At 37.8% G+C, this 45,753-nt stretch carries 37 protein-coding genes; 20 read left to right on the forward strand and 17 right to left on the reverse strand.

Annotated features, from left to right (window positions below):
- The first annotated feature begins 23 nt into the window (after window positions 1-23).
- On the forward strand, window positions 24-1,226 hold the full coding sequence (locus HWX04_RS04245; RefSeq protein WP_175868970.1) for a pyridoxal phosphate-dependent aminotransferase: 1,203 nt from the start codon (window positions 24-26) through the stop codon (window positions 1,224-1,226).
- A gap of 1,799 nt (window positions 1,227-3,025) precedes the next feature.
- Here HWX04_RS04245 and HWX04_RS08565 read toward each other — a convergent pair.
- From HWX04_RS08565 to trxB, 3 genes are all read right to left on the reverse strand, one after another.
- Window positions 3,026-3,424, reverse strand: coding sequence for a hypothetical protein (locus HWX04_RS08565; RefSeq protein ID WP_246257424.1), 399 nt, complete (start codon window positions 3,422-3,424; stop codon window positions 3,026-3,028).
- Between the two features lie 356 nt (window positions 3,425-3,780).
- The gene (locus HWX04_RS04255) at window positions 3,781-4,686 is read right to left on the reverse strand and encodes a LysR family transcriptional regulator (RefSeq protein ID WP_175868971.1); all 906 of its coding nucleotides are present in this window, start codon (window positions 4,684-4,686) and stop codon (window positions 3,781-3,783) included.
- A gap of 45 nt (window positions 4,687-4,731) precedes the next feature.
- Complete coding sequence (gene trxB, locus HWX04_RS04260; protein ID WP_175868972.1) at window positions 4,732-5,688, reverse strand: thioredoxin-disulfide reductase; 957 nt, start codon at window positions 5,686-5,688, stop codon at window positions 4,732-4,734.
- A gap of 312 nt (window positions 5,689-6,000) precedes the next feature.
- Here trxB and HWX04_RS04265 point away from each other — a divergent pair, with 312 nt between their 5' ends.
- Window positions 6,001-7,395, forward strand: coding sequence for a TrkH family potassium uptake protein (locus HWX04_RS04265; protein WP_175868973.1), 1,395 nt, complete (start codon window positions 6,001-6,003; stop codon window positions 7,393-7,395).
- A gap of 286 nt (window positions 7,396-7,681) precedes the next feature.
- Here the strand turns inward: HWX04_RS04265 and HWX04_RS04270 are convergent, their stop codons facing one another.
- The 3 genes from HWX04_RS04270 to greA form a co-directional block, all read right to left on the reverse strand.
- Window positions 7,682-7,870, reverse strand: a complete 189-nt coding sequence (locus HWX04_RS04270) for a hypothetical protein (protein ID WP_175868974.1) — start codon at window positions 7,868-7,870, stop codon at window positions 7,682-7,684.
- Window positions 7,871-8,244: 374 nt separating this feature from the next.
- A complete protein-coding gene (locus tag HWX04_RS04275) occupies window positions 8,245-9,303 on the reverse strand; it encodes a glycosyltransferase family 4 protein (RefSeq protein ID WP_175868975.1) in 1,059 nt (352 codons plus the stop codon).
- A 14-nt stretch (window positions 9,304-9,317) separates the two neighbouring features.
- Window positions 9,318-9,791, reverse strand: a complete 474-nt coding sequence (greA, locus tag HWX04_RS04280; RefSeq protein WP_005773808.1) for a transcription elongation factor GreA — start codon at window positions 9,789-9,791, stop codon at window positions 9,318-9,320.
- A gap of 336 nt (window positions 9,792-10,127) precedes the next feature.
- Between greA and HWX04_RS04285 the strand changes: the two genes are divergently transcribed.
- The 3 genes from HWX04_RS04285 to HWX04_RS04295 all read left to right on the forward strand — a co-directional run bounded on the left by HWX04_RS04285 (window position 10,128) and on the right by HWX04_RS04295 (window position 14,579).
- Window positions 10,128-10,424 carry an SH3 domain-containing protein gene (locus HWX04_RS04285; RefSeq protein ID WP_175868976.1) on the forward strand — a complete coding sequence of 99 codons (297 nt, stop codon included), beginning with the start codon at window positions 10,128-10,130 and terminating at the stop codon, window positions 10,422-10,424.
- 286 nt (window positions 10,425-10,710) lie between these two features.
- Window positions 10,711-13,032: an excinuclease ABC subunit UvrB gene (uvrB, locus tag HWX04_RS04290; RefSeq protein WP_175868977.1), complete on the forward strand. Its 2,322-nt coding sequence runs from the start codon at window positions 10,711-10,713 to the stop codon at window positions 13,030-13,032.
- 743 nt (window positions 13,033-13,775) lie between these two features.
- Window positions 13,776-14,579 (forward strand): BA14K family protein, encoded by an 804-nt coding sequence (locus HWX04_RS04295; protein WP_175868978.1) that lies wholly within the window; start codon window positions 13,776-13,778, stop codon window positions 14,577-14,579.
- 65 nt (window positions 14,580-14,644) lie between these two features.
- On the opposite strand, the gene HWX04_RS04300 is transcribed toward HWX04_RS04295, so the two are convergent.
- The gene (locus HWX04_RS04300) at window positions 14,645-15,295 is read right to left on the reverse strand and encodes an MBL fold metallo-hydrolase (protein WP_175868979.1); all 651 of its coding nucleotides are present in this window, start codon (window positions 15,293-15,295) and stop codon (window positions 14,645-14,647) included.
- 143 nt (window positions 15,296-15,438) lie between these two features.
- Here HWX04_RS04300 and HWX04_RS04305 point away from each other — a divergent pair, with 143 nt between their 5' ends.
- Complete coding sequence (locus HWX04_RS04305; protein WP_175868980.1) at window positions 15,439-16,143, forward strand: response regulator; 705 nt, start codon at window positions 15,439-15,441, stop codon at window positions 16,141-16,143.
- Window positions 16,144-16,151: 8 nt separating this feature from the next.
- On the forward strand, window positions 16,152-17,492 hold the full coding sequence (locus HWX04_RS04310) for a sensor histidine kinase (RefSeq protein ID WP_175868981.1): 1,341 nt from the start codon (window positions 16,152-16,154) through the stop codon (window positions 17,490-17,492).
- 46 nt (window positions 17,493-17,538) lie between these two features.
- Here HWX04_RS04310 and HWX04_RS04315 read toward each other — a convergent pair whose 3' ends face one another.
- Window positions 17,539-18,039 (reverse strand): type III secretion system chaperone family protein, encoded by a 501-nt coding sequence (locus HWX04_RS04315; protein WP_175868982.1) that lies wholly within the window; start codon window positions 18,037-18,039, stop codon window positions 17,539-17,541.
- A 384-nt stretch (window positions 18,040-18,423) separates the two neighbouring features.
- A complete protein-coding gene (locus tag HWX04_RS04320; protein WP_175868983.1) occupies window positions 18,424-18,681 on the reverse strand; it encodes an accessory factor UbiK family protein in 258 nt (85 codons plus the stop codon).
- 304 nt (window positions 18,682-18,985) lie between these two features.
- Between HWX04_RS04320 and lgt the strand changes: the two genes are divergently transcribed.
- The 4 genes from lgt (at window position 18,986) to HWX04_RS04340 (ending at window position 23,127) form a co-directional block, all read left to right on the forward strand.
- Window positions 18,986-19,864 carry a prolipoprotein diacylglyceryl transferase gene (lgt, locus tag HWX04_RS04325; RefSeq protein ID WP_175868984.1) on the forward strand — a complete coding sequence of 293 codons (879 nt, stop codon included), beginning with the start codon at window positions 18,986-18,988 and terminating at the stop codon, window positions 19,862-19,864.
- Window positions 19,839-20,918 carry a class I SAM-dependent methyltransferase gene (locus HWX04_RS04330; protein WP_175868985.1) on the forward strand — a complete coding sequence of 360 codons (1,080 nt, stop codon included), beginning with the start codon at window positions 19,839-19,841 and terminating at the stop codon, window positions 20,916-20,918. Before lgt ends, HWX04_RS04330 begins: the two co-directional genes overlap by 26 nt.
- Window positions 20,919-20,997: 79 nt before the next feature.
- The gene (gene pgeF, locus HWX04_RS04335; protein WP_175868986.1) at window positions 20,998-21,711 is read left to right on the forward strand and encodes a peptidoglycan editing factor PgeF; all 714 of its coding nucleotides are present in this window, start codon (window positions 20,998-21,000) and stop codon (window positions 21,709-21,711) included.
- A 483-nt stretch (window positions 21,712-22,194) separates the two neighbouring features.
- Complete coding sequence (locus tag HWX04_RS04340; RefSeq protein ID WP_175868987.1) at window positions 22,195-23,127, forward strand: ribose-phosphate pyrophosphokinase; 933 nt, start codon at window positions 22,195-22,197, stop codon at window positions 23,125-23,127.
- Here the strand turns inward: HWX04_RS04340 and HWX04_RS04345 are convergent.
- Complete coding sequence (locus tag HWX04_RS04345) at window positions 23,124-24,623, reverse strand: ATP-binding protein (RefSeq protein ID WP_175868988.1); 1,500 nt, start codon at window positions 24,621-24,623, stop codon at window positions 23,124-23,126. The two genes, HWX04_RS04340 and HWX04_RS04345, sit on opposite strands and share 4 nt — an antisense overlap.
- A 286-nt stretch (window positions 24,624-24,909) precedes the next feature.
- Here HWX04_RS04345 and HWX04_RS04350 point away from each other — a divergent pair, with 286 nt between their 5' ends.
- Window positions 24,910-25,530 (forward strand): 50S ribosomal protein L25/general stress protein Ctc, encoded by a 621-nt coding sequence (locus tag HWX04_RS04350; RefSeq protein WP_175868989.1) that lies wholly within the window; start codon window positions 24,910-24,912, stop codon window positions 25,528-25,530.
- Window positions 25,531-25,612: 82 nt separating this feature from the next.
- Entirely contained in the window at window positions 25,613-26,194 is a 582-nt protein-coding gene (gene pth / locus HWX04_RS04355; RefSeq protein ID WP_175868990.1) for an aminoacyl-tRNA hydrolase, read from the forward strand.
- 402 nt (window positions 26,195-26,596) lie between these two features.
- Here pth and HWX04_RS04360 read toward each other — a convergent pair whose 3' ends face one another.
- The gene (locus tag HWX04_RS04360) at window positions 26,597-27,337 is read right to left on the reverse strand and encodes a L,D-transpeptidase (RefSeq protein ID WP_175869003.1); all 741 of its coding nucleotides are present in this window, start codon (window positions 27,335-27,337) and stop codon (window positions 26,597-26,599) included.
- Between the two features lie 251 nt (window positions 27,338-27,588).
- Here HWX04_RS04360 and ychF point away from each other — a divergent pair, with 251 nt between their 5' ends.
- On the forward strand, window positions 27,589-28,692 hold the full coding sequence (gene ychF / locus HWX04_RS04365; RefSeq protein WP_175868991.1) for a redox-regulated ATPase YchF: 1,104 nt from the start codon (window positions 27,589-27,591) through the stop codon (window positions 28,690-28,692).
- Window positions 28,693-28,846: 154 nt separating this feature from the next.
- On the opposite strand, the gene HWX04_RS04370 is transcribed toward ychF, so the two are convergent.
- From HWX04_RS04370 to petA, 4 genes are all read right to left on the reverse strand, one after another.
- The gene (locus HWX04_RS04370; RefSeq protein WP_175868992.1) at window positions 28,847-29,287 is read right to left on the reverse strand and encodes a PRC-barrel domain-containing protein; all 441 of its coding nucleotides are present in this window, start codon (window positions 29,285-29,287) and stop codon (window positions 28,847-28,849) included.
- A 110-nt stretch (window positions 29,288-29,397) separates the two neighbouring features.
- Window positions 29,398-30,291: a cytochrome c1 gene (locus HWX04_RS04375; protein ID WP_175868993.1), complete on the reverse strand. Its 894-nt coding sequence runs from the start codon at window positions 30,289-30,291 to the stop codon at window positions 29,398-29,400.
- The gene (locus HWX04_RS04380) at window positions 30,285-31,541 is read right to left on the reverse strand and encodes a cytochrome b (RefSeq protein WP_175868994.1); all 1,257 of its coding nucleotides are present in this window, start codon (window positions 31,539-31,541) and stop codon (window positions 30,285-30,287) included. The genes HWX04_RS04375 and HWX04_RS04380 overlap by 7 nt, the downstream gene beginning before the upstream one ends.
- Window positions 31,542-31,545: 4 nt before the next feature.
- Window positions 31,546-32,094, reverse strand: coding sequence for a ubiquinol-cytochrome c reductase iron-sulfur subunit (gene petA, locus HWX04_RS04385; protein WP_175868995.1), 549 nt, complete (start codon window positions 32,092-32,094; stop codon window positions 31,546-31,548).
- Between the two features lie 570 nt (window positions 32,095-32,664).
- On the opposite strand from petA, the gene HWX04_RS04390 reads away from it, so the two are divergent.
- A complete protein-coding gene (locus HWX04_RS04390) occupies window positions 32,665-33,141 on the forward strand; it encodes a tRNA (cytidine(34)-2'-O)-methyltransferase (protein WP_175869004.1) in 477 nt (158 codons plus the stop codon).
- 197 nt (window positions 33,142-33,338) lie between these two features.
- Here the strand turns inward: HWX04_RS04390 and HWX04_RS04395 are convergent, their stop codons facing one another.
- Window positions 33,339-34,592: a CCA tRNA nucleotidyltransferase gene (locus HWX04_RS04395; protein ID WP_175868996.1), complete on the reverse strand. Its 1,254-nt coding sequence runs from the start codon at window positions 34,590-34,592 to the stop codon at window positions 33,339-33,341.
- A gap of 245 nt (window positions 34,593-34,837) precedes the next feature.
- Here HWX04_RS04395 and HWX04_RS04400 point away from each other — a divergent pair, with 245 nt between their 5' ends.
- The 5 genes from HWX04_RS04400 to HWX04_RS04420 all read left to right on the forward strand — a co-directional run bounded on the left by HWX04_RS04400 (window position 34,838) and on the right by HWX04_RS04420 (window position 43,452).
- Window positions 34,838-35,869, forward strand: coding sequence for an AAA family ATPase (locus tag HWX04_RS04400; RefSeq protein ID WP_175868997.1), 1,032 nt, complete (start codon window positions 34,838-34,840; stop codon window positions 35,867-35,869).
- The gene (locus HWX04_RS04405) at window positions 35,870-36,781 is read left to right on the forward strand and encodes a DUF58 domain-containing protein (RefSeq protein ID WP_175868998.1); all 912 of its coding nucleotides are present in this window, start codon (window positions 35,870-35,872) and stop codon (window positions 36,779-36,781) included.
- Window positions 36,778-39,576 (forward strand): DUF4159 domain-containing protein, encoded by a 2,799-nt coding sequence (locus HWX04_RS04410; RefSeq protein ID WP_175868999.1) that lies wholly within the window; start codon window positions 36,778-36,780, stop codon window positions 39,574-39,576. The genes HWX04_RS04405 and HWX04_RS04410 overlap by 4 nt, the downstream gene beginning before the upstream one ends.
- Window positions 39,573-41,669, forward strand: coding sequence for a glutamine amidotransferase (locus HWX04_RS04415; RefSeq protein WP_175869000.1), 2,097 nt, complete (start codon window positions 39,573-39,575; stop codon window positions 41,667-41,669). The genes HWX04_RS04410 and HWX04_RS04415 overlap by 4 nt, the downstream gene beginning before the upstream one ends.
- Window positions 41,670-42,567: 898 nt before the next feature.
- Complete coding sequence (locus HWX04_RS04420) at window positions 42,568-43,452, forward strand: metallophosphoesterase family protein (RefSeq protein ID WP_175869001.1); 885 nt, start codon at window positions 42,568-42,570, stop codon at window positions 43,450-43,452.
- Window positions 43,453-44,835: 1,383 nt separating this feature from the next.
- Here HWX04_RS04420 and HWX04_RS04425 read toward each other — a convergent pair.
- Window positions 44,836-45,657 carry an outer membrane protein gene (locus tag HWX04_RS04425; protein ID WP_175869002.1) on the reverse strand — a complete coding sequence of 274 codons (822 nt, stop codon included), beginning with the start codon at window positions 45,655-45,657 and terminating at the stop codon, window positions 44,836-44,838.
- Between the last annotated feature and the right edge of the window lie 96 nt (window positions 45,658-45,753).

Below are 45,753 nucleotides of genomic sequence, written 5' to 3' on the forward strand. Positions count from 1 at the left end.
ATATAATATAAGGATTTTAAATTATGGCTTTTATTGCAGACAAGCTGTCTCGTATCAAACCTTCTGCAACAATTGCTGCTTCCCAAAAGGCTCGTCACTTAAAAACATTAGGACGTAATGTTATTGCTTTAAGTGCTGGAGAGCCAGACTTTGATACCCCAGATAACATCAAAAATGCAGCCATTGAAGCTATTCGAAGGGGAGAAACAAAATACCCTCCTATATCTGGAATTCCAGAATTGCGCCAAGCAATTTCTGCAAAGTTTAAAAGAGAAAATAACCTTCTTTATCAACCAGAACAAATTATTGTTGGGACCGGTGGAAAACAAATTCTCTTTAATGCTTTGATGGCAACTTTAAACAAAGGAGATGAAGTCATCATTCCATCCCCTTATTGGGTGAGTTACCCAGAAATGGTCGCACTTAACGATGGTACGCCTGTCTTTTTAGAAACAAAAGCCGAATTTTCTTATAAACTCCAACCACACGAGCTAGAAGCTGCTATTACTCCCCAAACAAAATGGCTCATCTTCAACTCTCCTTCAAACCCATCGGGGGCCGCTTATACATATAATGAATTGAAAAAACTCACGGATGTTTTAGTAAAATATCCTCATATCTATATCCTTTCCGATGATATATATGAACATCTCACGTATGAAGGTTTTACCTTTGTGACTCCCGCGCAAATAGAACCAGCGCTTTATGAGCGTACACTCACAATGAATGGCGTTTCCAAAGCCTATGCAATGACAGGCTGGAGAATCGGTTATGCAGGTGGCCCACAAGAACTCATTAAAGCTATGGATATTATTCAAGGTCAGCAAACATCTGGCACGAGCGTTATTTCACAATGGGCTGCTATTGAAGCACTCAATGGGCCTCAAGACTTTATCGCTAAAAATAAAAGTATTTTTCAAGCACGCCGTGATCTCGTTGTTTCCATGCTAAACCAAACTCCTGGCATTCATTGTCAAACACCCGAAGGGGCTTTTTATGTTTATCCTTCTTGTGCAGAACTTATTGGCAAAAAAACACCGAATGGCCACTGTATTAGGAATGATGAAGATTTTGCTATAGCACTTCTAGAAACAGAAGCTGTTGCTGTCGTTCAAGGATCTGCTTTTGGACTTGGATCAACTTTTCGTATTTCTTATGCAACATCAGAAAATTTACTTGAAGAAGCTTGCACACGTATCCAACGCTTTTGTAACAGTTTAATTTAAAATTTTTAACTTCATCTCTTGCGATTATTTTTTGCCGAATGATTATCTATCTGATAAAATATCGAAAGTTATATCATGAACAGAGCTTATCGATTCAGCAAAAATATTCATGAATAGGGAACTTAAAATTAAGAAATTATAAACTAAATTTATATCGTATAATATTTTCCCTCAAAGTTGAAAATCTATAGAGGTCTTTCATCCTCTTATGAAAATGAACTGATTTAACTTTCGCATCTCTTTATTTTCTCTTGGTAGAAGACAAATCATATTATATTTATCGTCACTTAAGTTATAATAAATGGTATACAGAAAAATATTGATTTATAATAATTCATCGATTTTTAATTTGAATCATCCTCTTTTAAGATTCTCTTATTTCAAATCTGCCTATCTAAAACCGATTAATATCATTGTCTTACATATCAATACGCAAAGTTGATGTATTGGTAAAATACTTAAAGAAAGGAGCAAAAATATCCTCCTTTCTCAAATGCAAGGAAGACCCGACTGAAAGCTGATAAAGCATGATCATACCAACCTGCTTTTCCATAAGTGCAAAAATAGTTTTATAGAGAATCCTATATTATCTTGTTAAAACTTTTATGTAATACTATTCATGGATATCAAAAAGCTTGAGCACACTGACCAATATTTCTTAAAAAAGCACGCGAATTGATAAAGTTTTACATGCTTTATATCACGCGCCTAAAGACAGTGTTTTTATGGTACCATAGAATAAGTCTCTCACAAATTTCTCGTTGAGCTTTAGTATACTTAAAAAAATTTGTTGGATATCCATAAGTTTTGAAATTTTCTCTTATCAATCTTCCCATGCCCTGAAAATTCTAGGTAGTCTTTTAGGAATAAAAAAAGCCGGACAAATGTCCGGCAAATCTGGAAAATCCTCAGAGATAAAATCAATCTGACAGATCTTCGTAAGGGAACACTCAAGAAAATGCAATGGGAGGCAACATAATCAAGAGATAACATTCTATGTCATTTTATAAGCAGAAGCACAATAAAGACTTAAGCGTATCTGCTATGCAATAAACACATAGCTCTATTTTTTCTCAATCTTGTACTACTCTCTTTAAATTAAATAGAAAGAAGTTATCCTCATACGATTATATCATTTTCAGTGTTATAATAACCTTCACATTTGAGAGCATTCATAAAAGATATTTGATCCTTTTTTCAAAGGTATTTATCCAAACGAAAGCCTTCCACCGTATGACCTAAAATGGTTTCAGCGACCTTATAAGAGGCATCCGTTGTGTTCAGGGAGCCAATCCCATAAACTAGAGTGCAGCCCATGCAAAAAAGCTCCAAGTTTATTTTTCTCATATACTTTGATATACAACTCTTAGCAAAGTAACCACAACCTCTAACAAAAAAAATCATTGTGAGATAGCAGACACATTTGTCTCAGTATTTCTAATATCTCTTAAAGGCACGCGAAACTCTGTTATCGTATCCGTCAACCTTTCATATTCTCGCACCAAAGATGGTAGAAACGATAACCCCTCAACCTGATTTTTATGAATATGAAGGAAAATCACGAACTCTTGTAAGAATAAGCAAATACAAAGCCAAAAGTATTACGGTTGTTATTTCGCAAAGTATTTTGTAAAAAGCTGGAATATCTCTCCAATCCATTGCCGACATATCTTGTGTTTTATCGCATTATTTCCCTAAGAAAGCCCGTGCTTATTCTACTGCTTGTAAATCAACATCCACATCTAACGTACCGCAGCATATTTGAAGACGGTTCAACACTTCATAAGCTGTATTAGCTTTTATATGCCAGATGGAAGTGAGCGTATTTCTGTTCTGTGTAATTTCTGTAACGGGAAGGCGCCTAATTTAAGGAAAATATGAAATGGGGTAAAAAAAAACCAACTTATCTCTTTACCATCAGCTTTTAATTCAACCTTTCGATTTTCAAAAGCATCTAAAGCAATATCCTTTAAATAATAGAGATTGCCTATTGCCTTATAATTTTGTTTATCGTGTTCTTTAATGGGGGCACAACCTTCACTTAAAACAGATCGCCATTGCACTGCATATTCACGTGCTTGTTTTAAAGAGACATCTCTCAAAGGCTTCCAAACCCATTTCGCGGCAGCGCTCCCGTGAATGTTATAACTCCCTCCATCTTTACACTTGTGAAGGAGCAAGCCGGCGCCATTACACACTTTGCCAGCTCTAAAATGTTTCAACAGCCCTTGGAACTTCAGACAGTTCAAAAGAGGTGTGTCTTTCTTATACAATTTTTATCGACATGTTCTCCCCACTTGTGATGTGCAAGTAAATAATTTTGAGTGATTCAATATAAATAGGTTTGGAATGAGAGAATCTAAGGTACTCAAGCTGCTAATTCAATATAAATAACGATGGATTACAATTAAAAATCAATAAGTTGTACACTTACAACGTCATTCAATGAATGATTTTAATTGATTCAATATGGGAAAATTTGAAACGAAAGAATATTAGGAGAGTCTTAAGGTGCAAAACAACTCATTGTTCCTTATAAATTAAGGCATGAATATTAAAAAGACCACTGACGCGCTTTTAAAAAAATATAATCTCGAAAAGCATTCAACCTTGCCAAATTCTTTAAATTATAAGGATAACAAAAAAAAGTATCAAAAGAAGGAATATCAACCATATCAGGAAAAAGGCGTACCAAACGCTCATCATTATTGACAATATAATCAGGTAGTACAGCAATCCCAAGATCACGCATAAGCGCATTCTTTATTGAAATAATATTGTTAATTTGTAGGACTGAAAAACGCAAAGATCCATCACTTCTACCAGCTTTTTCTAACCAATTTAAACCAGACAAATAAGGAGGAACAGGTTCACCAAAAGAAATAATACGATGTTCATCGAGGTCAGATAATTTTTCAGGTTTTCCATAATTTGCAATATACTTTTCCGAAGCATAAACATGCATATGAATTGTAAATAATTTTCTTTGTATAAGGTCAGGTTGTTGGGGTTGATGGAGGCGCACAGCACAATCTGCATGACACATTGTCAAATCAAGTTCTTCATCGGAAAGCAAAAGCTGAACCTGCATATCAGGATAAAGACTAAGAAATTCTGGCATACGCTCTGCAATCCACCCAGCCCCCATTCCGAAGGTCGAAGTCACACGCAAATGCCCCGTTGGTTTTGCATAGCTTTCACTTAATTGCAAACGTACACTTTCAAGCTTCATCAAAACATCATGAGCCGTACGATAAAGAGTTTCTCCCTGTTCTGTAAGGATCAAACCACGCGCATGACGCAGGAATAAAGATACCCCAACCTCTTGTTCTAAAGCCGAGACCTGTCGTGAAACTGCTGATTGAGATAGATGAAGCTTTTGAGCAGCATGCGTAAAAGATCCCGCTTCTGCTGCTGCATGAAAAACCCTCAACTTATCCCAATCCAATGGTGGCGCCACAATTAATCCTCCTACCTCTAGATTTTCTATATGCTCAATGAATTATTAACGCTTAGATATATCCAAAAACCGCTCTGCTTCTAACGCTGCCATACATCCCCTTCCCGCGGCTGTTACAGCTTGGCGGAATGTTTCATCTGTTACATCCCCTGCAGCAAAAACACCAGCAACACTTGTTGCTGTTGAATCCGGTGCTGTCCATAAATAGCCACCTCGTTTTTGTTTCAGTTGTCCTTCAAACAGAGAAACAGCAGGATCATGCCCAATGGCAATAAATATTCCCTCTGCTTCCACTTTCATCTCATGACCTGTTTTAACATTTTTCAAACGTGCCCCTGTTACAACAGCTCCCTTTGACCCTTGAGCTGGCAGCCCTACAATTTCTTCGACAACATGATCCCAAAGAACACGTACATTATCGCGGGCAAGCAATCTCTCTTGCAAAATTTTCTCTGCCCGAAATTGTTCTCGCCGATGAACCACGCTTACACTTTTTGCTATATGCGATAAATAAAGGGCCTCTTCAACGGCCGTATTCCCTCCTCCTACAACAATAACATCCTTATCGCGATAAAAAAAGCCATCACATGTAGCGCAAGCAGAAATACCACCGCCCATAAAGGTCTGTTCACTTTCTAAACCAAGCCAGCGCGCTTGGGCTCCTGTCGCAATAATCAGTGCGTCACAAGAATATTGTGTTCCTGAATCCCCATATAAGATAAAAGGATACTTCAATAAATCTGCCTTTGTAATCGCATCATAGATAATTCTTGTTCCCATCTTCTCAGCTTGTTTTGCCATTTGTTCCATCAACCATGGTCCTTGAATGGGGTCAGCAAAACCTGGATAATTTTCGACATCGGTTGTAATTGTCAATTGTCCCCCCTGCTGCAAACCTGTCACTAAAACCGGATGGAGCATAGCTCTTGCCGCATAAACTGCCGCTGTATAACCAGCCGGACCTGAGCCAATAATCAGCAGACGAATATGCGATTGTATCATTAAATGCCCTTTACTTTTTATAACTTCATTATTCTATAAATTATAACGGAATACAGTTTTTTAAAAAAATATTTTTTAATAGCCTCAACTATGTTATATGTATACTCCTTTTCAAGTTTTATGAAAAGGTCTGATTACCAATTCATCAAGGCATGCTAATGTTAAGAATTAATCTTTATCCTATAAAGAGAAAAACGTAAATTCTTATGAACACAAAATCATAATAATAAAGAGATACAAAGATAGGGAACGGTCATTTTTCAGTTTATTATCAATGTTTGTGCACGTTTTGCGTTAATCATGGGAGGAGCGATGCTTTTGCCAATTTTTGTCGATCTGCACGACAACAACCGTAATTGGATAAACTTTCTCTATTCTTGTGCTATAACCACCATGTTAGCAACGCTAATTCTTTTAGCAACGAAGGGAGCTACTTGTCGTTTTTCAGCACGACTTGGCTTTATGCTCACTGTTTGTCTTTGGCTTACAGGAAGTATCGTAGGTGCTTTACCTCTTTATCTTTCCCCTCTTCCTATTTCTTTAGCAGGAGCCATTTTTGAATCTGTTTCTGGCATTACAACAACAGGCTCCACAGTCCTTTCTGGTCTTGATCATTTATCGCGAAGTATTTTGTTATGGCGTTCTATTATATGCTGGATTGGGGGCATTGGTTTTATCGGTTTAGCTCTCTTACTTTTGCCTTCACTGCGCGTGGGGGGCGTACGACTTTTTCATATGGAATCATCTGATAAATCTGAAAAAATATTACCTCGTATCAACCAAATTGCGAACGGAATTATCATCGCCTATGTAGGCCTCACATTGGCTTGTATGCTTTCTTATTTTGCTGCGGGCATGAATTTATTTGATGCCATTAATCATGCAATGAGTACAGTAGCAACTGCTGGTTTTTCAACGCATGATGCTTCTTTTGGCTATTTTTCTGATACACCAGCCATCTTAATTATTTCAACAATCTTCATGTTGCTTTCTGCCTTGCCCTTCGTACTTTATGTTAAATTAGTCCTTCCTGGTCACTCCAAACGCTTCCTTGACCCACAAGTGATTGTTTTTCTTCATATCGTTTTCCTTTTCAGCTTTGCTTTAGCAGCATGGCTACGGTTTCATGACCATCGCGCTTTCCATTTGATTTTTCTTGATGTCATTTTTCATCTTTCATCCATTATTAGCACTACAGGTTACAGCGCTGAAGATTATCAACTTTGGGGACCCTTTGCGCTTGGAATTTTCTTCATTGTTTCTTTTACAGGCGGATGTGCTGGTTCTACTTCTGGTGGCATGAAAATCAATCGCCTCATTATTCTTTGGCGTATTACACAAACAAATATAGAAAAACTTCTGTCTCCGAATGTCGTTGTAAAGGCGCGCTACGATCACTCAAATATATCAAACGATGTTGCTCAAGCCGTTTTGTTTTTTGTCTGTCTTTATATGTTCTGCCTTGTTATCGGAACGGCATTTTTGCTTACAACTGGTCTTGATTTTACCTCTGCCTTTACGGGCGTCTTAACAGCACTTTCAAATGTTGGCCCAGGCTTTGGAGATATTATTGGCCCCGTTGGTAATTTCTCTACAATCAACGATAATGCTTTATGGATTTTAAGTTTTCTCATGTTAGCTGGACGCCTTGAAATCATAACAATTTTCGTCCTTTTTATTCCCGCTTTCTGGCGGGAACAATTCTAATGCATAGAGGATTTTATTCTACCATGATAAGAAATTATCAAGATAAAAAACCGTGAACAGCAAGTGCTAATAACTTTCAAAGCCATAACATATAACACCCTACATTACATTATTGAGCTTCTTTATCCAATAAAATAGATACATAGAACATTCTTTTTTACGAATAATCTCTCATGCAAAAAATATGAATATTTGCTGATAAAAATGTTTTTTCTCTAATAAATCATGGCCTTATAAAAAATAAAATACCATTTATTATAAACTCACAAGCTTATTAAAAAACACCTCACAGTGCTCCTGCCCCCCATTTCACGACAGTCCACATGAAAGATATAAAATGGGCATTATTACTTTTACTTAAATAATAAGGTGCACGTCGATACCACAAAATAAGATATAAATTAGCAGCACTATACTCTTTTCTTTCTGTTAATGTTGTAACAGCTTGTATTTCAGACAATTTATAAAAAACCACAGCTTGTCTTCAATAGTTTTTTCCACCACATGAGATCTTGCAATTGTGATGTGCAAGAGAATAGCTCTCATTGATTTAATATCAATAGATTTGATATGAAAAAAACCTTACAATATTTAAAGCTCTTATTTAAATAAAAAGGGTAAATTATCTATCCTCCCTTCTTGTATGCTTTATCATAAGCCACATATCGCTCTCAAGCGTATATATTTTTACTCTTTTATCTAAAATTTTGCGAACTCCTTATAGCGTTCTAATAAAGACAAGATAAATTTTATAAAATAACATTTATATCATTGAGTTATTGATAATTATGAAACAAACTTTAAGGGAAGCACTTTTTATTATTCTTCAAGAAGATTTTGAATATAGTATTAAGGTATTTTTTTCGCAAACAGTTCTTTGTAAACACTTTCAATTTCGCTTGCTTCTTTTTCCAAAGGAAAATGCGTACGAACATGGGTTAAAGCTTTCTTTCCGGCTGCCAATGTTTTTTCTACATCAGCAAAATAAGGTTCAATAGCTGCCGTTAAGGCTTCCCCATCTCCTACTTTAACCACTAATCCTGTTCCTTTCACCACCAATTCTTTAAAAATTCCGACATCACTTGCTACCACAGCTGTTTGTGATGCCATTGCCTCTAATGGTGTTAAACCAAAACCTTCCAAACGAGAAGGTGTTACATAAAGCGATAAACGACGATACCACAAAGGTGTGTCTAGAATCTCACCAAGGAAAATAATGCGATCTTCCAGGCCAGCTTTAGTAACCTTTTGGCGTAATTCTTTTTCAAAATGATAATGTTGCTCTGTCGTACGACCAGCGATAATCGCTGTCCACTCTGGGTAGCGTGGCAATAATGCTATCATGGAATCAACAAATAAATCTGTTCCCTTTGAGCTGCGCACACGCCCAAAACACCCTACCGCATATTTTCCTGGAAACCCAGACGAAGAAAAACAATCATCAAGAGTCTGTGGTGGTGTAAAACGTCTCACATCTACCCCATGCATAATAACCTTATGCGGCACTTCTAGATAAGCGCCCGTATGTGTACTGGTAGCAATCACTCTATCCATACGGCGAATCAACCATTTGGTAAAAGGCTTATGATGACGTTGTGAAGCCGACGTAAAGATAAGTTTCAGCTTCATCTTCAAGACATCACGCAAAAAGATCCCACAAAGCATCTCAATATTGCGCCTTGCATGCCAAATGCGAAACAACTTCCCTTTCGGACTTTTCCAAAGTCCGAAAAGGTCCCTAAAGGCAAGAGCTGGCAATTTTTTTGGTAGTCCAAACCCCAAAGTGGATATACGCACACCCTGTTCGCGCTGCAGTGGAACGAGCTGAATAATCGTAGATGTTACTCCCGATAAACGCCTTTTAAAATGAGGCGCAATAATCTCAGTTTCTTCCAAAGACACACGCATAATTATTGAGATATTTAGATATACTGAACCTTAATGATTTCGTAATTATGCGCACCACCGGGCGCATTCACTTCAATCACATCACCCTCTTGCTTGCCAATAAGCGCACGCGCAATCGGTGAAGAAATAGAGATTTTACCAATTTTTACATCAGCTTCTTGATCCCCTACAATCTGATATACCTTTTTTTCTTCAGTATCCTCATCCAAGAGTTTAATAGTCGCTCCAAATTTGATTTTGTCGCCTGAAAGACGAGAGACATCTATAACTTCTGCCCGCGCGATATAATCTTCAAGCTCATTAATACGCCCCTCATTATGACTTTGTGCTTCTTTAGCTGCATGATACTCGGCGTTTTCTGACAGATCACCATGAGCACGAGCCTCAGAAATTGCTTCAATAATTCGTGGACGTTCCTGTTGTTGACGCCAACGCAACTCTTCTTTAAGACTTTCAAAACCAGCTGTAGTCATCGGAACTTTTTCCATAATCCGTCCCTTTCTATTATACGGAAGGTTTAATAAAAATACAAAAAACGGCTTCCAAAATTACTTCTGGAATCCGAAAACTACGATCTTTTTCATTATATAGCACAGTATCCCTGTTTTCCATATAAAAATAAATAAAGGGAACAAAACATGCACTAATAGTGTTTAAAACATCTCATTTTGGTGTTTAAAACGTTAAACTTCACTCTCCTAACTTCAAAATCTCATAAAGAAGAAAGAATTGTAATTTTTTTTATTTTATCATAGTCTAGCAAAGGAAATCATATGGGATAGGAAAAGAGAAGGATAATTTCTAGAGAAGTTCTTTGCAGAAAAATGAAAAATTTCGTCATTTTTTTTATGTTTGGCTCTTTCTTATTAGCCACAAAAATGTCTGAAGCAGCAGATGCCTTTGTGACAAAAAATCTTAATTTCAGAACAGGACCTAGCACTCAGTATGCACTTTGTGGCTTAATATCTGCTGGAGAATTGGTTTTTGTTAAAAATTGTAAAGGAAATTGGTGTCATATCCGATATAACACTCAAATAGGTTGGGTGTCATCTCGTTATCTTTCATTTAAAGACGGAAATGATCTTTATCACACATACACAATGTCTTTAGTTCCCAAATAGACCACATATGATTATTCTCCATAACAGCCATAATAACTTATGCCCTCTTGAAGATCATCATGGCAAGAATGCAATAGTGTTCCACGAACGACCACCAATATACCCCCTCCAAAGAAATATTTCGAGGAATTTATATTAATAGAAAAAACTTTATCAATATTCTCATGAAAGCGCCAGTAAACCAAAACAAACCTGTTCAATAACGTTTTGCTGTTATCGTAATGAAATTGTAAAAATTAGTATTCCCTTTAAAATCACCAGTACTTTTCTATCAAAGGATACAACAATGAAAAATGGTGTCACTGCAACCGTAGAAGCTCTTTCTGCTCTCATTGCTTCAGGTAATCCTCTTTTTAAAAATGGTGCGTTATGGACACCTCACCGTCCTATTTATCCTGAAAAATCTGAAGGTGGTATTCCCTTTCAACTTGAAACATCTTTTAAACCGGCGGGAGATCAACCTCAAGCCATTAAAACTCTGGTTGATGGAATTGAAAAAGATGAACAAACACAAGTGCTTTTGGGAGTTACTGGCTCTGGAAAGACCTATACAATGGCGAAAGTCATTGAAAAAACCCAACGTCCAGCTCTCATCTTAGCCCCCAATAAAACTTTAGCGGCGCAGCTTTATGGGGAATTTAAAAGATTTTTTCCTCACAATGCTGTCGAATATTTTGTTTCCTATTATGACTATTATCAACCGGAAGCCTATGTTGCACGTTCTGACACTTATATTGAAAAAGAATCCTCTATTAATGAACAAATCGACCGAATGCGTCATGCTGCAACACGCGCCGTCTTAGAGCGTGATGACGTTATCATCGTTGCATCTGTCTCTTGTATCTATGGAATTGGTTCCGTGGAAACCTATACGGCGATGACTTTCCAAATAGAAAAAGGCGAAAAACTCAATCAACGAAAATTCTTGGCTGATTTAGTTTCTCAACAGTATTATCGACAAGACATTAATTTCGTTCGTGGTTCCTTTCGTGTGCGAGGAGATACCATTGAAATTTTTCCTGCTCACCTTGAAGATCGTGCTTGGCGTATCTCGCTTTTTGGTGATGAAGTAGAAAAAATTACCGAATTTGATCCTCTAACAGGACAAAAAACAGATGACCTTCAATCGATTAAAATTTATGCCAATTCACACTACGTAATACCGCGTCCAACCTTAAATCAAGCAATGAAATCGATCAAAAGAGAACTGGGACAACGTCTTGATGAATTGAATGCTGCTGGACGTCTTTTAGAAGCACAACGCTTAGAACAGCGTACAATTTTTGATTTAGAAATGTTAGAAACTACAGGTTCATGTCCGGGGATTGAAAATTATTCACGTTATTTAACAGGACGAAATCCTGGTGAACCACCACCAACCTTATTTGAATATATTCCACTCAATGCTCTTGTTTTTATCGATGAAAGCCATGTAACGATTCCCCAAATTGGTGGCATGTATCGCGGTGACTTTCGCAGAAAAGCAACCCTAGCAGAATATGGTTTTCGCCTACCTTCTTGTATGGACAACCGTCCTTTGCGCTTTGAAGAATGGGATGCCATGCGTCCACAAACAATTGCTGTCTCAGCAACACCTGGACGCTGGGAAATAGAACAATCTCACGGCATTTTTGCTGAACAAATTATTCGCCCAACAGGACTTGTTGATCCAGAAACAGAAGTTCGTCCAGCACGCACCCAAGTCGATGATGTTGTGAGTGAAATTCGTAAAACAATTCAAAAAGGCTACCGTACATTGGTCACTGTGCTGACCAAGCGTATGGCTGAAGATTTGACAGAATATCTCCACGAACAAGGCATTCGGGTACGCTATATGCATTCTGACATTGATACATTAGAGCGTATTGAAATTCTTCGTGATCTGCGACTTGGTACCTTTGATGTCCTCATTGGGATCAACCTTCTTCGAGAAGGCTTGGATATTCCAGAATGTGGTTTTGTTGCCATATTAGATGCCGATAAAGAAGGTTTTTTGCGTTCAGAAACCTCGCTCATCCAAACCATCGGACGTGCCGCACGCAACGTAGATGGTCACGTTATTCTTTATGCAGATACCATTACGGGCTCTATAGAACGTGCTTTACAAGAAACGAAAAGACGTCGACAAAAACAGATAACCTATAACGAAAAACATCATATTACCCCAACCAGTATCAAAAAAAATATCGACGATATTCTCAATGCAGGAAGTGAAAACCATCAAACTCTTACAAATATTTCTAATTTTATTACGCAAAGTGATATGGATCGTAACAATTTAGCAAGCCATATTCAATCTCTAGAAAAATCAATGCGTGCAGCAGCTGCTGATCTTAACTTTGAAGAAGCAGCACGGCTTCGTGATGAAATCAAACAACTCCAAAAAATAGAACTCGCAATTGCGGATGATCCCTTACCAGATCACCGTGAACAATCTATCCATGCTCCCATGATACAATCAAATTTTTTTACAAAGCCAGGTCTTGATCACATGGGCCCAACAATGGATACTGGTATTTTAAAAAATCGAAAGAGCAAAAGCAGATCTCACCAAAACACTCTTAAGATAACAACAAAAAAACACAAAAAAAAACCACCCAATCAATAATCTAAAGCTCTTCAAAGCATTTACAATCAATCTTATCCCTATCAAATCTTCATAAGATCACAGGAAAAAGTACTACTCCGCAAATAAATACCCTAAATGTCAATACCCACTACAGTTGAATAAATAAGCAATTTCAGAAAATGCTTTTTCATTGTCTTCGTCTTCGCACACAATCCAGCTGCTTTAAATATCCATCAAACGTGAAAACGACTTTAAAACTTCTCTCAATTCTAAAGTGCTAGCAGCGAAATAAAAGAATACCTTTTCATATCTCAAAACTCCCCTATATAGCGTGATAAAGAATATAAAGCCGTGCTTTTATCATCAGCCTCTTACAAAGCCATTAAACAAGACAACATTCTTTATAAATCATGCAAGTAAAAACAGAATTTATCATGTTCATATGAATCTGTAATAATAAGAGTAATATTTATTTTTCCTATTTCTATCGTTTATTTTAAACGATTATAAAATAAAAAAAAGATAGAAGCATTATTGTACATCAAATTATATTACAATAATCAAAAATAAAAACTATCAATACAACATTATAAATCAAACAAAATAGGGTATATTTTGCAAACAAAATTTTGTCACGATTTTATGTATATTTATACTGATATTCAACCAAATGGCTTTTTATTCATTTTGTTAAAATAAAATCAGAAATCGTTCAGACTGTGTTCAGTTTGATACGTGTAGAACGTAAAAAAATTGCGAATTATACAACAAGGAGCATCGCTATGAAAAAAACGATCAAATTAGCGGTATTATTGGGAATGTCAAATGTAACTGTTTTTGCACCATTAAGCACAGCACTTGCGAATCTAGGAATGAATATAGAATCGATGCCTGGATCTTATATTGAGAAGCATATGGATGATATAAGGAAAAAAATGGATAGTCATTTCTCTTATCCTGGTTTTGACAAACCTTCTACTCCTAAAAAAAATCCCCCTTCTCATAAACAACCCCAACAACAACATCACCACCACCATCACTACTATCATCATCCCGAACACCATCATCACCAACATCATATTAACCATATAAAGCGAGAACAGGGCAAGCAACATATTGAAAAGCATCACTCTTCTCATATTTCTCATGTTTCTTATAATCTTCCTAGTTATCAGTTTGACCACAGAAGGCAAGAACTAAGCAAGCAACATATTGAAAGCAAAACATATAATTATGTCGAACGCAACAAAACAACACACCACCATATACATACGAATCCTGGAGCTCTCGATAACTCAGGGGATGTTTTAGTATTGGGTGTTCTTGGCCTTGCTGCCGGTGCACTTCTTAGTAAGGTTTTCAAAAAAACAGAAAAACCACAGAATCAAATGGTGTATCAACAAATTCCGCAAAAGCAAGTTATTTATGAAACTCAATCAACAGCCATATATCAACCGCTTCAGCAACAGTCATCCCATGATTGGCTTCAATATTGCAAGAAAAAATACCGTTCATTCAATCCAAAAACCGGTACTTTTAGAGGCCATGATGGGCTGGATCACTTTTGTTATGCACCATTGAACTAACTTCTATTATATTCTACTAAAGAAGTTTTAAGTAACCGAAAAAATGCTTTCAAGTGTTTTTTCGGTTATGTATTAAGCTCTTGAAGAAAAGGATTCCACTGGCGCTCATAGCCTAAAGAACTTCCAGGACCATGCCCGCAAATAAAACGAACATCATCGCCTAAGGGCAAAACCTTTTCTCGAAGCGATTTCATTAATTCTTTATGAGAACAAAAAGGAAAGTCCGTACGTCCAATAGAACCACGAAACAACACATCACCCAATAAGGCAAAACGTTGTTTTTCATTAAAATAAATCACATGACCAGGAGAATGTCCTAGTGTATGAAAGACATTGAATATATGTCCAGCAAAATGAACACTATCGCCATCTTCTAACCATTGATCAGGAATACAACTGCGCACATCCGTAATGCCATAGTTTTTTGCACTCTCAACCACTGTATCCATCACAGGTTTATCATGACGATGTGAACCAATAATTTTAACATCAAGGGCTTCTTTTGCTTGCATTGCAGCTCCCACATGATCAAAATGACCATGTGTTATCCAAATAGCTTCAACGATAACATCCATCTTTTGGATCTCTGCTTGAATTTGAGACCTATCACCTCCAGGATCAACGAGAACCCCCACTTTTTGTTCATTATCAAAAAGCAAAGTGCAATTTTGTTGAAAAGCCGTAACCGGAATAATATGGGCACTAAAATGACTCATGATACCCTTTTCAAAGGAAAATTTCCACGCCTATAAAGAAGAATTTTCTACTTTATAGGATAAAATAGCCTGCTCGACAGTTTTATGCAACTTATGTAAACTTGAATTTTGTAAAAATGAAATTTTTGTCAAGGTTTTAAAGAATGATCGATCATGTTCAAGTTTTGTGTGACGATGCTCCTCACCTTCTTGTGATTGATGACGATACACGTATACGCAATCTTTTATTTCAGTTTCTTATTAAAAATGGATTTCGTGTTTCCGTTTCAGCCAATGCCAATGAGGCAAGACAACTCTTGGCAAGTTTAAATTTTGATCTTCTTATCGTTGACGTCATGATGCCGGGTGAAAACGGTATCAGCCTTACCCATTCACTCCGCCAAACAAAAAATGTTCCTATCCTCATGCTAACGGCTTTATCAGAAACAGACAGTCGTATCCGTGGATTAGAAGCAGGTGCTGATGATTATCTGGCTAAGCCATTTGATCCTCGTGAACTTCTCCTTCGTATCAACGCCATTTTACGACGAGGTTTTCCTCTTAACCAACCCAAAATTGAGCAAATCGTTTTTGGGCCTTATATATTTTCAATTTCACGGCGCGAACTCAAAAGGGGGAGAGAAATTATTAAGTTAACCGATAAAGAACAAAAAATGATGGTCATTTTTGCTGAAAATGCAGGGAGTATCATTCCACGCCATCAATTTGTAATGGATGACAAAACTATCAGTGAACGTGCTATTGATGTACAAATCAACCGCCTGCGTCGTAAGATCGAAAGAAATCCAGCATTGCCTATATGGCTCCAAACCGTACGAGGAATAGGGTATAAGCTCTCAATTGAATAGGCGCAAGAATGATCAAACCTTTAAGATTTTTTTTTCGATGGTTAACGAAAAAGATGCCTAAACGGCTTTATGCGCGTTCTTTGATCATCATTATAGCGCCGATGGTTCTCCTGCAAACAGTGATTGCTTACGTCTTTATGGAACGTCACTGGCAAATGGTAACTGAGCGTCTTTCAACGGCTGTCGTGCATGATATTGCAGCCATTATTGATATTATTGAAACATACCCACAACAAGATAACTATGAAGATATCAAGCGTATTGCACAACAACGTATGGGATTAAACATTGCTATTCTTCCACCGGCTCCTCTTCCTCCTCTAGGACCTAAACCATTTTTTGCAATTCTTGATTATTTTCTCAGTGAAGAAATCACCCGCCAAATCAATCGTCCCTTCTGGATTGATACTGTAGGGGATTCTGATCTTGTTGAAATCCGTATCCATCTTGGCCACAACATCTTGCGCGTCTTTGCGCCACGCAGCCAAGCTTATGCTTCCAATACCGCTATTTTTTTAAGCTGGATGGTAGGAACAGCCCTTGTTTTATTGCTAATCGCCATTTATTTCTTGCGCAATCAAATTAAACCCATTCAACAATTGGCTGAAGCAGCTGAAAGTTTTGGACGTAGTCGCCCTTTACCAACAGGATTTCAGCCACAAGGAGCCGATGAAATTCGTCGTGCTGGCATTGCTTTTTTACGCATGCGTGAACGGATTGAACGGCAAATCGAACAACGCACCATGATGCTTTCAGGGGTAAGTCATGATTTAAGAACTATTCTTACACGCTTTAAACTTCAGCTAGCATTAGCAAATACTGATTTTGATATTAAACTGCTTGAACAAGATGTCAGTGATATGCAAAATATGTTGGAAGGTTATCTTGCTTTTGCCCGTGGCGAAGGAAGTGAGAGTGTCAAGACTTTTGATTTAAATGCTCTTATGCAAAAATTCTCTACCGATGCCAACCTTCATAAACGTCAATTTTCCTACACCATTAAAGGTCCTACACAAATACAAGTGCGTCCACGCGCCTTTACACGCCTAGTTAACAATCTTGTATTAAACGCATTTTGTTATGCTACAACTATCAAACTCACAGCCATATGCCAACAAGAATCCTTTATCTTGACGATTGATGATGACGGACCTGGAATTCATAAAAATATGCGTACAGAGGTCTTTAAACCATTCTTTAGACTCGACAAAGCACGCAATCAAGATGCAAGCGGAACAGGACTGGGTCTTTCTATTGCCCAAGACATAGCACGTAGCCACGGAGGCAACATTCAATTAGATGACAGCCCTCTAGGGGGCTTGCGTGCTATTCTTGACATACCTCTATGAGCAATCTTTTAACAAACCGTCCGTAAAAAATAACAGAATTGATATTTTAGGCACTCCCTATCGTTTCAAATAAAGTATATTGCAGTGCCTTGTAAGCGCTTTCTCCCGATAAAGCCACCATCTGAAAAGCAACATAATGACTTTCACAAACTTTTAGTGCGTGTATCAACAATGTTTCAACTTGTATATGAGACGGATGCGCTCCACCAGCCAAAAGAAGCCCTTGTCTATAAATAACAGAATTATTCCTTTGCCAGTAATCAAAATGTCCCAACAATAACTTTTCATTAATTGCTAGCAATAAACGTTGTATTTCCGATGTTCGAGCATTTTCAATAGAAAGATCAAATGAACAAGCCAAATGAAGTGCTTCATGCTCTTCCATCCATGAAAAAGCAAGACGATAATTTGCCCGTTTTCCTTCTACACAAACGCTAATTTCATCTTGGGCATCCCGCTCAAATGACCAATCATATTCACAGGCAATCTGTTCGATAAAGTCAACAGGATGCTCTTTTCTTTCTGTGGCGCAAAATGCAAGCCTCATCACAATCCTCAATCCTCTTAAAACATGGTAAACAGAATATAAACCACTTAAATTGTAACAATATTTTGTTACAATCAGAACCTTTACACCAAACAAATACACATTAAAAACATCAACACTACACACCCCCCCCCAGAACATAATCGCGCTCTTTAGGGTAACCTGATCGTCATAAAACGAATCATCAAGTCTTTTCAGTGTATTGATACAATTTCATAGCGCCAGCCCCCCTGATTCAAAAAAATGTATTTTACCCCCAAAAAAAATTAAAAATAAAGAAATTCCCACCCTAACAGACTCAAGATTAAGCGTTTTTTAGTTTCACGCATCCTATTGAAAAATTGGGGATATTTTTTAAAAGCTTCTTTTTTTAAAGAAACTATTTTACTTTTTTCGTGCCTGCTTTTTTTCTAAATCATCAAGACGCCTTTTCAAATCAGCATTATCAGCATGGATTTTCAGCACCATCTCCTTAAAGGTCTCAAATTCTTCACGTGAAACAAGATCAAGTTTATTGGCTATCTTTTCGGCCTGCACACGAAAAGCTGTTCCAGCTTCACGTCGTATACCCTGCGCGACGTCAGCGGCATCTGTTGCTAATTTTGCTAATTCATCAAGAATACGGTTTGAGCCATTACGCATAACATTTTTCCTTAAATTTTAATATTGATGCACGCACTATAACGTATTCTCATAACATTTAGATACTGTAATTTGTTCCTTTTAGCCTATTTTATCCTACTATGCAGCTTCTTCATAATAATTTTGTTTAAAATTTTTTATATTCCTTTTACCATCATAATTTTTTATTACGATAAACTAGTGGAAATCTATTCCCCTTTTTGACTTGTCTCCTTCCTGACTTGACCATTGTGTATTCATCTGTCATTTCTGACCATCAGAGTCACTCCATATCCATCTCATATAATGTTAAAGTGCTTAATTCATGAACAATCTTGTCTGTCCAGCCATTTCTTTTCCGTCTTTTCTTGATCCTGTCATTATCCAGCTAGGCCCCATAACACTTCATTGGTATGGACTTGGTTACATCGTGGGTATTCTTTTTGCTTGGTGGTATGCGCAAAAATTATTAAAAAAATCATCTCTATGGCATAAAAACCACCCTCCTATGGATAAAGAGAAGATCGGAGATTTTGTTGTCTGGTCTGCCATAAGTATTGTTGTTGGAGGACGTTTAGGACAAGTCCTTGTATGGGATCCTATTTATTACTTTAACCATCCAAGTACTATCATCGCCGTATGGGATGGGGGGATGTCTTTTCACGGTGGTCTCATTGGCATTATCATTGCAATGATTTTGTTCGCTCGTAAAAATAACATCAACATACGAGCCATGTTTGATATCATTGCTGCCGGTGCACCTATCGGTATCGGCATTGTACGAATTTGCAATTTCATCAATCAAGAATTATGGGGCAACGTTACCACACAACCTTGGGCAGTTTGTTTTCCCCTAGATCCTTACTATTTACCGCGCCATCCAAGCCAACTTTACGAAGCATTTATGGAAGGATTTATTCTCTTCATTCTTCTCTTCATTGTTATTTTTACCTGCAAAGCATTCAAACGCCACGGGACTGTATCAGGAATATTTATTATAGGTTATGCAATAGCACGCAGTATCTCAGAAGTTTACCGTGCTCCTCAAGAAGATCCTGAATGGTTCTCTACTCTTTTCCATTCTACAGGCTTTACCTATGGCATGGCTTTATCTCTTCCCATGCTTCTTTTAGGGTTTTATCTCCTCCTTCAAGCGTTTAAAGACAAATCTAGCGAAAATGGAATCCCTCAAAGAAAAAATTAAAAAAATCATCGCATCTCATGGCCCTATTACCGTCAGTGAATATATGACATTGGCGCTCACAGACCCTCAATTTGGCTATTATCAAACACAAATACCTTTTGGGCGCACTGGTGATTTCATAACAGCACCCGAGGTAAGCCAATTATTTGGAGAAATGATTGGCATTTGGCTTCTTGCAAATTGGAAGGCCCATGGTTGTCCTCAGCCTTTTATTCTTGCTGAAATAGGACCAGGACGTGGAACTTTGATGGATGACATTTTGCGAACCATCCAAAAGCTTTCTACAACAGCATTTAATGCTGCTGAAATTTTTCTGATTGAAACAAGTAAAAAACTCGCAAAAGAACAAAAAAAAACTCTTGCTCCTTATCAGAAACAAATCCACAGTATTAAAAATTTTGATCAAGTCCCTGCAAAACCTCTCTTTTTCATTGGCAATGAATTCCTCGATACACTCCCCATCAATCAATATATTAAAGTCAATGGTGAATGGAAAGAACGCCGTATTACAGTCAATCAAGAGGGAGATTTTATCTTTATTGCTGCCCCGCATAAATTTCCCTCTTCTTGTCTACAAACCTATGGTTCTAAAGTCCCTGACGGAACAATTTTTGAACATGCGCCTTCGCGGCATCAATTCATGCAACAAATCAGTCACCATTTAGTACAAGTCACAGGTTCTGCTCTGCTTATTGATTATGGGGCTTGTGATCTTGCCTTTGGCGATACACTGCAAGCACTCTCAAAACATAGATTTCGTGATGTTTTTGAAGCTCCAGGTCAACATGATTTAACATCCCATGTTGATTTTTCTTTTTTAAAAAATATAGCCCTTGAACAGGGCTGTTTTGCTGAAATCTTAGAACAAGGAGACTTTCTTTTAAAAATGGGGCTGTTAGAACGCGCAAAACAGCTTGGAGTGGGCAAAAATGCTTCCTTGCAAAACAAAATCCGCCTCGATATCGAACGGCTCGCTGGTCCAGATCAAATGGGCAAACTCTTTAAAGTTTTACATTTTAGTGATAAAAATATATCTATACCTCCTCAATTTTGATGACCCTAAATATTGACAAATCCGTGCCTCTCTCCCACCATTCTCCCTTTGAAAATAACCATCCCTATAAGGAACCTTTATGAATTCTGTCTCGTCCCCCATCCTTGCAAAAGAGCTTTCCGCCTTACACGGGATAAAGCATGGTTTTTTCACACGCCAAGAGAATATTGCACAAAATCGCATTTTAATCGCCGATTATTTTGCTGTTGAAGCGCAAAATTTTATCACTGTTAAGCAAATACATTCTTCTGACGTTGTCGTAGTAAATCAAGCTTTTATTGGCGCGCCTCCCAAAGCAGATGCCCTCGTTACCACCACACTCGGACTTGTAATCGGCATTCTTACAGCAGATTGTGGCCCAATACTGTTTGCTGATCCACAAGCTGGGGTCATCGCCGCAACGCATGCTGGCTGGCGAGGAAGCTTAAATGGAATTATCGAAAAAACAATTGCTGTTATGGAAAAACAGGGAGCCAAAAGGCAATCAATAACAGCCGTTCTTGGTCCTTGTATTGGTCCTTGCCACTATGAAGTAACAAGTGAATTTTACAACCAATTTATTGAGCGTCATAGCAAATTTCAAAAATATTTTTTAAAAACAGAAACAATCAATCACTTTCATTTTAATCTATGGGCATTTATTCTCAATAAACTCAAAGAAGCAGGTATTAATGCTTCTTGTTTGGAGCTTTGCACCTACCAAGATGAACAGCATTTTTTTTCTTATCGACGTGCAATACACCGCAACGAACCGGATGATGGGCGGCAAATTTCCGCTATTATGTTGAAATAAATATTTCTTTCCTCACAAAAAGATCAAAACCGTAAACAAAACAATGCCAATAAAATAAGTAAGTCTTTTTCTAATATGCTTTATAATTCTTAATTGACGTTACAAAATACGAAAACTGTAGCTATGAGAAATAAAACGAGCTCTTTTTTTCAACGTTTGCTTATAATGACCTTTAACACGTAATTATTGATGCTGTTTTCTAAATCAAATAATTGAAGAAAAAGCTAAACTGGATGATTAAAAATCTTTCTCTATTACAAATCCCCCCCGTGCAAATAGATCGTATCCTTTGTTTTTGCTTAACAATTTCAGTAATTAACTCTAAAAGAGACAAAAATTTTGGAAAAAGAGAAAACATATCGCATAGCTCTTTAACAAAAATCGATAAAATTGTAAGGCTTTTGTAATTGTTTTCTTGCAATTTAATAAAAAGAAATTAAAAACCGTGTCGCATTCCTACCATGATTATTCAGAGGTTCTATTATGAAACTTTTCTGCGGAAATTCTAACCCACGCTTAGCTGAAGATGTTACAAATTATTTGAACATACCCTTAGGCAAGGCAACTGTAAAGCGCTTTGCTGATCAAGAAATTTTCGTAGAATTGCATGAAAATGTACGTGGACAAGATGTGTTTGTTTTGCAATCTACTTCTTATCCCGCAAATGATCATTTGATGGAATTGCTCATCATGATTGATGCTCTTCGTCGTTCTTCTGCACGCCGTATCACAGCAGTGATACCCTATTTTGGCTATGCCCGCCAAGATAGAAAACCTGGACCACGGACTCCCATTTCTGCAAAACTTGTTGCCAACCTGATTACTGAAGCAGGCGCCCATCGCGTTTTAACATTGGACCTTCATGCGGGACAAATTCAAGGTTTTTTTGATATCCCTACGGATAATCTCTATGCTGTTCCTGTCATTTCTCGTGATGTCAAAATGCATTATTCTCTTGAAAATGTTATTGTTGTTTCACCTGATGTGGGTGGTGTGGTCCGTGCTCGCTCGCTCGCCAAACGCTTGAACAGTTTGCTTGCTATTGTCGATAAACGTCGTGAATGTCCCGGTGAATCAGAAGTTATGAATATTATTGGAGATGTAACGGGGAAAGATTGTCTTTTGCTGGATGATATTGTTGATTCAGGTGGAACTTTATGTAATGCAGCAAGTGCTCTCTTAAAACACGGGGCCAATAGTGTCACAGCTTATATTACGCATGGTGTTCTTTCTGGTAGCGCTATTGAGCGCATTACCCATTCAGAAATGAAAGAATTGGTTATTACCGATTCAATTATGCCAACAGGGGCTATTGAGAAAGCTCATAATATTCGCGTTTTGCCCATAGCCGATCTCATTGGAGAAGCAATAGCTAGGACAGCCGCAGAACAATCCGTTTCCAGCTTATTTGGTTAAAGTGGTTCTTTGGGATCTCCTGGTGCCGTTTCGACACCAAGATCAGGAAATGCAACAATGCGTTGACCACTAAAATGCGTATGAATAACAATGAGACCGCGCTCTTCAAAGTAGGTTAAAAGCCGACGCGCACGACTTAAAGAATGTGTCCCATAAAGACGGGCTAAAAATGCATCGGATGGGCATGGCTTTCCACCCAATGCCGCCTGTGCCACATTCAAGAAGACTCCTTGAACATCATCTTCCAAACTTTCTGATATCTTCAAAATATGTTTCCAATGTTCACTGACAGCCGTTTGTTCATCAACAAAAGCTTGAGCAATCGCCAATTTACGCCGAAATTGTGAAAGATTAAAAGGAACCTGTGACATACCATGGATACGGCAACGAACCGAAAAATCTTGATAAAGCACCGCTGTTGAACGATAAAAAGCCTCAGGATCCTCAAGAATTTCCCGAATGACATGTTCTGCTTGACACTCTCGCTCAACATCAGAAAACTCAGGAAATAAACTTAAGGTTTCTTCCAACACCTCTTTTTTTTTATGCACCACTTCTTCTAACATTTCGTGCATTGATTTTTCTCTCACTGGCTCTCGTATTGGTTTAAAGGGCGTTAAAATTTCCTCTGGTGAAGCCGTAAAAACAAGTTCTTGTATATCATCTCGCTCTGTTGGAAGTGGCATTAATTTAGGGCTAGAAGAGCGTGCTAAAGTTTCAACAGAACCAATGATAATTGGTAAGGGACGTCGTGATAAAGCAGGGCCTAAAGCGATAAAATGCCCCCGTTCAAGATCTCTAAACATTTCCGCTTGACGACGCTCCATTCCCAAAAGATCAGCTGCACGCACCATGTCAATATCTAAAAAAGTCCGCCCTATTAAAAAGTTTGAAGCTTCAGCAGCAACATTTTTAGCAAGCTTAGCCAAACGTTGTGTCGCAATAACACCAGCAAGACCACGTTTACGTCCTCGACACATAAGATTGGTCATAGCGCTCAGAGAAATTTTACGAGCTTCATCGGAAACTTCTCCTGCCGCAGTTGGAGCAAACAATTGTGCTTCATCGACAACGATAAGCATAGGATACCAATAATCACGTTCCACATCAAACAGTGCACCAAGGAAAGCCCCCACAGCACGCATCTGTTGCTCAGTATCCAACCCTTCAAGATTAAATACCACCGAAACTCGATGTTGCCGAATACGATGAGCAATACGCGTCAACTCTAATTCACTCCGTTGAGCCTCCACAATAACATGGCCAAATTTATCTGCTAAAGTTACAAAATCGCCTTCTGGGTCAATCACACAGTGCTGCACCCACTTAGCACTTTGCTCTAAAAGACGGCGTAAAAGATGTGATTTCCCAGAACCCGAATTACCTTGTACAAGAAGACGTGTCGCCAATAACTCTTCCAAATCAAGAAGTGCTGGCATTGATTTATGTAAAGCACGACTCTCTGACATCTCACCCAAGGCAATCTCAACCTTCATAACATCTCCAGTGTTTGATTTTAAACATATCAGCGCCTATTGGTTGATTCTCCATCTATACCGCAATTTGTAACATTTCCTCCTTTTTAACGGTAGAAATCATCGATTTTTCCCACAACTCTTGCATCTATGAATAGTTTGAATTATAGAACAAGCTTCTACGTAGACACCCTTGGAGGCAACGTAGAATGGAGCAATCGCTGTTTTCTAGCGCATATCTTCATATCCATGCAAAAACTGTTATTGTTTTTGAAGGATCTCCAATCATGTAAAAAGGACTTAAATTATGAGTAAAAGCTACACTCTTAAGGCCGAAAAACGCGAGCGGGTTGGTAAGGGGTCCTCCCGTGAACTTCGCCGCAACGGTCTTATTCCTGCTGTCATTTATGGTGAAAAACAACCTCCTTTGGCCATAACAGTTCCCTATAAAGAAATTTTCTACAAAATCCACGGCGGTGGCTTTCGGACCACCATTGCAACGATTGTTCTCGACAAGCAAAAAATTATGGTCTTGCCAAAAGATTATCAATTAGATCCTGTGCGTGACTTTCCCCTCCATGTCGATTTCTTACGTATTTCGGCAAAATCGGTTGTAGAAGTGAATATTCCTGTCCACTTCCTCAATGAAGATATAGCACCTGGACTTAAAAAGGGTGGTGTCCTCAATATCGTTCGGCACGAAATTGAATGTACGGCTCCAGCAAATGCTATTCCTGAAGCCATTGAAATTGATCTCTCCAGCTACTCCATTGGTGATTCTATTCACATTTCAGCTGTACAACTGCCAAAAGATGTGACACCTATCATCCAAGATCGAGACTTTACCATTGCAACCATTGCAGCTCCTGCTAGCATGGATGTCAGTGATGACGCTTCCGAACAAGAAAAGGATGAAAACGAAGCGTAAACTTCATAAAACTCAACAGGCGGGAATTTTCCCGCCTTAATTTATGGGACACTCCCCCCTCACATTTTGACTGAAGGTACACATGTGGCTTATTGCTGGTCTTGGCAATCCTGGTTCACAATATCAAAATAACCGCCATAATATCGGTTTTATGGCTGTTGATGCAATTTATCAGTCCTTTTCTTTTTCTCCTTGGTCGAAGAAATTTCAAGCAGAAATTTCCAATGGTTTCATAAATAATGAAAAAATTTTTCTTATAAAACCGCAAACTTTTATGAATCTTTCTGGTCAAGCTATTGGTGAAGCTTTGCGATTTTATAAATTAGATTTAAAGAATTTGATCATCATTTATGATGAGTTAGATCTGTCTCCAGGAAAAGTACGTATAAAAATCGGAGGAGGAAATAATGGGCATAATGGTATTAAGTCTATTGATGCCCATTGTGGTACTGACTATTGTCGTATACGTATAGGAATTGGTCATCCTGGAAGGAAAGAACTTGTTCATCAGCATGTTCTAGGAAATTTTACCAAATCTGATCAAGAATGGTTGCCCCCTCTCTTAGAAACCATTGCAAAAAATATTGCTCTCCTCATAAAAGGTGACAAATCTCTGTTTATGAATGAAGTTTCTCAAACGATAAAAAACAAGAACTTACCCTAATCGCTTATTTCTCTCATTGGTAAAAATCAACTTATCTCTATAAAAATTTTATATAACATTTTGATTTATAAAAATTAATTTTTTTAAGCTGAATAAAAACGTCAAATACATAAAATTCATTTCAAATCTATTGATAATGAAACAATCAAAACCATTGGTATACATATCACCAGTTGTAGAGGTATACGGACAAAAACTCTTAAAAAAAGAAAGAAAAATGTCTCTTATAAATCTTCTCCAAAGTAAAGCCTGTTAGGATAACATGAGAAGCTGGCAAATAGAATAATGATATTTATACATACCTTTTGAAAAAGAGAGGTCTATACTCTCTTTTTGGAGAAAGAGAAGATTAGAACAGCAAACCAAAATACTCAGATGGTTCTCTCCAATCTTCTCCCTAGATTAAAAATCATTTGGCTGAATGGTTGACTCTAGCGGATCGTAGCCATTTGATTGTTGACTATAGGCTGTAGACACACTGCTATTGTTTTGCAACACCACGACACGCGAACCAACGGGAACACGATCATAAAGATCAATAATATCTTGATTGAGTAAACGGATACATCCGCTTGAAATAGCATGCCCAATTGACCAAGTTTCATGCGAGCCATGAATACGGAAAAGTGTATCTTTTCCATTTTTGAAAAGATAAAGTGCTCGCGCACCCAATGGGTTATCGGGTCCTGGTGGCATTCCTTTCCCCAAATGACCATAACGTTCTGGCTCCCGAGCCATCATTGCTGCAGTAGGAGCCCAATTTGGCCACCGACGCTTGCGCTGAACAACCCCCTCACCTTCAAATGCTAAGCCTTCCTTACCAACCCCAATCCCATAGCGTAAAGCTTTTCCATTTTCACCAATAAGGTAAAGAAAACATTCTTGCGTATCGATAACCAACGTTCCAGGTGGATAAGATGTATAATAAATCACTTCTTGTCGCCAAAACTTTGGATCAATTGTCGCAAGATCAATAGCAGGTAACGAATAAGTTTCATTCGTTACAGGACCGTACAAAGCCTGTATTTCTGGTGGAACGTATCGAGCTTGTTGAAAAGAAGCCGATGACATATCTGAATGACGTGTAGCACATCCAGCCAAAGCTAAAAGTTCTGCAATTAAAAAGACATAACGAGATAACACTCTTCTATTTTCTCCGATTAATTGTTTACGCAGATTTGCGTACCATGAAAAACTTAGCACACTATTAACATTAACTTGAAGTTTTCTTAATTAGTAAGCTAAGAAGAACTTTAAAAGGTTAAAAAAACAGATTATTTGTTGCTGTAGACTTTTTTCTCACTTATCGCAATACAAAGACTATAACTCTTCTGAAAATATGCTATAAAAAAGTTTTATATTGACTATAAAATCAACGGAAAAGAAAGACTCTCATGGGCTTTAAATGCGGTATTGTCGGATTACCTAATGTTGGGAAATCAACTCTTTTTAATGCATTAACAAAAACAGCCACTGCACAGGCTGCCAATTATCCTTTTTGTACCATTGAACCCAATACCGGTGAAGTTGCTGTTCCAGATTTACGCATGGAAAAAATTGCATCAATTGCAGGTTCAAAAGAAATTATTCCTACACGCATTAATTTCGTTGATATTGCGGGGCTTGTACGAGGCGCTTCAAAAGGCGAAGGTTTAGGGAACAAATTTTTAGCCAATATTCGCGAAGTCGATGCCATTATCCACGTTTTACGCTGTTTTCAAAATGAAGATATCACCCACGTAGAAGGACGTATTGATCCTATTTCTGATGCAACAACAGTTGAAACTGAACTCATGCTGGCGGATCTAGAAAGTCTTGAGAGAAGAATCGCACAAATCCGTAAGCGAGCAACTGGAAAAGATAAAGAAGCACTCACAATTCTACCCGTTATGGAAAAAGCATTAAATATCCTGCAACAGGGAAATCCTGTCCGGTTATTACTCAAAGATATCTCTTTAGATGAACACCACATTCTAAAGAGTTTAAATCTTTTAACTTCCAAGCCTGTATTGTATGTTTGCAATGTAAGCGAAAATGATGCCGCTCATGGAAATAGCTTTAGCCAAACAGTTGAAAAAATGGCAACAGAGCAAAATGCGCAAAGCATTATTATTTCTGCTTCTATCGAAGCGGAAATCACACAATTGAGTGATGCTGAAGCATCAGAATATCTCGATGCTCTAGGACTCTTTGAACCAAGTTTAAATCGCCTTATTCGCGCTGGTTACCATTTACTTGATCTCATTACTTATTTCACCTGCGGACCGAAGGAAACACGAGCATGGACAATTACGCGTGGTACAAAAGCTCCCCAAGCTGCCGGCGTTATTCACTCCGATTTTGAGCGCGGCTTTATTCGTGCCCAAACCATTAGCTACGATGACTATATTGCTCTGGGGGGAGAAAGCGGTGCAAAAGAGGCAGGAAAAGCCCGCGATGAAGGAAAAGAATACATTGTGCAAGATGGTGATATCATGTTATTTAAACATAATACTTAATCTGCACTCTGCATTAATATTTTATCTTGAAGATTTTGTAATAAATCCATGAAAGTTTGTCGCCAAAACTCCCAAAGATTTCCTCAACAAAAAATCATTGCTACCATATTATTATGGTAGCAACTTCTTTGTATTAAAGAATGGAAACATTAAATTAGCGTGCCCAATGCCCTTCATATTTAAATGTTGGAGCATCCTTTAAAGAATCCTTTGTCGCATTTGTAATAAGTTTCCACTTACCATAATCATTTGTCATCTGGATTGTTTCTGGAGAAACGACCACATAACTCTCCCCTATGCCAAGGAAACCACCAACAGCTATCACAAACCCTGCAATATTATTTTCACGCAAAATAATATCTTTTACTTCACCAATATTTTCGTCTTCTATATTATAGACATTGGCGCCTATAAGGCTGGAAGCAACAAAATCCGTTGCCAAAGGTGTCACATAACGCACAGACTTATCGATCCCTACCTGCACGATACCTGTTGAAGAAATCATTTCAGGCTTAGAAGGTATTTCAAAAGACTGAGCATAAGTACTAGAAACCATCAAAATTGACATAAGAGTAGTACATGCAATTTTTTTCATTTTAACATCTCCGTTTTTACTTTGCTTTTACTTTATAAAACCTCAATGCATCATAAACAGATTTGTTCCTTATACTCTTTATACTTTCTACTCTTTCAAGAGCCGTCACTTTATCCTTTTCTCTTTATTTCGCCTTTTGTTTTTTCCTCCAAATCATACCAAATACGATTTTTTAAAATATAAATAAGCCCTGCAAAAATGATTAAAAATAAAATAACACGAAAACCGGTTTTCTTACGAATTTCCATATGAGGATCGGCAGCCCACATTAAAAAAGCAGAAACATCACGCGCGTAATATTCAACCGTTTGGGGGGTCCCATCTTCATAAGTCACCACACCATCACTCAAAGGAGGAGCCATGGTTAAAGAATTACCTGCAATAAAATAAGGATTATACCAATAACCATCCACAATTTCTACTTCCTTTGGCGCTTCCTGATATCCTGTTAAAAGAGCTGTAATATAATCTGGGCCAGCTGTATCATAATGGGTTAATACATCCGTAATTAAAGCAGGAAACGGCAAAAATACACCACGTGCACGTGCCATCAATGATAAATCCGGAGGATCAGTACCATTTAAAGCAAATTTTCCTTCTTCTTCCTGCATAAAGGGAGAGGGAAAATAATCTGTTGCGCCCCCTAGACGTTTAAAATTTTTTCCTTCTCGATTAGGACCATCACGCACCTCATATTGTGCCGCCAAAGCTTTAATCTGTTCTTGATCATACCCGAGAGCTTTTAAATGGCGAAAAGCCACATATTTTAGCCCATGGCAGCTGGAACAAACTTGTTTATAAACCTTTAATCCACGCCGCAATTGCGCCTTATCGTAAAATCCAAATGGTCCTGAAAAACTCCATTCTTGTTTTTTAGGAATCTGTAAAGGAAAAGAAATACGTTCTTCCTCTTGATCTAATCGCTCAGAGGCATAACTGTCCACACTCTGAACAGAAAAGCTCATAGCAACAATAACAATCAGTCCTACAAAAACATTTACCATAGTCTCTTTTTTTCCTGTTTCAGATCTTGCATAATCGAAGAAGGAAGAGAACGACTTTTTTCAAACGTCGGCAAAATCGGCAAAATAACCAAAAAGAATATAAAATAATAAACCGTAGCCAATTGCGTCCATAAAAGAATTCTGTCACTTATTTCTCTTGCCCCTAGCCAACCAAGAAAAACAACATCAAAAACCAATGCCCAAAAGAAAATTTTATAAACAGGTCGATACCTTGCCGAACATATTTTAGAGCGATCTAACCACGGAACAAAAATTAACACGAGTATCGAGCTGACGAAGAGAACAAAGCCTACAAAAGTTGAAGAAAAAAGACCTATATCAAAAGTTATAGCACGCAGCATCGCATAAAAAGGCAAGAAATACCATTCTGGGACCACACGAAACGGTGCCTTTAAAGGATCGGCCACGCTATAATTTTCAGCTTGCCCCATATAATCAGGCATATAAAATAAAAACCAAGTAAAAAAGATCAGAAAAACAGTAATGGCAAAAATATCTTTGATAAGCGCATAAGGTGAAAATGGTACCGTTTCCTCATCCGATTGTATAGCAAGACCCGTTGGATTCCCTTGCCCAACACAGTGGATTGCCCAAATATGAAGCCCCACAAAAAGAAGCAAAACAAATGATAAAGCATAATGAAAAACATAAAAACGATTCAATGTTGGTTGTCCTACGCCATAACCACCAAGAAGTGTCTCATGCAACCATGTCCCTACCAAAGGTATCGTTTTTAAAAGTCCTGCAATCACTGAAGCGGCCGAAATAGACATCATCCCCCAAACAAGCACATAACCAAAAAATGCAATTGCCATCATGATGATATAAATAAAAATCCCTGTGACCCACACCATTTCTCGCATATTTTTATAAGAACCATAATAAAGTCCGCGTGCCAAATGGATATAAACGGCAATAAAAAAAAACGAAGAGCCTACACTATGCCATGGACGAAAAAGCCATCCAAACTGCCCCTCACGCCGAAATCGTTCACCCGTTTCAAAAGCCAAATGAATATCTGGAACATAATGCAGTGACAAGACAAGACCCGTCAAAAGCTGTGATAACAGCATCATGGTCAAAATACCGCCAAATGTATAAAAGTAATTAAGATTACGCGGAACAGGAAAAATCACAAATGCATTATAAAAAAAACGAGGAAGAGGAAAACGCTTATCAAACCAACGGGCAAGAGCACTTTTAGGACAATAAGGAGGAAACCTTGTCATGACCTTATCCTATTTTGAGCAAAGTATCAGAAAGAAATTGGTAAGGAGGAATAGTCAAATTATAATTTGCTGGACCTGAGCGTACTCTTCCAGCGGTATCATAAACAGACCCATGACACGGACACAACCACCCTCCAAATTTCCCCGATTGCCCAAGTGTTACACAGCTTAAATGCGTACAAAGATTAATGACAATAAGCCAGTTTTCACGCCCTTTGCCTGCTGAACGTGCAAAATCCGTCGCTTCTTCTTCACCTCCAAGATTAGGATTGCGCGCTTGACGATCCTTTAGAAGACTTAAATTCGTAGCGCGCGCATCAGCAATTTCTTTTGCCGTACGGTTTCGAATAACAACAGGCTGTCCGCGCCACTTTACCGTCACCGACATCCCCTCTTCAATACCAGAAAGGTCAATCTCAACAGAAGAAGATGCCAAAACAGCCTCATCTGGGCGCAATTGACGAATAAAAGGCCACCCGACAATCCCCATTCCAACTGCTCCTGCAACAGCTGTTACCAAAAACAGAAAATCCCGCCTCGTTTGCTCACCCATCACCTTCACTTAAAGATATACTTTACCAAAATATTTTTTATCATACCCTCACCCATTGTACAATGCTTGATCAATCCGTTGTTTTAACCCATAAAAATATCCCTGCAGAAAACTTCTACCATTTGTGTGATTGACACAAAAAACGAGTTTAATGATAATTTATCTTTTAAAGAGTGAATAAGAAGCCAAAATACCTTAAGTTTCTTGTATTTCAAACCTCTGTTCCTATTCAATCAATCAAAACCTTTCCCTTGCTTGATAAAATGGCCCCTTAAAGAAAAAAATTTTTTTGTTATGGTCAAATCTCAGTCCAAATGAATAACCAAACCTCATTAAATATTCTACTTTTCACCATAATGAGCCAATCCATTCCATGTATCGCTCAATCAAATGAAACCCCTCATCAGGAGATTCCCTCTTGTCTCAAACAAATCTTTGACCGTAACTTTTTCCCTGAAACTTAAAGTGCATAAAAGCTAAATGCAAAAATCACACATTTTTCAACCATATTTTTTCGAATAAATTATGGCACTTCTTTACAAAGTTGAAAAAAATCATATTACAGAGAACATGACACTTCATATCGCTCTTTTCCAACCTGATATTGCTGGTAATACCGGAACGATTTTACGTCTTAGTGCTTGTTTTGGTTTACATGTGCACATTATTGAACCCGCAGGCTTTAATCTGTCGGATCGTAATCTCAAACGCGCAGGCTTGGATTATCTCGAATATGCTTTCTTAGAACGACACATTGATTGGCAACATTTTATAAGCTCTATGAAACACTTTAACCTCCGTCTGTTGCTTTTAAGTACAAAAGCAAAAACATGCTATACGCAGATATGCTATCAAAAAAATGATGTTTTACTTTTTGGTCGTGAATCAGCTGGTGTTCCCGATTATGTTCATGAATCTGCCGATTACACGTTGAAAATTCCCATGCAACCACAAGCACGCTCTCTCAATCTCGCCATGAGCGTAGCCATAACAACAGGAGAAGCACTACGCCAAATTGGTTATTATGAAGGAAACTGCGATCTATAAAAACACAACAATTTTATCAAAGCTTTAATAGAATGATCAAAAGGCAATCATTTTGATTGATGTAATATGAATAGATTTGAAATAAGATAACCTTACAATATTCGATACTCTTAATTTTATATGCATAATGATAACATATTGTTATAATGCATATTTTAGCTTAAAAATTTAAAAATACCAAGTTTATACTCGCCATATTATAAATCAATTTTTTCTAATAATGCATGACGATCCATTAAAAATCCACTTTCAACCCATATCATTTCTAGTTCTTTAAGCTTTTTTCCTAAAAGGATACCTTTCGAAAAACCCTTTTTTATTAAATCGTTACCATTAATAGGGAAAGTTGGAATCTGCCATTTTTGAACAAGCTGATAAAGTCTGAGATAATCTTCTGTTTTTTGCACAACATCACTTTTTTCTAGAGCTTCGACATGTGATGCAGCGACAGACAAGGATAATTGATCTAAAACCGGCTGTCGCCCATGAAAATAAATCAGTTTTTGCACAAAATGATCAGAACAGTTTTGGCTTATTATCCCTAACTCTGCCCATTCCTTTAACCTTGTTGTTTCCTTATGGGAAAAACGCAAGCGCTGTGCCATTTTATCAAGACGTATAGGATCAGGAGGAAGAAGACTTTCTAGCCGTAAAAATGGATCAACTTTCCAGCCAAGCGTCTGTTCTGTTTTCACCAATGCATGAATTGCATCAATGCCCCATTTTTCTGTTTCAGGGAAAATGAGTGACAAAATTCTGCTTTGTCGCATCCACAAAAGAGCGCGTGTTGGATCAGAAGCTAAAAGAAGCTTTTTCATTTCTGCCCAAATGCGCTCAGAAGAAAGTTTTTTTAAACCGTGTTTTAAACGAACACATGCTTTCAATCCTTGCCCATCAGGTCGCCCTGCTCCATACCACGCAAAAAAGCGAAAAAAACGTAAAATACGCAAATAATCTTCGCTAATACGATTTTCTGCAACACCGATAAAACGAACTGTTCGGCTCGCAATATCACTCAAACCTCCTACATCATCATAAAGGTTGCCAGCAGCATCACAATAAAGCGCATTAATGGTAAAATCACGCCGTTCAGCATCTTTTTTCCAATCACGACCAAATGCTACTTTTGCATGACGACCATCTGTTTCAATATCGCTGCGAAGTGTTGTGACCTCATAAGAACACGAATGCGCAATCACTGTTATTGTACCAAACGCAATCCCTGTAGGAATAGCTTTAAATCCTGCTTCTTCTACACGCGTAATAATCTGTTGCGGTAAGCAGGTTGTCGCAATATCAATATCACTAATAGGCTGCCCTAATAGTTGATTGCGCACCGCCCCCCCTACGATACGCGCCTCTTCCCCCTTTAAAGATAAAATACGAAGAAGTGTTTGAATATCACTTTGTTGTAACCACGCAACCTGTTTGAAGTTCTGCCTTATATTCACCCTTTAACCTTTAAAAAAGTTGTCTTCATTGTTTTCAAAAACTCTCTTCATAAAATAAAATTTTTAAAACATCCCTTATAAAACATGCCTTTTTCTTTCAAAGAAACTTTCCTCTATCTATATACGAATATGAAAAAACGGCTTATGATACTTCTTTTCTTCTCATTTTCTGTTACAAACAATAAGATGTCCACTATCATACAGAAAAAATTACTATTTTGCGACAAATGCCTTAAGGAAAAAATATGAGTCACCGTGATCCAGCATCTCATTCTGTGGAAAAGGTTAATACTAAATATGAGGCCCAAGTCATTATTGAGGATATTGATACGGCACACAAAGAATTAGATATTATACAACAAGAAATTGACAAAGTTATTTTTGGGCAAAGTCATGTCATTGAATATGCTTTAACGGCTATTTTTGCTGGCGGTCATGCTCTTTTTGTCGGCGTTCCAGGGCTTGCAAAAACACGTCTTGTTGAAACATTGGGAACCGTCTTAGGGCTTGATGAAAAACGTATCCAATTTACCCCAGATTTAATGCCATCAGATATTATCGGTTCTGAAATTATGGATTCCGATAAAGAGGGAAAGCGTTCTTTTCGCTACGTTCAAGGTCCCATTTTCACGCAACTTCTCATGGCCGATGAAATCAATCGTGCCTCTCCACGCACACAGTCAGCTCTTTTACAAGCTATGCAGGAATATCATGTGACTGTTGCAGGGTCCCGTTATGATTTGCCACAACCTTTTCATGTTCTTGCAACACAAAATCCTCTCGAACAAGAAGGGACCTATCCACTTCCTGAAGCTCAACTCGATCGCTTCTTGATGCAAATTGATATTGACTATCCTGATCTTACAACAGAGCGGCAGATCATTTTAGAAACAACAAAAGAAAAAAAATCAAATGCAAAAGCAATTTTATCCGCCCCCAAATTGCAAAAAATTCAAAATATTGTTCGCAAAATGCCTCTTTCAGAAAATGTAATCGAAGCTATTTTAAGAATTGTCCGCTCAGCCCGCCCTGATAAAGACAATAGCCTTGCCAATACTTATGTTTCTTGGGGACCCGGTCCGCGCGCATCACAAGCCCTCTCACTTTGTGTTCGCGCTCGTGCTCTTTATTATGGGCGTTTAGCCCCCTCGCTTGATGATGTTGAGGCATTGGCCTATCCCGTATTACAACACCGAATGGCTCTTAATTTTTCTGCTCGTGCTGAAGGTATAACCGTAAAAGATATTATCAATAACCTTGTGAAAGATGCTCTTTAAATGGCTATTGGCAAAAAAGTTTCACAAAAACCTCCATTGTCGCTGGCAAAAGAGCTGTATAAGGATAATGGCAAAATGCCATATTTCCTTTTACAAGCACGTCATATTGCCAATACACTGATAACCGGATGGCATGGGCAACGCAAACGCGGTCATGGAGAAAATTTTTGGCAGTTTCGTCCCTATATGGAAGGAGAATCCATTACCCGCATTGATTGGCGTCGCTCAGCGCGTGATGAAAATACATATCTACGCGAGCACGAATGGCAAATGACACAAACCGTTTGGCTTTGGCCTGATCAGAGCGCATCGATGCATTACTGTTCGCGCTTTTCTAAAATTTCTAAAGGCAATCATGCCATCATTTTGACCCTTGCCTTGGCATCACTTCTTGCACGGTGCGGCGAACATATTGCTATTCCCAATTTAATGCCCCCCACAACGACATTCAATATCGTAGAACGAATAGCATTTGCTTTAGAAAATCATTTAGATGAAAATTCATTTCCGGATTTTTCAACGATTACGCGCTTTTCACATGCCATTATAATGAGTGATTTTCTCGACCATCCTGAAAAAACCATCCAACATTTAGCTTCTTTATCGACAAAACAGGTGACAGCTCATTTAATTGAAATTGCTGATCCCGCAGAAGAAAACTTCCCCTACACAGGTCATACAGAATTTTTTGATCCTGAAACAAAAGAAAAATACACTTTTGGAAAAGCAGAAAATCTTCGTAAGAGCTATTGTAAGCTATATCAAGCACGGCGACAAGAGTTGGTAAATTTTTGCGCACGCCAAGGGTGGTCTTATCACGTCAGTTCAACGGATCAACCTTTAACAGAAACTATTTTACATCTTGCAAATACAATGAGTGACTCTTCATTGCAAAAAAGGAGGGCACTTTGAGTTTTGCTGCTCCCTTTCTGTTATTAGGGCTCTTGTTTCTACCGGTTATTTGGAGGCTGTTGCGGATAACCCCTCCCTCTCCGCGTAAAGAGCTCTTTCCTCCTTTACGTTTCTTACCCAAACTAACTCATCAGCAGGAAACAGCAAAACATACCCCTTGGTGGTTACTCTTGTTGCGTTTAACCATAGCCGCACTTGTTATCATAGCTCTAGCCCGCCCCACTTTGAATCAAAAATCAATAAGCTTTTCTGGATCTCAACCCCTTGCACTCATTATTGATAATGGTTGGGCAACTGTAAAAGAATGGAAAAAACGCATCTCTACCGCTGAAATGCTCCTTGCACAGGCAGAAAAACAGCAAAAAAATATTTATCTTGTTGCAACGGCTGAAAATGATATCTCCAACGAGGAACCCCAACCAGCAAAGGTTATAAAACAGTATTTAATGCATTTGCAATCGCGTCCTTGGCCTGTCAACCGTGTGCAGTCCTTAAAAAAACTTAGTCAAATAAACAACGGAAAACCTCTTGATATTGCTTATTTAAGTGATGGATTACAAACAAATGAAGATGAGCAAACTTTTGCTCTCCTTGAAGAATTAAAACCTAGAAACTTTTTATGGTATTTGGCTGACATTTCCGATTTAGTTGGCATAACATCCATAGAAAATAACGAGGGAAATATGGTCGCGCGTATTATTCGCTCAACAACAGACGGCACAATGTCCGCTACACTCAGCCTTTACGATTCAAACAACCAACTTCTCGGTCAATTTACGAAAAATTTCTCTGAAGGCGAAACAACAGCTCTTGTTCCTTTTGATGTCCCCCTTGAACTGCGCAACGATATCGCTTGGATAAAAATCAATAACCAAAATCATGCCGCTGCAACTTTCTTAGTAGATAGCCATAGCAGAGTAAGACGTGTTGCTCTTCTCTCCCCCGATACCAATGAAATGGCACAGCCTTTACTTGCTCCATTTTATTATATTATCAAAGCATTACGAGGTCATACACAGCTTATAACTTCTGGTGGAAGAGAACTTTCAACAGATATTGATCATTTGCTTAAACAAAATCCATCTGTTTTCATTATGGGCGACATGGTTAATATCCCTGAAAAAGCAGAAAAAAGGCTTTCTGATTTTGTGAACAAAGGGGGAACACTCATCCGCTTTGCAGGAGAAAAACTCAGTGGTGCAGAACATTACGATAGTCTTCTTCCTGTACCGCTGCGTCAAGGGCAACGTTCCCTTGGCAGTATTATGTCTTGGACGAAGCCACAAAAGCTTGCCCCTTTTGCAAAAAATAGCTTTTTCTTTGATCTTCCTTTTCCAGAAGATATCACTGTCTCGCGCCAAATCCTCGCAGAACCAACCCCAGATCTTTTCGAAAAAACGTGGCTTAGCCTTTCAGATGGAACTCCTCTTATTACCGCAGCAAAACATGGTAAAGGAACCCTCATTCTCATTCATGTTGCTCCTGATCCTACATGGTCGAATCTTCCTCTTTCTGGCTTTTTTGCACAAATGTTGCAAAAACTAATCACATTAGGGTCTTTTGAAAACACCAACCTAACACACAGAGAAAAAAGAACAATGGTACAAAAACCTTGGCGAACTATAACCGCTAATGGACAATTACAAATACCACCCTCTGATGTTGTTCCACTGATCTGTGATACTCTAAATCCACCCCATCCTTCCTATCATACTCCCCCAGGACTTTATGGTGTCAAAAACGATTTTTATGCGCTCAATCTCTTAACTTATTCATCGCGCTTGATGAAACAATCATCATTGCCAACTTCTCTTAATAAGAACCCTTTATCTTATGATACAAAAGAAAAAAATCTGATCGGTATCCTTTTAGGATTAGCCCTCTTATTATTCGCCTTTGATAATTTTCTCATTTTATGGATGGGAGATATTTTTTCTTTTAATAAACGACGGAACCTGTTTCTCCCCCCTCTCATCATTCTGATTGGCCTGTTTTCATATGATCCAACGCTTCAGGCACAAACGGCAGAAAATCATCATGATAGTGTGCAAGCCGCTGGTGCAACACATCTTGCCTACGTTATAACCAACAATCATGAAATTGATACAACGAGTAAAAATGGTCTAGAGGCCTTAAGCCAATTTATCGCAGAGCGTACAATGCTTACCCCCGGCTCTGTTAAGGCACTTGATCTCGATAAAGATGAACTCTCCTTTTATCCTCTTATTTACTGGCCCATTGATGTTAAGAGTCCTATACTAACTTCCAAAAGCCTTGAAAAAATAAATAACTTTATGAAGCATGGGGGAACCATTTTATTTGACACGCGCGATCAGATAAAGAGCAATCTTACCCTTGAAGGAGCTGCCACTCCAGAAACGCAAAGATTACAAACCATCTTAAAAGGGTTAAACATCCCGTCCATTGAACCCGCATCAACAGATCATGTTGTTGCTCGTTCTTTTTATATTATGCCAGATTTTCCTGGTCTCTACCGTGGTTCACCTTTATGGGTTGAATCCTCATCAGCAAACAAAAAAAATAAAAATTCTCTTAGCTCTGGCGATAATGTAAGCTCTCTGCTCATTACCGCAAATAACCTTGCCGGTGCTTGGGCACTCGATGAAAAAGGAACATGGAAATATCCCCTTGTTCCCAATGATCCAATGCAACGTCTAAGGGCATTTCGTGCCGGCTTAAATATTGTCCTTTATGTGCTTACTGGAAACTATAAAGCAGACCAAGTTCATGTTCCAGCACTCTTGGAACGCTTTAAAAGAGAAAGAAGGCAATGAACTCACTTTTCACTTTTCAGCCTTTTTTACCTCTCTTTTGGATTCTGCTGTTAAGCGGAATACCCATTCTTTTTATTGTTGTTGGTCTTGTTACACAGCGTCAAGGGTCTTTATTTCGTCTGATGGCATTAAGCGCCCTCATCCTTGCTTTGCTCAATCCAATGATTATCAAAGAACAGCGCGAGCCTCTGAAAAGTACGGTAGGCATTGTCATTGACCGCAGTAAAAGCCAAACTTTTGGAAAACGGATAAACGACAGTGATGAAGCGCGCGCGCAATTAATCGAAACATTGGCACATTATCCACAATTTGAACCACGTTTTATTGAAGCTGGAAAACTTGCTGATAATCAATATGCCCCTTCAACGAATTTGTTTGATGCTTTAACACAAGCACTCTCTGATGTACCACCCTCTCGTTATGCAGGAACCATTTTTATCACTGATGGACAAGTGCATGACATTCCTGAGCTATCAGATCTTCATCATGAAGCACCTCTTAATGCTCTGATCACAGGACGCTCAGATGAATTTGATCGTCAAATCAAGTTTATTTCTCCTCCACGCTTTGCCCTTGTCAATAAACCACAAAGGCTCTCCATTTTGGTAGAAGATCAAGGAATCCGCCCAAAAACAATACCACAAAAAGCCAATATTACACTCAGCGTCAATGGACAAGAAGTTGGCCATTATTCTGTGACTCCTGGTATTATTTTTCAAACTGAAATTACTCTTCCCCATGCTGAAAAAAATATTATCCAAGCGACAACTGAACCTTACAAAGATGAACTAAGCGGTGAAAACAACCGCGCCATAACAACCATTGAAGGAATTAGAGAAAATTTACGCGTTCTTCTTATTTCAGGCGCCCCTTATAATGGAGAACGGACATGGCGTGACCTTTTGAAAGGTGACTCCAATATTGATCTTGTTCACTTTACTATTTTGCGTCCCCCTACCAAAACCGATAATACACCCTTAAGCCAATTATCCTTAGTAGTCTTTCCCACAAAAAAACTCTTTGTTGAAGAGATTAATAACTTTGATCTCATTGTCCTTGATGGTTACCAGCACTCTGCTGTTTTGCCTTTAATCTATTATGATTATATCGCCCAATATGTACAAAAGGGGGGTGCATTGCTGATGGTAACAGGACCTGAATTTACTCAAAAAAACTCACTTGCGAAAACACCTTTAATAAGCATTTTACCGGCATTGCCTAATGGCGCTATTATTGAAAAACCTTTGCGCCCCGCATTAACTAAAGAAGGTGAGCGCCATCCTGTAACAAGGGATCTTGCCTCGCTTAACCTTCCAGCTTCTCAATGGGGGCAATGGCTGCGACAAATTGCTATTCAAGATGCATACAAAGGTACAGCTCTCATGAAAGGAGCCGATGAACACCCCCTTTTACTTCTTTCCCATGTTGATAAAGGGCGTTTAGGCATGTTGCTTTCCGATGAAAGTTGGCTTTGGGCACGAGGGTTTGAAGGTGGTGGTCCTTATGCGGCTCTTTATCGCCGAATTGCTCATTGGCTCATGAAAGAACCAGAACTTGAAGAAGAAAAACTAAGCGCGACCAGCAGCCATCATCATTTAACAATTCGCCGCCAAACTCTGAAAGATCATCTAGAACCTGCTGAAATCACTTTTCCTTCTGGAAAAAAACAAAAGATCGCCCTTACTCAAGAGAAAGAAGGCCTCTTCACTGCAACTATAGCCACTGATGAGACAGGGATTTTTACCATTAAAAATGGCGATTTAACAATACTGTCTTCTGTAGGAATGCTCGATAATCTTGAATTGTTTGACTTAATTTCAACACAAGAAAAATTAGCCCCTATCATTAAGCACACGGGTGGCTATATTGGGCGTTTACACCCTGATGGAAAAGAAAATATTCATCTTCCTCCACTCAAGCTGATTCAATCAAAAATAAGCTTGTCATCTTCCCCTGCACATTCAATTATTTTGAAAGAAGCTACAGAAACGCGTTTAATTAATACCTCTTATTTTTCAATATTTTCTGGTTTTTTTGCACTGCCTGTTTGCCTCTTACTGTTGAGCAGCATGTGGTATCGTGAAGGCCGTTAAAAAATCCTGAGATTTTGTAGAGTAATTTTAAAATTAAGCTTATCTTTTTGTGTATTTACTTATTTTTTTATAATTAGATAAGACATTGAGTTATAATGGATAATTTATCTTTTTTTCATATCGAGCCATTATTCTCAGTAGGATTTTCCTTTCTTGTAATCCTTTCCATATTAAATCAATGAAAATCATTCTCTTGCACATCATCAGAATGGGGGACGTATGAATAAAAAACATTGATAAAGAGAGTGAAATTTCTCTTACGAATCCTCTTAAAGCAAGGATTTTTATAAAGTTGGGACGGGATAGTATGATAGTTTTGGTTAGTACCTTGTATAAGTATAAAGAGGGTGGTGCATGAATAAGCCTTATAAACAAGACTTTTCATAGCATTGAAGAACTTTCATGAAATGGAATCAAGCGCATTGGGAAATATTTCTTCAAAAAAATATGTGCGTGTACAACACAATGATATTTTATTTGGGATATTCCTCTTGAGGTGCTCTGTTTTGCGTGAAAAACATCTCCCCTTAAAAGCATATATGACAACGCAAAACCATAAAAATTTCTTATGAATACAATACACTCTTTTGCATTTTATACTGAGTGATTAGATTTTTTATGATAATATGTTGTCGTATAAAAGCTGTTTAAAGATCTTAAAACGTCTGACCATCATTTTAAAGTTTATCCTATCATACAAAAGACATATTGGTTGCCGAAAATGGTCTGTTGTATTATGCTTTCCTTTGTTATAAGAAATATAATACAGCATCAATTCTCCAAAGAATTTTCTCATACTTTCAAAAGCTATTTTTCATTTTACAATCCTTCTTGCCTTTAAGCACCAACTTATCTTATGCTTTTTCTTTAAATCGTTTTTAATATTCTACGAGCTTTTATGTTTCATCTTGCCCATATATCCGATATACACCTTTCCCCTATCCCGAAACCTACCCTTTTTGAACTTTCTGGAAAACGTCTGACCGGTTATTTAAATTGGCAAAAAAAACGTAAGAATCAAATGGCAACAGATGTCTTGGAAACTTTAATAGATGCCTTGAATAAAACAAAGCCTGATCACCTTGTGATCTCTGGTGATCTTGTGAACCTTGCTCTCGATAAGGAATTTGAACAAGCTCGTCGTTGGCTCCTTAACTTGGGACAAGCTCAAGACATTTCTTTAACATTTGGAAATCATGATGCCTATGTCCGCGGCGCCTTCCAAAAAGCATGTACTCTCTTTAAACCTTGGATCACAGGTGATGTGCCTCAAAAAAGTGCCTTTCCTTATATGCGTATTCGCGAAGATGTCGCCATCATAGTTGCTTCTTCAGCCATCGCAACTCCCCCTTTTCAAGCTTCTGGTTATTTTGGTAAAATGCAAGCGCAAACGTTACCGCACCTTTTAAATGAAGCAGCAAAGCGCAACCTTTTTCGTGTTGTCATGATCCATCATCCCCCTTTTCCCAAGGCAACCTCTTGGCATAAAAAACTACGGGATATAAAACGTTTTCTAGACGTTATCAAACATCACGGTTGCGAACTTATTCTGCACGGACATACTCATTTACCCACATTGAAGTGGATTGAAGGACCAATTAAAAAAATTCCTATTGTTGGTGTTCCTTCCGCATCACAAGCTTTTGGTGATAAAAAACCACCCGCAGGCTTTAATTTATTTTCCATTGAACGCTTACAAAATCAATGGCACTGTCAGTTGCAACGTTATAGCATTATCAACCCCCAAAACGAGATGGCCTGTAATGAAACAATTAATCTTTAAATGCTTAAACATATCCAAAGTTACCAAAACAACCTAAAGCGAAAATATTTTCACTTCATATCCCTTTCATAAATAATAATTTTATTGCCTCATCCTCTTAAAAAGATAAAGTTCTACCTTCTTTGTTGATAGATCAATTTCTTTCAAAGAGCCCCGTTGGCTAACCCCATTTATGTGACTGACTTTACAAAGTCATTGATTTACTTCCTTCTCGTTCTCAAGGACGAAGATTTCTACCCTATCTGATTTATAAATAATCTGGATTCTTTTCGCACAGATTCTACCTGCGATTGTACATATGATTTACTTCACAAAGTTCTAAAAATCTTGCTTTGCATTTCATCGCCCCTAAACCTCTCATAGGCAAAATCCTCATAGCGCTATAGTCATGATATTTTATAAGATAATAGAGAAGCTCATTTAGCTTTTATAGCTCGATATCAATGACGATAAAAAGCTCAATAACAACTAAAACATATAATTTTAATAATCCCCCCTTGTCATTCATTAAACAAATGATGTTAATTGATTTATGATAAATAGATTTGAAATGATCTTCCACTATTATATGTGATAGTTATTATCGCACATTTAAACTTTTATAAAAATAATATATTCTATTTCAATAATAAGCACCAGTAATAATGTTTTTTATATCTCGATAAATTCCTATTTTGCTATCCATTTTTTCCGATAAAGCACTTTATAATACTCCTTAATAATTATCTATTACTCTGTATTATTATCTATAATAAAGCATAAAATATCCAATAATAAAAAAATTATAATATGAATTTTTATTATTATTGAGTTATTTTTTGGATGTAATTTTATGCTCTTTAAACAGAAAAGTCGATTGTATGAGAGGTCTTTCAAATAAAACAGAATACCATTGGCTTGCTAATTCATGCGTTTGTTTTAAAGAAGTATCTTTTCTACCCGAATCCATTTCACGACGTCCCCCATGAATGGTTTAATGATAAAGTCCATTAAGCACCATATTCTCGTTTATGAAGAAAAAATCGCTACCATAAAACAACACTTTTCTTCCCAATGCTGCGTTAGCTCTCCACACTTGAGACGGTTTATAAAAAGAATTTTTATTGTTTCTTTAATGTTTTTATACTCACAGTCCTCCCCGCTTTTAACGTATAAAAGACATGGTTTTGATTGTTTCAACGTGGAATAGGTTTGAAATGAGATAATCTTATGATACTTAGGCCTCTCATTGCACATGAAAATAGTGAATTATCTTTATAAATAAAACTATTATTCGAATAAAACAGTGTCTCTTCTGCGTAAAATAGTATTTTACATTATCTATTTGAAAAATAAAAGCCTCATTTCAAATGAGGCTTTTAAATTGTTTAATTTTGAAAAAAATTAAAATTTATAAGCTACACCCACGCGGAAATCGTTTGTCTTGTAGCTCAGTTCATATTTATCATCTATAAACTTCTTCTTGCCGAAATCTGAATAACGATATTCTGCGCGCACAATAACATTATCAGTCATTGCAAAATCAACGCCCCCTCCAAGAGTATAACCAATCATGGTCTTTTTTTCATCATGCAACCAATCAGAAAGATCAACTGCTCTACTTTTGCTATCAGCTACTGCCGAAAAAACATTCTGAAGCTCCGTATAAGCAACTCCTCCAGAAACATAAGGCATCATACGATCAATCGCAAAACCAACTTTCACCCGTGTAGCACCAGACCATTTTTGTTTTAAAGTATGATGTATAGCCTCAATAGGCAACGCTGGAGTTTCATCTTCATCAGAAGCTCTTGTTAGACTTGCTCTTTTTGAAGATTTTGATATTTCTCCAGTTTGATTTTTTTTCGGTATAGGAATATCCTTCGTATTCTCTTTATCAAGCCACATAATGTCCGTATCAATACCTATAATAAAACCATTATTGATATCAACATTGGAACCTGCATAAACGCCCCCGATAAAACCAGAAAGTTTAAGTAAATTCTCTTTTGTAACTGGATTCCATGTCTCATCTTTAAAATAATTTGCAGTTACTTTACTTGAAAAGTTGCCGATCTGTCCTCCAAGATAAAATCCTGTCCAAGAAAAAGCAGGCGCTGTAATAACAGGAACGGACTGTTCAGGAACAAAGATATCCGCTGCCTGTAATACAGAAATTGAAATGAAAGAAAATATAGTTATTGGGATTAAATACTTTGTAATCATAATTGCTCCCCTAAAAGCTAATGTGAACGTAAATAATAGTTAATCGTTTCACACTTTTTGAAAGAAATCTATAGCAAAAATGACACAGTTATAAAA

The sequence above is a fragment of the Bartonella gabonensis genome, from assembly GCF_903679515.1.
In the GTDB taxonomy this organism is placed as follows: domain Bacteria; phylum Pseudomonadota; class Alphaproteobacteria; order Rhizobiales; family Rhizobiaceae; genus Bartonella; species Bartonella gabonensis.

Excerpts from the sequence above, each read along its gene's own strand:
- HWX04_RS04315 (WP_175868982.1), bottom strand. The coding sequence starts at position 18,039 with ATGAGGCTTGCATTTTGCGCCACAGAAAGAAAAGAGCATCCTGTTGAC.
- petA (WP_175868995.1), bottom strand. The coding sequence starts at position 32,094 with ATGGGTGAGCAAACGAGGCGGGATTTTCTGTTTTTGGTAACAGCTGTT.
- pth (WP_175868990.1), top strand. The coding sequence starts at position 25,613 with ATGTGGCTTATTGCTGGTCTTGGCAATCCTGGTTCACAATATCAAAAT.
- HWX04_RS04400 (WP_175868997.1), top strand. The coding sequence starts at position 34,838 with ATGAGTCACCGTGATCCAGCATCTCATTCTGTGGAAAAGGTTAATACT.
- trxB (WP_175868972.1), bottom strand. The coding sequence starts at position 5,688 with ATGATACAATCGCATATTCGTCTGCTGATTATTGGCTCAGGTCCGGCT.
- HWX04_RS04370 (WP_175868992.1), bottom strand. The coding sequence starts at position 29,287 with ATGAAAAAAATTGCATGTACTACTCTTATGTCAATTTTGATGGTTTCT.
- HWX04_RS04245 (WP_175868970.1), top strand. The coding sequence starts at position 24 with ATGGCTTTTATTGCAGACAAGCTGTCTCGTATCAAACCTTCTGCAACA.
- HWX04_RS04405 (WP_175868998.1), top strand. The coding sequence starts at position 35,870 with ATGGCTATTGGCAAAAAAGTTTCACAAAAACCTCCATTGTCGCTGGCA.
- HWX04_RS04285 (WP_175868976.1), top strand. The coding sequence starts at position 10,128 with ATGAAAAATTTCGTCATTTTTTTTATGTTTGGCTCTTTCTTATTAGCC.
- HWX04_RS04320 (WP_175868983.1), bottom strand. The coding sequence starts at position 18,681 with ATGCGTAATGGCTCAAACCGTATTCTTGATGAATTAGCAAAATTAGCA.
- HWX04_RS04425 (WP_175869002.1), bottom strand. The coding sequence starts at position 45,657 with ATGATTACAAAGTATTTAATCCCAATAACTATATTTTCTTTCATTTCA.
- HWX04_RS04390 (WP_175869004.1), top strand. The coding sequence starts at position 32,665 with ATGACACTTCATATCGCTCTTTTCCAACCTGATATTGCTGGTAATACC.
- HWX04_RS04295 (WP_175868978.1), top strand. The coding sequence starts at position 13,776 with ATGAAAAAAACGATCAAATTAGCGGTATTATTGGGAATGTCAAATGTA.
- HWX04_RS04420 (WP_175869001.1), top strand. The coding sequence starts at position 42,568 with ATGTTTCATCTTGCCCATATATCCGATATACACCTTTCCCCTATCCCG.
- greA (WP_005773808.1), bottom strand. The coding sequence starts at position 9,791 with ATGGAAAAAGTTCCGATGACTACAGCTGGTTTTGAAAGTCTTAAAGAA.
- uvrB (WP_175868977.1), top strand. The coding sequence starts at position 10,711 with ATGAAAAATGGTGTCACTGCAACCGTAGAAGCTCTTTCTGCTCTCATT.
- lgt (WP_175868984.1), top strand. The coding sequence starts at position 18,986 with ATGAACAATCTTGTCTGTCCAGCCATTTCTTTTCCGTCTTTTCTTGAT.
- HWX04_RS04345 (WP_175868988.1), bottom strand. The coding sequence starts at position 24,623 with ATGAAGGTTGAGATTGCCTTGGGTGAGATGTCAGAGAGTCGTGCTTTA.
- ychF (WP_175868991.1), top strand. The coding sequence starts at position 27,589 with ATGGGCTTTAAATGCGGTATTGTCGGATTACCTAATGTTGGGAAATCA.
- HWX04_RS04375 (WP_175868993.1), bottom strand. The coding sequence starts at position 30,291 with ATGGTAAATGTTTTTGTAGGACTGATTGTTATTGTTGCTATGAGCTTT.
- HWX04_RS04380 (WP_175868994.1), bottom strand. The coding sequence starts at position 31,541 with ATGACAAGGTTTCCTCCTTATTGTCCTAAAAGTGCTCTTGCCCGTTGG.
- HWX04_RS04350 (WP_175868989.1), top strand. The coding sequence starts at position 24,910 with ATGAGTAAAAGCTACACTCTTAAGGCCGAAAAACGCGAGCGGGTTGGT.
- pgeF (WP_175868986.1), top strand. The coding sequence starts at position 20,998 with ATGAATTCTGTCTCGTCCCCCATCCTTGCAAAAGAGCTTTCCGCCTTA.
- HWX04_RS04300 (WP_175868979.1), bottom strand. The coding sequence starts at position 15,295 with ATGAGTCATTTTAGTGCCCATATTATTCCGGTTACGGCTTTTCAACAA.
- HWX04_RS04265 (WP_175868973.1), top strand. The coding sequence starts at position 6,001 with ATGCTTTTGCCAATTTTTGTCGATCTGCACGACAACAACCGTAATTGG.
- HWX04_RS04340 (WP_175868987.1), top strand. The coding sequence starts at position 22,195 with ATGAAACTTTTCTGCGGAAATTCTAACCCACGCTTAGCTGAAGATGTT.
- HWX04_RS04275 (WP_175868975.1), bottom strand. The coding sequence starts at position 9,303 with ATGCGTGTGTCTTTGGAAGAAACTGAGATTATTGCGCCTCATTTTAAA.
- HWX04_RS04305 (WP_175868980.1), top strand. The coding sequence starts at position 15,439 with ATGATCGATCATGTTCAAGTTTTGTGTGACGATGCTCCTCACCTTCTT.
- HWX04_RS04330 (WP_175868985.1), top strand. The coding sequence starts at position 19,839 with ATGGAATCCCTCAAAGAAAAAATTAAAAAAATCATCGCATCTCATGGC.
- HWX04_RS04310 (WP_175868981.1), top strand. The coding sequence starts at position 16,152 with ATGATCAAACCTTTAAGATTTTTTTTTCGATGGTTAACGAAAAAGATG.
- HWX04_RS04415 (WP_175869000.1), top strand. The coding sequence starts at position 39,573 with ATGAACTCACTTTTCACTTTTCAGCCTTTTTTACCTCTCTTTTGGATT.